The organism is Nitrosospira multiformis (assembly GCF_003050865.1).
GTDB lineage: Bacteria > Pseudomonadota > Gammaproteobacteria > Burkholderiales > Nitrosomonadaceae > Nitrosospira > Nitrosospira multiformis_E.
In genome coordinates this window covers 1-57,671 of the sequence record NZ_QAOK01000014.1, presented here as the reverse complement: position 1 = coordinate 57,671, position 57,671 = coordinate 1, and the positions used below count along the sequence as shown (strand labels likewise).

Below are 57,671 nucleotides of genomic sequence, written 5' to 3'. Positions count from 1 at the left end.
CAATTCTGTGCAAGGGCAGCCGTTCCAGGCAGAAATCGATCTGGTGACGGTAACAACAGAAGAGAAATCTTCCCTGAATGCTCACCTTGCATCACATGATGTCTTCCGCAAGGTAAATGTCGATTATTCTCCGCTTTTATCCACGTTCAGAACCACCATTGAAATCCATCCAGATGGTCAGCCTTATATCCGGATTGTTTCTCCGCAACCCGTTGACGAACCGTTCCTGAATATCCTGATTGAGCTGAACTGGGCATCAGGGCGTTTATTGCGTGAATATACAGCCTTGCTACCCCTTGCCGAAACAGGTGCATTGTCCCGGGAAAATGAGTCAGCTCAGCCGCCATCGCATTGCTACCCTGCAGATGGTAAAACAGATCCAGCCATAGCGCACGATAGTGTCTCGTCAGGACAAGCCAGGCTCCTTCCAGGAGCAACTGCGTCAAACCCGTCCTATCGGACCTATGGTCCCGTAAAACCAGGCGATACGCTGTCAGGAATCGCAAAAAATATCGCGCTTCCTCCTGAAGCAAGCTTCAATCAGGCGCTGGTTGCACTGTTTCACGCAAACCGCGAGGCATTTACTGACAACAACATGCATCAACTCAAGGCCGGGTTCGTCCTGAGAATACCCGACAGCAGTGAAATCAATATGATAACGATAGGGGAAGCCAATCAGGAAGTGAGGATGCATACGGCCGAGTGGCACAGAAAACAATCTTCCAAAACAGAAGAAAGGGAGAAAGAATGGGGACCATTGCCGTGGGCACTCGTTCTGTAGCAGGAAAGCGTAAGATCCCTGCAGGAATCTTGTGGGGAAGCGATGGCCGATGGCGAACTAGTCAATCAGCACCTCACTGTTGCGCTGGAAAGCGTCTGTTTATACGTCACTACTTCCGTTTCCCGAAACGTGTTTAAAAATTCCCTGGGCAGGTCCGGTACAAGTATCACCAAAATCACGATGGTAGCTTTACCGTGAGAATCGCAATGGTGCTGGAGTATGACGGCACCAATTTCTGCGGCTGGCAAAGCCAGCCAAGGGGAAATACCGTGCAGGATGCTGTGGAAGCGGCCTTATCGGAAATTGCGGGCGAGCCCATTCGAGTAGTCACGGCAGGGAGAACTGATGCAGGAGTCCATGCTATCTACCAGGTGCTGCATTTCGATACTCGGGCGGAACGACCCATGAGTGCGTGGGTGCGGGGTACAAACGCACTGCTGCCCGACAGCATTGCCATGCTATGGGCCTCCCGAACAGCGGATGATTTTCATGCCCGCTACTGTGCGATCGAGCGCTGCTACCTCTATCTGTTGCTGAACCATCCGGTGCGGCCGGGACTTCATCAACACAAAGTCGGCTGGTTTCATCAGCCGCTCCATCTCGAATCGATGCAAACGGCGGCTCAGATGATGGTGGGCGAACACGATTTCAGCGCCTTTCGCGCTGCTGAATGCCAGGCCAAATCCCCCGTGCGCACCGTGACAAAACTGGAAGTTACGCGAGTGGGAAATATTGTTGTGTTTGAGTTGCGCGCCAATGCATTTTTGCACCACATGGTACGTAATATCGTCGGTTGCCTGGTCTATGTGGGCAAAGGTAAGTTTCGTCCTGACTGGATAGGGAAACTGCTTGAAAACGGGAAGCGCAGCGAAGCTGCGCCGACTTTTTCCGCTTCCGGGTTATACTTGGCAGGAGTTGCCTATGACATGAGGTGGAAGCTCCCGCCTTTTGTCGAACCCTCTCTTGCCGCAATAATGCCGGGCACGACTAGGCTGGCTGTCGTCCCATCATGGGCGACGAGTGGCGGAAACCGGGTTTCGGCAGCAAAACCGGAAGTCAGGGATATATGTCGATTCGAGTAAAAGTTTGCGGTATAACCCGAGTGGAAGATGCGCTTGCGGCAGTGCATCTCGGAGCGAATGCTGTGGGCTTTGTCTTCTGGGAGCGGAGCGCGCGTTATATTTCACCGGCCGGAGTCCGCGGAATCGTGTCCGCGTTGCCGCCATTCGTTACTTCAGTGGGTGTCTATGTCGACCCTGAGGCAGGGTGGGTGGACGAAAGCATCTCGGTTGCTGGCCTGAACCTGCTGCAATTTCACGGCAGCGAAAGCCCCGAGTTCTGCCGGCAATTTTCACTTCCCTATATAAAGGCGGTAAGAGTCAGGGCGGGGCTGGATTTGCTACAATACGCATCCCTTTATGCAGGAGCTATCGGTTTGCTGCTGGATACGTATGTGGAAGGCGAACCCGGGGGGACCGGAGAGGCGTTCGACTGGAACCTGATTCCGCGCAATCTGCCGCTGCCGCTGATTCTTTCGGGTGGATTACACGCAGGCAACATTACGAGCGCGATCCAGCAGGCGCGTCCATGGGCAGTAGATGTGTCCAGTGGGGTGGAAGCCGCGAAGGGCATTAAGGATTCGGAAAAAATTGCAGCATTCATGCGAGGAGTTGGAATCAGTGAAAGTCTATGATCTTCCGGATAGTCACGGTCACTTTGGTCCGTACGGCGGTATCTTTGTCGCGGAAACGCTGATCTCGGCCCTGGAGGATTTGCGCATACAGTACGAGCGCTATCGCAGCGATGCTGACTTTCAGGGAGAATTCGCCCATGAACTCAAGCATTATGTGGGACGCCCCACTCCCATTTATCATGCAAAACGATGGTCGGCGCATCTGGGGGGCGCCCAGATCCTGCTCAAGCGCGAAGACCTGAACCATACGGGCGCACACAAAATCAATAATGCGATGGGACAGGCGCTACTGGCCAGGCGAATGGGCAAATCGCGGGTAATAGCCGAGACCGGCGCTGGCCAGCATGGTGTTGCCACGGCTACGGTTGCAGCCCGTTATGGGATGGAGTGTGTCATATACATGGGATCGGTCGATGTGGAGCGCCAGGCCGCCAATGTTTACCGGATGAAGCTTCTGGGTGCGGAGGTCATACCGGTCGAATCCGGTTCACGCACGCTGAAGGATGCCTTGAACGAGGCCATGCGCGACTGGGTGACCAATGTTGCGGATACTTTTTACATCATCGGTACTGTGGCCGGACCTCATCCCTATCCCATGATGGTACGTGATTTCCAGGCTATTATCGGGCGCGAGGCAATAATCCAGATGCAGGAGGATTATGGACGGCAGCCCGATGCCCTGATCGCCTGCGTAGGTGGCGGCTCAAATGCCATTGGGCTTTTTTATCCCTATCTTGACAGCAGCATCCGGATGATCGGAGTGGAAGCGGCCGGACACGGAGTGGAGACGGATCAGCATGCCGCCACCCTGACGAAGGGACGGCCGGGCGTGTTGCACGGCAATCGTACTTACCTGATCCAGGACGAGAATGGGCAGATCGTTGAAACACATTCCATTTCGGCAGGCCTGGATTATCCTGGCGTAGGACCGGAGCATGCCTGGCTCAAGGACAGCGGCCGTGCTGAATATATCGGAATAACCGATGAGCAGGCTCTGGAAGCATTCCATGCACTGTGCCATTACGAAGGGATCATTCCGGCGCTCGAATCCAGCCATGCACTGGCTTATGCAGCCCAGCTCGCATCTGCGCTCACTCCTGATAAGCTGTTGCTGGTGAACTTGTCGGGGCGTGGCGACAAGGATATGTCTACCGTTGCGCACGCTTCGCATATCACCTTATAACCTGCAAAGTCCGTTCATGTCCCGTATTTCCACCCTGTTTGGCAAGCTGCGCCAGAATCGGAGAAAGGCACTCATTCCTTTTATCACTGCTGGCGATCCCGAACCCGGAATGATGGTCCCACTGATGCATGAACTGGTGCAGGCTGGCGCCGACATCATCGAGCTGGGGGTTCCATTTTCCGATCCGATGGCGGATGGACCGACGATTCAGCGTTCTTCCGAACGTGCGCTGAAGCATCGCGTTTCATTGCAGGATGTGCTGGCAATGGTGGGAGAATTCAGGGAAAGTGATTCCAGTACGCCGGTTGTGCTGATGGGTTACGCCAATCCGGTCGAAGCGATGGGCTATGATGCATTCACGGCAAGAGCAAAAGCGTGCGGCGTAGATGGTGTGCTGATTGTGGATTATCCTCCGGAGGAATCGGTGGAGTGGGTGGAATGCCTGAAACGTCAGAATATCGCTCCCATTTTCCTGCTTTCTCCGACTACGCCACAGCAACGCGTCGAGCGGGTGGCGTCCCTCGCGGAAGGATATGTGTACTACGTTTCGCTGAAAGGCGTTACCGGTTCGCTTCACCTCGACCTGCGTGATGTGGCGGAGAAACTCGACGGACTGCGTTCCCACATTTCCATTCCCATCGGAGTGGGCTTTGGCATACGTGACGGCGCAACCGCCCGGGCAGTGGCGGAGCTTGCCGATGCAGTGGTGGTGGGAAGCCGCATCATCGAAGAAATTGAAAGATCGCCCAAGGCGGAGGTGCTAACAAATGTCCATCGTCTGGTAAAAAGTCTGCGAATTGCAATAGATGCGGCAAGTCCTGCATCATCAGCCGCCGTTAAACTTACACACTTATGAGCTGGTTTCAGAAACTTCTCCCGCCCAAGATCAAGCGCAAGGAAAGCGGTGAAAAGAAAGCGGTGCCTGAGGGACTGTGGAGCAAGTGCGCCTCCTGCGAGGCAGTGCTTTACTATTCCGATCTGGGGAACAATCTCAACGTCTGTCCCAAGTGCGGTCATCACAACCGGATCTCCGCGCGCGTCCGGCTCGACCTGTTTCTGGATCCGGAGAATCGCCGCGAAATCGGGGCAGAAGTCCATTCGCTCGATCCCCTTAAATTCAAGGATAGCAAGCGTTACTCCGACAGGCTGGCGGAGGCGAAAAGAGAGACTGACGAAGATGACGCCTTGGTCGTGATGCAGGGCAGCGTCAAGGCGGTTCCCGTCGTTGTCGCAGCATTCGAATTCGGTTTCATGGGGGGGTCGATGGGATCCGTCGTCGGCGAACGCTTCATACGCGGTGTGCAGACATGTGTCGACCGGCGTCTGGCCTTTGTATGCTTTGCGGCGAGTGGCGGGGCGCGCATGCAGGAAGGCCTGCTGTCGCTCATGCAGATGGCCAAAACCACTGCCGTACTGACCCGGCTGAGCCGTGAAGGGCTTCCGTTTATTTCGGTCCTGACGGACCCTACCATGGGCGGTGTGTCTGCCAGTTTTGCTTTCATTGGCGATGTAGTGATTGCTGAGCCGGGCGCCCTGATCGGTTTTGCGGGACCGAGGGTGATCGAGCAGACGGTGCGGCAGACCCTGCCGGAAGGATTTCAGCGCTCCGAGTTCCTGCTGGAGCATGGAGCGATAGACATGATCGTCGATCGCCGGCGCATGCGCGACAAGGTCGCCAACTTGTCTGCGTTGCTGATGCGCACTTCCTCCCCTGCACCCTGAGCATTTTCGCTCGACGCATAATCACACTTACCGTGCCATCGCAGGCATGAGCACTTTCTCCTTTGCTTCTGCAACGTTGCCAGAGTGGCTGGCCTACCTGGAACGCATGCATCCCACAGCTATCGAGATGGGCCTAGAGCGGATACGGTGCGTCCAGGCGGAACTGGGGCTCGAGCCTTCATTTTCCATCATTTCCGTTGCAGGTACCAACGGGAAGGGATCGACATGCATGATGCTGGAAGCCATTCTGAGCCATGCCGGATATCGCGTCGGATGCTATACCTCGCCCCACTTGCTGCGATATAACGAACGCGTGCGGATCAACCAGGGGGAAGCAGGCGACGATGAATTGTGCGAAGCTTTCCGTGCTGTCGAGTCGGCGCGGATGAATAGCGGCGTGTCCCTGACTTATTTCGAGTTTGGCACGCTGGCGGCCATGTACTTGTTCAGTCAGGCCGAAGTGGAAATCGCAATTCTGGAGGTGGGACTAGGTGGGCGACTGGATGCGGTCAATGTATTCAATACCGATTGCGCAGTCCTTACCAGTGTGGATTTCGATCATATGGATTATCTGGGCAACACGCGTGAACAGATCGGATTCGAAAAGGCCGGAATTTTCAGGTCGGGGAAGGCGGCGATCTGTTCCGAGCCGGATTTGCCTGTAAGCGTGCGCCGTCATGCGCAATCAATCGGCGCCAACCTCACGCATATCGGGGAGCACTTCGGTTATTCAACCGCTCCACAGTCCTGGAGCTACTGGGGGAACGGCGAGAGCAGACACGCACTCCCTTACCCAACCCTGCGCGGTGCCTGTCAGTTGAAAAACGCCAGTGCATGCCTCGCCGCGCTGGATTCCCTGAAAGATACCTTCCCGGTCACCCTGAGCGATATTCGCCATGGATTGCTGGAGGTGGTTTGGCCAGGACGGTTTCAGGTGTTGCCTGGGCGGCCGGTCACGGTGCTCGATGTTGCCCATAATCCAGGTGCAGCGCGAGCGTTTGCTGCCAGCCTTGATAGCATGGAGCGTTATCCTCGAACGTATGCGGTATTCGCAATGCTCCGGGATAAGGATATCGCCGGCGTGGTGCGGGAGGTGAGGTCCAGAGTGGATGTCTGGCTGGTATCGGGCATTGACGCTCCAAGAGGCGCGACAGTGGACGAAGTCGCCGCGCAGGTTGCCCAGGCGCTGCAAATCGCTGAGTCGGGCGCGGGGGACGCAAGTGAAGTCGCCGTGCATACCATCCGCAAGTTTCGCAATCCATCCGAGGCATATGCCTACGCCTGTGAGCAGGCAGCCAGAAATGATAGAATTTGTGTTTTCGGCTCATTCCATACCGTGGCTGAAGTGTTAAAGAATATGGTTGAGCGCAGGTAGACTTCCCGATATTTAATGGCAAAGACCCTCAGCGAAGAAGAGATTCAGCTAAGAAAGCGCGCCAGACGACGTCTGGTCGGCGCAATCGTCCTGGCAACCGCGGCAGTGGTGGTATTGCCGATGATCCTTGACAGCAAGCCTGACCGGCGCGGTCATGAAATCGACATACACATCCCGTCTGAGGATTCAGTGGAAGAGCTTGCCGCCGAATCTGTTTCCCCGGCAAATACGCCTCTCGCAACCGCTTCCTCCATGCCTCAGGCTGAGGGGCCCGAGCAGGCAGGTGCGGCATCCGGTAAGAATATAACGGCTGTACCTCCTCGTGAGACGCTTGCCTCCATCAATGAAAAGACCAGTGCAAGCCCTGCGCCTGCTGCTCCGCGGAATGAAACGGCGGCTACAAGCACTGCTCCCGCTGCTTCTCGAGTGGAAACAGCCAGTAAAAATGCCCTGCCTGCTGCCCCGCGGAATGAAAGGGCGGCTACAAACACTGCGCCCGCCACTTCCCGAGCGGAAACGGCCAGTAAAAACGCCACGCCGGCTGCTTCGCGGGAAGCATCATTTGTAGTGCAGTTAGGCGCTTTTTCTACGCCAACAAAAGCGGCCCGGCAATCGGAAAAGGTCGCTTCACAGAATTTCTCCGCCTATACTGAAATCGTGAAATCCGGCAAGGAAGAAGTAACCCGCGTGCGCGTCGGTCCTTTCGCGACACGCGAGGAGGCTGAGAAAACACGGGAAAAACTGAAGAACCTGGGATTCGAAGGTGTGGTTACAGAAAAGTAGGTGAGGATCATGAAACCCTGTACACAAGGCTACCTCGCATTCTGCCATGTTTACTGCTGATCTGACTGGCTTCGATTACGCTGTCCTGGCGATACTGATTGTGTCAATCCTGCTCAGTGTATCGCGCGGCGTTGTGCGAGAAATATTGTCCCTGGTCAGCTGGATAGTCGCATTCATGGTGGCGAATTCTTTGGCCGCAGGATTCGCGCCCATGGTGCCTTCAACTATCGGCGGAGAATCACTGCGTATCCTGCTGGCTTTCATTGCATTATTCCTGACAACCCTGGTGGCGATGGGTCTCGTGACCATGCTGATTTCAGCTTTGATCCAGACGGTAGGATTGGGTTTCACCGACAGATTTTTCGGCTCCCTGTTCGGTTTTATCCGCGGGTTGGTAGTGGTGCTGGTAATCGTGCTGGCAGCAGGTCTTACCGCTCTGCCGCAGGAGCCCTTCTGGCGAAAAGCGGTACTGAGCAAGCACCTGGAGGCTGCAGCAATGGTGGTGCTGCCGTGGTTGCCGCAGGATTTGTCCAGGCGTATCCACTATGCGGAACTGAAGCGCAAGCAATAGCGCAATAACCGAATGCGCCGGATTCCACTTGATGAACTCGTGCAACTTTTCGTATAGCGTCGATCTAAGTCATTTTTGCGGAGTGCGTCCATGTGTGGAATTCTGGGTTTAGTTTCGCATGCTCCCGTAAACCAGCTACTCTACGACGGGTTGCTGGTGCTGCAGCATCGCGGGCAGGATGCGGCCGGAATTGTTACCGCCCAGGGGAATACCTTCCACATGCACAAGAACAGCGGCCTGGTGCGCGACGTGTTTCGCACGCGGAATATGCGCGCCTTGCTCGGGAACATGGGGATCGGCCAGGTGCGTTATCCCACTGCCGGTTCCGCCGAGTCTCCTGCAGAAGCACAGCCGTTTTATGTCAACTCGCCATTCGGAATCGTACTCGGGCATAACGGCAATCTGACCAATTCCGCACAGCTCAAAGATGAGTTGTTCCGCGAGGATTTGCGGCACGTCAACACCAATTCGGATTCGGAAGTGCTCCTTAATGTGCTGGCGCACGAGTTGCAGAGGAGCACGAAGAACCACCAGCTCGATCCCGCCGCTATTTTTGCCGCCGTATCCGGTGTGCACGAGCGTTGCAAAGGCGCCTACGCCGTCATAGCAATGATTGCAGGTTACGGATTGCTCGCGTTCCGCGATCCTTATGGTATTCGCCCCCTTGTGTTCGGGTGCGCGGAAACCGAGCATGGGACGGAGTATCTGGTGGCGTCCGAGAGTGTGGCGCTCGATACCTTGGGATTCAAGCTGGTGAGGGATGTTGAGCCTGGCGAGGCGATTTTTATTGATGACAGCGGCAATTTTTACAATAAGCAGTGCGCGCCCAACCCCTCGCACAATCCCTGCATCTTCGAGTATGTCTATCTCGCACGGCCGGATTCAGTCATAGACGGAATTTCAGTCTATGAAACCCGGCTCAACATGGGAGAGAGTCTGGCCGATAAAGTCAAAGCCACGATGAGTCATCTCGATATCGATGTGGTCATTCCGATTCCTGATTCCAGTCGCCCCAGTGCTTTGCAGCTTGCCAACCGCCTGGGCATAAGTTTTCGTGAAGGTTTCGTAAAAAACCGCTACATCGGTCGAACTTTTATCATGCCGGGCCAGCAACTGCGCCGCAAGTCGGTCCGCCAGAAGCTCAATGCCATGGGCGTGGAGTTTCGCGGAAAAAATGTGTTGCTGGTCGATGATTCGATCGTACGCGGCACTACCAGCCGTGAAATCGTCCAGATGGCGAAGGAAGCCGGCGCGAACAAGGTGTTTTTTGCTTCTGCTGCACCCCCCGTGCGGTTTCCCAACGTTTATGGCATCGATATGCCTACGCGTCACGAACTCATTGCCACGGGGCGGGATGACGAGGAAATATGCCGGGAGATTGGCGCCGATCATCTGGTGTATCAGGAGCTCGATTCTCTCATTAAAGATGTACGCCGCGTCAATCCATTCATCTCTCAGTATGAGACTTCGTGTTTCGACGGGCGCTATATTACCGGGGATGTAACGCCGGAATACCTGGCCGTTCTGGAGGCGCAACGCAGTGGTAGTCCTCCTCTCACGGAGAGACGTTCCAGCACCCAACTCGACCTGAACCTGGTGACGGCGAATTAATGAAGGTTTGACAAAAGCAGGTACCGAGCGTACCTTCACAGTAGGCGCCGATTTGATCTTCAGCTTGCGGGCGCAGTATAAATTCAGCTAAAGCGGGAAAACCCGTTTTTGGCGAACGCTGAACGGGTTTTTTATTTCTATAAATTTGGTAAAAACCACCGTCTTTAGACGGTGACTTTGACTTTAAATGTGTTGACTCATGCGCGCTAGCTTGGTGCGGATAGGCGACTTTAGTCGTCTGCACCCAAGCTGCGCTAACCCACCTACTTCTAGTAGGTGGTAGTTTAGTTGGGGAATTTGAGGGAGATATCTGGCATGTCTGACGATTTCGAGCTGGAAACACTGGCGCTGCATACGGGCATACATCGCAGCCAGTTCAATGAACACTCGGAAGCTTTATTCCTTACTTCGAGTTTTGTCTTCGATAGCGCAGCGCAGGCCGCAGCACGCTTTTCCGACGCGGAACCGGGTAATATCTATTCACGCTTTACCAACCCCACGGTTACCGCTTTTCAGGAAAGGCTGGCCGCTCTGGAGGGGGCGGAAGCCTGTGTCGCCACCTCCTCCGGCATGTCAGCCATTCTAGCCTGCACCATGGGGCTCCTCCGCGCGGGGGACCATATCGTGGCTTCCCGCAGCCTGTTCGGTGCGACCGTCAGCTTGTTCAACAATATCCTCAAGCGCTTCAACATCGAAACGACGTTTGTTTCCGCTACGGACGTTTCTGCCTGGGAAGCAGCGGTAAAACCGAGCACCAGGCTGCTGTTCATGGAAACACCCTCCAATCCGTTGACCGAGATTTCCGACATTGCCGCACTGGCTGCTGTAGCAAAAAAAGCAGGTGCATGGCTCGCCGTGGACAATTGCTTCTGCTCTCCCGCCCTGCAACGTCCGCTGGAATTGGGAGCAGACCTCGTGATTCACTCTGCGACCAAATATCTTGAGGGTCAGGGCCGGGTGTTGGGGGGTGCGGTGCTGGGCAAGCGTGATCTCGTGATGGACGGGGGAATATTCGGTTTTCTGCGCACTGCCGGGCCGAGCCTGAGTCCGTTCAATGCCTGGGTGATCCTGAAGGGCATGGAAACCCTGAGCCTTCGGATGGAAAGGCATTCTGAAAATGCACTGGAAATTGCGCGCTGGCTGGAAGCGCAACCTGGCGTAGCCAAAGTCCATTATCCAGGCTTGCCATCGCATCCCCAGTACGAGCTTGCCAGCCGCCAGCAGAAAACCGGAGGTGGAATCGTTTCATTCGAATTGAAGAATGGAAGAGAAGCGGCATGGAGGGTGGTGGATTCCGTTCGCATGATTTCCATCACCGCCAACCTGGGGGATGCCAAGAGCACCCTTACCCATCCTGCCACCACCACGCATGGGCGGATCAGCCAGGAAAACCGGGATGCAGCGGGCATTACCGAGGGCTTGCTGCGCATTGCAGTGGGACTTGAGGCCGTAAAAGACATAAAGGCCGATCTCGCAAGGGGTTTGACTCAATAGAGATAGTAAGGAATCAGCACTTTCAGGAACGTCGTCACCCTTGGATTGAGCCAGACGGGCGGGTTTCCTTCTATTGATTCTGTAGTATCAGCCTCTTTTCTACACCCGTCGTCGAATAAAGGTATTGTTTTTCAGGTCGTCTCATCGCTAATGTACCAGTTGATTGATTTCCATGATGGGGAGCAGTATGGCAAGAACGATCATCAGCACGACACCCCCCATTACCAGAATCATTATCGGTTCCAGCAGCGTTAAGAAGACGCCCAGTCGCCGCTCCAGCGCCTGGGCTTCGAGCTGGGCAGCGCGTTCGAGCATTTCTTTCAGCTTGCCGCTCATTTCCCCGCTTGCGACCAGATGCACGAGCAGTGGCGGAAACACGCGGGTTTCACGCAGCGCTCTGGAGAGGCTCGCGCCTTCGCGGACCTGTTCGATAGTATTTTCGATCGCTTTACGCATGACCATGTTGCTCATCACGCGTGCACCGGAACTGAGCGCTTTAAGAAGCGGCACACCTCCTCCGATCAGAATGGAAAGCGTGCTGGCGAAACGGGATGTGTTGCTGCTGCGAATCAACGATCCCAGCCATGCGGTGCGCAGCAGCAGAGCATGCCATCGGTATCGGACGTTATCACGCCGCAGCGCGACGCGTGCGGAAAGTCCCCCGCCGGCAATGGCGATAATCAGATAAGGCCATGACATGAGAAGGAAATCACTCAATCCGATCAGCGCGCGAGTCAGGAGGGGCAGGCTCTGGCGAGAATGCTGAAATACCTGCACTACCTGGGGAACCACATACATGAGCAGGCCGGCAACAATGATAATGGCAATAATGCTCACCAGTGCCGGGTAAAGGAGCGCCAGACTGGTTTTCTGTTTTAGTGCCTGGCGTGCATCGAGATACTCGGCAAGATGTCGCAGTACCAGCGGCAAGGTGCCGGATTCTTCCCCGCCATGTACCAGCGCCCGGTAGAAATCGGGAAAACTCCTGCTGTAGCTGCCCAGCGCGGCAGAGAGGGAGAGTCCGGCAATCACCTCTGTCTTGACACCGCCGAGCACTTCGCGTGTCATCGGCTCCTCGGCGGACTCGATCAGTGCAGCAAGCGACTGCTCGACTGTCAGGCCGGCGGTCAGCAAGGTAGCCATCTGTCGTGTCAGCAGACTCAGCTCCTCCGGGCGTAAGCCTCGGACCCAGTACGCCTGGCCGCGCTCGCGAGCGCGAACCTGATCGACGGCCGAAGGCAGCAAGCCCTGCGCGCGCAACTGCGCCCGTGCCTGGCGCGCGGTATCAGCCTGCAGCACACCCGTTACTGTGCGGCCTTCGGGGTCAAGCGCTTCGTAGCGGTAAGCTTCCATATGGAACTGCTATTCGCGTGTCACACGCACGACTTCCTCCAGGCTGGTGATGCCCTGGGTAGCGAGGCGCATGCCGTCGTCACGTAACGAAGGCATTCCGGCGGAAACCACATACTCTCGCAGGTCTTGTTCGGACACGCGATCATGAACACGCCGGCGCAGATCGTTGTCAACTGCGAGCAATTCATAGATTCCGGTGCGTCCCTGATAGCCGGAGTGATTGCATGCAGCACAACCCTGTGCCTTGTATAAAATTGCGGAAGCCGAAAAAGAGCCAAGGGAAGGGGATTTTCCCATGTCCTCGTCCCAAGGCTGGCGACATTCCAGACAGAGCCGCCGCACCAGACGCTGCGCGCCTACGCCGATGAGACTCGATGCCAGCAGAAACGGCTCGACTCCCATGTCGACAAGCCGGGTCACGGCGCTTATCGCATCATTGGTATGCAGAGTCGCAAATACCAGATGGCCCGTAAGGCTGGCCTGTACCGCGATCTGCGCGGTTTCGAGGTCGCGAATCTCTCCGATCATGATGACATCCGGATCCTGGCGCAGGATTGTCCGCAAGGCTCGCGCAAACGTCATTTCGATTCGCGGGTTGACTTGGGTCTGACTGATGCCGTCAAGATCGTACTCGATGGGGTCCTCAACCGTCATGATGTTGAGCGACGCGGAATCCAGCCTCGACAGGGCGGCGTAAAGCGTGGTTGTTTTACCCGACCCGGTGGGACCGGTTACAAGGATAATGCCATGGGGCTCGCGAATAAGCCTGTCCATGCGAGTCAACGTCATTTCATCCATGCCAAGCCGGGGGAGATCCAGGCGGCCAGCCTGTTTGTCGAGCAAACGCAGTACGGCGCGTTCACCGTGGGCGGTGGGGATGGTGGATACGCGTACGTCGACTGGCCTGCCCGCCATCCTGAGTGTAATCCGGCCGTCCTGAGGAAGGCGTTTTTCCGCAATGTCGAGCTGCGCCATGATCTTGATGCGTGAGATGAGGGCGGCATGTAATGCGCGCGCCGGTTCGATCAGGTCGCGCAATGTGCCGTCCACTCGCAACCGCACAACCGAGCGTGTTTCATAAGGTTCAATATGGATATCGGAGGCCGCGTTGCGTAACGCCTGTGTAAAGAGCGCGTTGATCAGCCGGATGACGGGGGCATCATCCTGGCTCTCGAGCAGGTCTTCGACCTTTGGCAGTTCCTGCAATAACCTCGAGAGGTCTATATCCTGTGCGAGATCATCTGCGAGCGCGGCGGCGCCTTCGTTTGCGCCGTTATACAGCGCCGCAACGGTCTCATTGAACTCGTCGGTATCGATGCGTCGTGCCCGCAGGGGCACGCCCAGAACGCGACGCAACTCTGCCAGTGCCCCGGCCCGGGCTTCGCCGCGGACCACCACCTCTGCACAATCGCTGGTGACGCTCGTCACGGCCACTCCATTTGTCTTGACAAAGACATAAGGAATCCTGTCAGGCGACATTATCGCGGCCCGGTTTCAGGGTGTATTATCCATCACTCCCCCGGTATCCCAGTTGCCTTGAGCATTGGAGATATCCGGACTATCGGGAGTGACACTGTCATCAAGGATGACAGGCGGCGGTTGACGCGGCGGCAAAGTAGGCGATTCCATATCCGGAAGGACAAGATTGAACCCGGGCGTGGCTTTTTTCTGTTCGCTCAGCACCCGATCGTACTGTGCGTCAGAAAGCGGATCGGCAGCTTCGCCCGATCGCATCAGCGTCGGCCGCAGGAATACCATCAGATTGGTTTTGTTGCGTGACCGCTTGTTGTAACTGAACAATTGTCCGACCAGCGGAATCGCTCCGATCAGTGGAATTCTTTCAACCGAGTCATTTACCGTATCCTGCATCAGACCGCCGAGCACGAGAATCTGCCCGTCGTCCACGAGCACTGTCGATTCTATCGAGCGCTTGTTGGTAATCAAACCGTTGGTGGCATTGACCGTGCCGGGAACGACGCTCGAGACTTCCTGAAAAATCTGCACACGCACTGTATTGCCTTCCGAGATAAGGGGCTTGATCTTCAATGATAATCCCACATCATGGCGTGAAACAGTCTGAAACGGAGAGGTAACGGCGCCCCCCACTGGCGGAATGAATTGGCCGGTGGGAATCGGAACGTTCTGCCCGATCACGATTCTGGCTTCTTCGTTATTCAGTGTCAGCAGAGTAGGGGTGGAAAGAATATTGGCATTGGCATCCGTTTCCAGTGCCCGGATGAGCGTATGAATGTTGAGAACAGGGCCGATGCCGGGAATAGCCGTGACAAGGCCATTCATGATGCCGATAGTCAGACCGGACGCTGCATTCGCTATCGGATTCTGGGCGGTGGAGATGATACTGCCGCCCCCGGCAGTGCCCGCATTGAAATTGGTGCCACCAAAAACCTGGGTGCCGCCTTGCGCGGCATTGCTCAGATTCTGCCACTGGATGCCGAATTCTGCGGCTCTGTCGGCAGTGATTTCGGCAATCAGCGCTTCGATATAAACCTGCACGCGGCGCACGTCGAGCTTCTCTATTACCGCACGCAAATTATTATAAATAGCATCCGGGGCAGTAATAATGATCGAGTTGGTGGCTGCATCCGCCTGAATGATGCCGGGGGTGGCGGAAGTCGCAGCAGTTTGCATCGGAGCTGGGGTGACGGAAGCAGCGGGAACAGCCCCTGCGCCGAGGCTGGAGCCCGGCATGGAAGTGCCCATCGAGCCGCCTATTGAGGTACCTGATGAGGCACCCATCCCACCGCTGCTGGACGTACCAAGGGAAGACGTTCCAAAAGCCGTGCCGGTTACCTGACTCAGCCCTGAAGATGAGGAAACCGGGGATCCCATGTTGTGATAGATCGCCCTGAGGGTTTCGGCAAGCCTGACTGCATCGGCATTCTTGAGAAAAACGACGTGCATGTTGCCGGCCGCGCTGGTTGGGGAATCGAGCACTGTTACCAGTTGGCGCAGACGCGCAAGCGCTCCCCGGTTTCCGGAGCGTGCAAGGAGGGTATTCGAGCGAGCATCGGCGACGACTGTGAAACGCTGCTGGGTGGGGTCCGCGGCACCCTCGGCCTGGGACTGCGCCGATTCCGAAAACAGCCGGTTCACGGTTTGCGCGACATCGATCGCCGAGGCGTGCTGAAGAGGTATCGAGACGGGATCGGTTCCACTGGGTTGATCCATCGAATCAATTATTTTCGCCAGGCGTTGGAGATTGCTCGCGTAGTCTGTAATAACCAGCGTGTTACTGTTGGGGTTTGCAGTGATACTGTTGTTTGGAGCGATCAGCGGACGCAGAATCGGCACCATCTGCACTGCGGATTCATACTGCAGCGTAAATACCTGCGTCTGGATACGGTCACCTGCGGGCTGCCGCTGGTTCGTGGGACCAAGTGTCGGGCTCCGGTATAGCTTGGCATCACTTTCCGGAACGATCCTGATGATGCCATAATCCTCAACAACTGCATATCCATGCAATCGCAATGCCGACAGGAATACTTCGTAGACCGACGATCTCGGCACTGGCCTGGCTGAAACGATGTTGATCGTACCCTTGACGCGTGGATCGAGCATGAAATTTTTGCGGGTAATTTCGCTGACCGCTTTCACCACGCCTTCAATATCGGCGTTGACGAAGTTGAGTGTAACGAGATCCTGACCGGGAGAAGACCTGGGTTTGCCGGCGCGCAGGGAATCCGCTTCCGGCACGGCTCTCGGGGGGACGTCAATTTCCTCGACTGCCAGGGTGGCAGAGGGATTTACGGACCAGGCCTCAGTGGCCCAACCCGCCACCGCCATCCATAAAAAAACTGCACATAGCGAGCGATGCCGCATGATTTTACCTCTGTAGCCCATGAGATGACGGCATCATTCAGTTATGACTGGCGCCTGAAGTTCGTCACGCAGGTCTGTCTCCACCGGAAGAGCAGGGCCTGCAGGCGGGTTCTGACGTTGCAATGCAAGTGTTTCTCGCATTCCGTCACGTTCCAGGACAATATATTCGATATGAACCTCAGCCAATCGGAGGCCAGGAGCGACGTCTTCACCTTCGGGCACCGCAAGCGTCTCTTTTCCATCCGCTTGCAGGATCGCGTATCCCCGCCCACTCCCGGAAGCGGCGATAACCCCGAACAGCCTGATCTCAGGTCCGGCAGGAATAGCAATGGATGGCTGTTCCCGTTGTGCAATACCGAACAGATCGCTAACAGTTGATACATCTTCGGCCACTTCCATGTTCGCACGCGTCCCTGACTCGAGGTTGGGCGGAGGGTGGGGGATGAACCAAAGGCGTGTCCAGTGCAACAGTACCCCTCCAAACAGCGCGAGTGCAGCGAGGATGATCAAATATACAAGGGCTGTTTGCGCACGATTCGACCGGCCGATCGAGATTTCCGGCATTCTTTAATGCTTAACTTTTCAATACGGCTGAAGTAAAAATCGGAGAGTTTCGATCAGGGAATGGACTCTTATAACGAGTTCCTGAAAAAAACGATAGTTCATGGTGGAGATTGCTGCATACTCAGTGAGATTCGGTGATATCACTTTCTATCGGTCAGATTTCGCTGAATAGCTCATGAGCCGCAATTGTACCTTGTTCAAGCGTATTGAGGCCTGGCGAAGTTGTGCGAGTATATTCCACTTTGCTTCGGGCTGCGTATGAGCTGAATGGCTGCTAACCTGAACATGTTTATACTCTTTTATGGAATCTTTCCAGAATAGGATTAAACCTTGTTTTCATCTTCTTTTCTTCTTTTCGCTTGAAAGCATTTCGACGCCAAGGGATCATTCAATCAAAATAAGTAATAAGTAAGGGATTGGCTCTGTTTGGCGCCATCCTTCTCTTAAAGGGAGATTAATGCATATGGACATCGAAGAGGGTGGGAATAGGTCCTTTCCGCGGCTTCTTGCACACCTTGCCCTGGCCGCTGCTGTGGTTTGCGCGGCCTTTGGGGTTTTGGCAGAGCCCAAGCCCAAAGGCTATGAATATTACCTTACGGGCAACGCGATTGATGCTGTCCTGCCGCAAAGGCCACGGTCGCCGTCAACTCTCCTGATGGGCGGAGGTCCCGACGTGGACGCTGCATTCAAGTGGATGATCCAGAAGGCGGGAGGCGGCGACTTCGTGGTGATCCGCGTCCGGGGATCCGACGGCTACAACCAGTATGTCTACGACATGGGCGGTATAGATTCCATTGAGACACTGGTCATAAAGACGCGTGAGGCGGCCAGCGATCCGTTCGTGCTCGATCGGATCAAAAAAGCGGAAATTTTGTTTATCGCGGGCGGCGACCAGAGTGATTACATTAATCTCTGGAAAGGAACTGCGCTCGAAACGGCGATTAATGAACTGATTGGCCGCAATGCGCCTATCGGCGGCACCAGCGCGGGACTTGCAGTTCTCGGTCAGTTTGACTTCGTAGCGTTGAATGGCACGGTGTACTCTGACGATGCGCTGGCTGATCCTTATAACCGTCGCATGACTCTCGATCGAGAATTTCTGACTGCGCCGGGCTTGAATGGGGTAATTGCCGATGCGCATCTCGACACGCGCGACCGGATGGGGCGCCTTCTCACCTTTCTCGGGCGCACCATCCAGGACCAATGGGTGAGCGTTGAATCCGCCCGAGGCATTGGTCTGGATGTCGAAACCGCGTTGGCGATTGACAATGGCATTGCAATCCGCCTGGGTGTCGGCTCGGCATATTTTCTAAGACCCACCATTGCACCAACCGTCTGTCAAAGTGGTCAGCCCCTGACTTTCCGCAATGTCATGGTAGACAGGCTCTCGGGATCGGGATCGTTCCATCTCGGCCGGTGGGCGAGTCCGGGAAATGGCACAACCAGGTACGACCTCTCGGCTGAAACCGGTGTGTTAGTCTCGTCTCAGGCAGGAGGTGGAATCTATTAAGCGGTTTGCTTTGGCTGCCCGGAGATAACAGGATACCGCCTGTGCGCGGCGAGGAATGGGTGATGAGACCATGGCTGTCGGGGTGGCCATCAAGACAGTACTATCGAAGCGATATAGCCAATTTTCCCTTAGGCAACCGTTTTAGAATGTGGAGCAGACACATAATACTTACTGACATCCAGCATCATTCCCGCAGCCGGCGGATCGCACTGAAGCTTGCCGCCTGATGGGGGGAATGGTGCCGAATGTCCGATTGCAGATCGTGGCTACGACAGTGATGTGATCATCGAGCAGGCCATGAGGCAGGGCATGAAACCTGTCATTCCACCGAGGAAGAACCGGGCAAGGCAAAGGCCGTATGATGAGCGTCTCTACAAGCTCCGCCATCTGGTGGAAAACGCCTTTCTCCCCCTGAAACGCTGGCGGGATATTGCCACAAGATATGCCAAAAACAGTGCATCATTCCTTGCTGCCATCCAGATCAGGTGCATCGCCCTCTGGCTCAAAGTCTCGTGACTACACTATCTAACTATCCTGCACAAAAGGAGGTTGAAATGAATTTTTTTACCATCCCGTTATTAATTGCTTTATTCACGACAACAGCGGCTCAGGCTATAGAAAAGGTGGATGAGAAACGGCTTGATGAAGTTGCCGAGCGGGGCACGCATGTAATGCCGTTTGATTTGGAGAAAACGACGCATGTTTTTTCCAAGACCCCAAAGGGTGGAGTGCAGCAGGTTGTGGTTAAAGGTAAATCCGATACAGAGAAAATCAGGTTAATACGAGCCCATTTATCCGAAATTTCAAATGACTTCAAGCACGGGGATTTTTCTAAGCCAGCCCGAATTCATAGCGAAGATATGCCAGGATTGGGAGAATTGAAATCAGCAAAGCCTGGGGAAATCAAGATTGAGTACGCTGAGCTGCCTGATGGTGCCCAAATCAGCTATTCCACCAGCTCACCTAAACTGATCAATGCCATTCATCGATGGTTTGATGCCCAGCTAAGCGATCATGCGCGTCATGCTGTTCCGGGTCACCCTCATCAACATATGCATCATAAATAGCAACATAGTGATGAGATTCATGCATGTCAACTTAGGCGCAGTGTTGGAATTAGGGTCCAAAACTGGCTCAACTACCAAAATTGATTCTTAAACAAGAAAGTTATGAGACCTGCTTTTGCTGGTAACAATTGTGTTTCTGGTCGGTTGCACGGCACCACCTTCGATTCTGTCAGAGCTCCAGTATGTTGCCCCAGCGGCCCAGAAAAGTTCGCTTGCAACACTGAAAAATGGGCCAGTAATTTATTCCTGTTTGGCGAATAAGGGATATGTTTTTTTGGGATTATTGCTGATGTCACTTCCGGTGCGCCGGCGCGACTGAAAATTTTTCCCGGCGAGGCCAATGTTACGCTGCATCGAGGCGTGGATTATGAGGCAGATCGGGAGGCGTGTGTCATGGTGCAAAACCGGAATCGACAATGAACAATTTCTTGGGTAATCTTCTTTCCATTTTGTCCGTTTTTTGATGGGTATTTACGTAAAAATGATGGAGAAATCTGGTTCCAATCTACTCTCTGAAAGACAACAAGCTCCAGGCCATTTGATCGCCCCAGAGTATGGACGGCGCGGAAGGCAGAGCGGTTTTACTTTGCTCGAGGTCATGGTGGTGGTGGTAATTCTCGGAATTCTTGCTGTAATGGTGGTGCCGAAAATCATCAGCCGTCCTGACGAAGCGCGTATCATCGCAGCAAAACAGGATGTCGCCAGCCTGATGCAGATGCTCAAGCTGTACCGTCTCGATAACCATCGCTATCCCAAGACCGAACAGGGATTGCAGGCGCTGGTAACGAAGCCGACCGATCCGCCGATTCCACCCAACTGGAAAGCCGGAGGATATATCGAGCGTCTTCCGAAGGATCCCTGGGGCAATCCTTATCAATACCTGAACCCTGGTGTTCACGGCGAAATCGACGTTTTCAGTTTCGGGGCAGATGGCGCCCGCGGGGGAGACGGTAACGATGCGGATGTCGGCTCCTGGAACCTGTAAGGCCAACAGGATTCGTGACTGAGATAAGAGCCGGGGGCGGATTCACGCTCATCGAAGTGCTTGTCGCACTGGTGATCATCGGGCTTTTTGCGGGACTCATCAGCAGCATAGTGCGGCCGGACGAACGCGCTCTTCTTCGTGTCGAGGCGGAACGACTGGCCCAACTCCTTGACCTGGCGGGGACCGAGGCGCGTATGTCAGGAAGATCTCTCGCCTGGACAACAGATGGCTCGAGCTATCGGTTCTTACAGAATCAACGGGGCGCCGGTTGGTCGGAAATTCGTAATAATGATCTCTTCCGGGAACGAACGTTTCCGCAGGGCATGAAGATCGCGGGCATGTTGATCGAAATGTCGCCAGCAGATTTTATGCGACTGGAGTTCAATCCTCACGGTTCAATGCCGGCTTATGCCATAAAGATATCTTTTGGGACGGAACGCTATACGGTCACAGGATCTCCGGTCGGCGATGTGCAGGCATTGCCGGGAGAGGGAAGAGTGAATGATGAAATCATATCCCGGCAGCTGCGGTAGAAACCGTGGATTCACGCTGGTTGAGGTTCTGGTCGCATTGGCAATCATTGCGTTTGCTCTCATGGCCGCACTGCGTGCCGCAGGGCAGGGCACAATCAATGTCGGTGAATTGCGTTCGCGACTGCTGGCAGGATGGGTCGCGGAAAATCTGCTGACAGAGCAGCGTGCTCGCGGCACATGGCCGCCGCCTGGCACATATCGTGGAACAGCAAAGCAAGGAAATATGGATTTCACGTGGCAGGCGGATATTACGGAAACTGCAAATCCCTCATTCCGGCGGGTGAATATTTCGGTATTTGCGCCTGCCGGAGAATCGCACCGGCTTGCGCATCTGACAGGATATCTGGCGCAACCGGCAATCCCGGGGAATCCGTGAGCAAGCTTGTCGGGAGACAGCGCGATGGCAGTTCGCAGGAGTGGAAGATTGCTGTTCAACTTTCCTATGACTTCTTGCGTTCATGTCCTCGACGAAGAAGGTTTCATAATCCTTTTCCATGAAATCCATGCGTAAAACCAGTTTTCGGGGATTTACCCTGATTGAACTGCTGGTTGCGCTGACTGTTCTGTCTTTGCTGGCAGTGATGTCTTATCGTGGACTTGGGGCGATACTCGAGGCGCAAGAGTATGTCAAGTGGGAAACTGAAAAATGGCGCCGCATAAATTTATTCCTCACAAGGTTTGAACGTGATGTGCAACTTGCGATACCGCGCCCGATTCGAACCGCCTCCGGCGTCTTGCCGGCCTGGCGTGGAGTGATAAAAGCGGCGCCCGATGGGGGCTTGTTGCCCTACATGGAATTCAGCCGTCTGGGCTCCATCGAAGAAACGGATACTGCACGGCGGACCGCCTACCAGCTGAATGATAAACGGGAAATCGAGCTTTGGTTGTGGCCGAGTCTTGATATCGGTCCCCGGACAGTAGCCATGCGTTATCCGGTATTGGCGGGGGTGGCGAAAATGGAGTTGCACTATCTTACTGCAAATCGTGCATGGGTGAATGCTTGGCCAAGTGGAGCGCCTGACACGCCGGTGTCTACGATTTCTTCCATTCCTCAGGCCGTGCGCCTGCGCATTGCGCTAGCCTCGGGAGAGGAAATAGAACGCATTTTCCAGTGAAACCATGAGAACAGGACAACGTGGGATAGCAGTCGTGCTTGCCATGGGTGTCGTTGCCCTCGCGTCGATAACCGCAACAGCTATCATTACCTCTCAGGGTATCTGGTCACGGCAAAGCCAGCTTGCGCATGATTACGTTCAGGCGCAGGCGATGGTCAAGGCGGGGGTGGACTGGGTTCGAGCCGTGCTGAACGATGACAACCGGATGGGCAGCGTCGATCACCTGGGCGAACCCTGGGCATTGCAAATTCCGGCGATGCCCGTTGAAAACGGTGAACTCACGGGCCACATCCACGATCAGCAGGGCTTGTTCAATCTGAACAACCTGGCTCCCGATGGAAAAATCAGTGCGGCACAGCTTGCTCACTTCAAGCGCTTGCTGGCCTTGCTCGATTTGCCGGATACGCTTGCCGATGCGTTGGCTGACTGGATAGACGTTGACAGCGAACCGCGTCCGCAGCATGGCGCCGAGGATGAATATTACAGTGTGCTGAATCCCTCTTACCTTACTGCCAACAGACCCCTGACCGATGTAGCGGAACTGGCCCGTATTCGCGGTTTCAACAGGGATATACGCGCCCGCTTGCGCCCGTTCGTGACGGCCCTGCCGAATTTTACCACTGTCAATGTCAATACCGCGCCCCCCGAAGTGCTTGCTGCCATTGTTGAGGGGCTGGGAATTGGAAATGCCCGCACATTGACTCTCCAGCGCGCGCGCGCCCATTTTCGCGATCAAGCCGATTTTCTGAACCGTCTTCCCCAGGGCGCTGGGGTAGAGGAAAGCGATATTGGAACCAGTAGCAATTATTTTCTCGCGACACTCAGCGTAGCCATCGGCGAAGCGCAGGCCGAGGGAGTGGTTCTCCTTAACCGTGATGAGGGGGGGTGGCCGGCTATTGTCTGGCGTAAATATTCATGAGTCTGCTAAGAATCCGGTGCCATCTTCTGGAGGAACCATTGAGTTGCCAATGGATATGGATTGGCGATGATGGACTGCCCTTGACAGGAGAAGGGCAGATAGCTGATCTGCCGAAAAACGCGAGTTCTGTCCAGTTGATCATTCCAGCTGCCCAGGTTTTGCTCACACGGGCTCGCTTACCTGACGCTGCCAGGCGGCAGACTGGATCAGTACTGGCTTTTGCGGTTGAAGAAGAGATGCTGCGTGAACCTGACGCTAATCAGGTGAGCTGGATCGGTTCCGCTGGAGACGAAGGCATACTCGCGGCAGTGGATAAAAAAGGGCTGACAGAGTGTCTCGATGCGCTTCAGGCGGCTGCTATCCCGGTGGATGAAATTTACTGTGAAACACTGTTATTGCCATGGACGCCGGGAGAATGGAGTTTCGCCTGGGATGGCCAGGAAGGTTTTGTGCGCACCGGCGAGTTTGAAGGGGGAGCAACAGATTGCGGAGATGACGCATCTCCTCCGCTGTCATTGCATCTCATGCTGGAAGATGCGGAAAGGCATGGAGCGAGACCGGCATCCATCGTGCTCTATACAGTTGAGCCTGAAGGCGCAATGACATTTGAGGGGAGTGCCGGGGGGACCATGAAGAACCCTGCGGCAGCGCCGGATATCGAAGCGTGGCAACGCGTGCTCAGTATTCCTGTATACATTGCGGGGACCTGGGATTGGCGCAGGGCACCGCAATCCAGTATCAGTCTGCTGCAGGAACGCAAACGCTGGCCTTTTTTCAGTGGGCTTTTTTCACGTCTGCGGCCAGCAGTCTGGATCGGCGCGGCAGCGTTGGTGATCCATTCCCTGGCCGTTGCCGCTGACTGGGCCTTACTTGCCAATGAAGAGCGTACCTTGCATCAGCAAATGGAAACCCGGTTTCGCACCATATTTCCGGCTGCGGTCGCGGTAGTGGACCCTGCGCTACAGATGCGCCGAAAGCTCGCCGAGGCGCGGCATGCGGCAGGAGTGCCTGATACCGCCGATTTCTTGCCCATGATCAAAACAGTGGGACCGGAATTGAACGAATTGGCTCCTGGCAGTCTGCGTGCGGTTTCCTATGATAGCGGGAGAATAACGCTTGAGTTGGCCGCTGAGGAAGGGCTCGCGAACCGTATTGCTGCTCAATTGCGGGAAAACGATCTGAGTGTCGATATCAATCCGGCGCCGGCAGATGCGGGAGGCGGAGTCATTGTGCTCGTGGTGAGGACCCCGTGAGGGAACGGCTGCGGAAAGCATGGGAATCACGCTCTCCCCGGGAGCGGCGGGTGATCATAATATTGGGGGTGATTTCGAGCGCGGTACTTTATCTGTGGCTGGTCAGCGCCGCGGACAGGGCACGTACCCGGTTGCGCTCGAGCCTTCCACAACTGCGCGTCCAGGCGGAAGAGTTCGAGCAGCAGGCGGCCGGGTACGAGCGTATAAAGGTTACCCCATCCCCGCCTCCGTCATCCGGCGATTTGCATACTCTCATGCAAACCCAGGCAGATGTCCTGGGGCTTTCCCATGCTTTGAATGGCATCGATACGCTGGGGAATGATCAGGTTCAGATCACGTTTACGGCTGTGCCATTCGCGGATTGGCTTTCATGGCTTGCAGGGATGCAACAGCATGTCCGTCTTGAAACGGCGCGAGTCGAAGCGCTCCCTGAGCCTGGCAGGGTGAAAGTCATCGCAATATTCATTCTCCAGGGCGCGGGGTGATGCCTGTATGGTAACAGCATTGTCCCCTCGTTTAATTCTCGATTGAGAGCTCTGATCGAGATAAAAACGAGCGCCAGTCCTGCCTGATTTTTTATTGTTTTCGATTCTCCTCGCGTGGTAAGGCAATAGCGCCCTATGCTCTTGTCGAATTTCCTTACACTTCTGCTTGGCTATCAATAGGAAGGAATAAAAACCTTAATTAAATTAAGGATTACATGGAGATGGACATATTGGCACAAAAATTGCTTATCTATTGTTGTAGTGAAGCATTCTAACAAACATAACTTAAACAAGAGGGAAAAGTCATGAAGCACGCAGCGATATACGCGGGAATCGCAGCATTGTTTGCCACCAGCCACGCCTGGGCTGTCCCTATCCTTCAGATTGGGGCTCCAGCGGGGGCGGGTGACAAAGGAATCTACGCAGATTACCAAGGCAAGACGACCGATCCGAAAGAAGAAAATACCGCTATCACTTCCGGAAATATATTATATGTCGGAGGTATTTACAAAGATGATGGGGTGCAGTTGCTTGGGGGGAAATTCGGGAGTGTTGATTGGTCTGATGTTAACAAAGGAACTTTTCCTAGCGTCTTCAATGGCCATGGCGCAGTACTGCTTGTATCCGTACCCGATGGACAGTTAGCGGATGCAGTCGGTTCTTTGACAGTTAACGGTAATTTCGCATTCTATACAAACGCGACGCTGAATTTTTTTCCCGATAACCATACTCCGGTAAAGGCGGGGAGTGCAGATTTTCTCTTTTTTGATATTGGGAATTTTACGAAGACTGCGGGGGCAGTGCCGAATTTTGAAACAGAAAATGACTTCAAGGCTGGCGAGATCAAGGAATTAACCCTTGGAGGCTTCAATGCTGTCGATTGGGCGCACTTCGATGTAATGGCGCTGCAAACCAGTGGCAAGGAGAAAAAAGGGCAAACTACGCTAACAACCTCGCTTGAGAAGGACCCTGGTTCCCATGACGTTACCTGGAAAAATGCCGGTACCTTTGCCCAAGAACTGCCGGAACCGGGAACGCTAGCGCTTCTCGGCTTGGGTCTACTGGGTCTGGGCGTTTCACGCAGATACAAATAATAATTGACTGTTTTCACCTTTGCAAACCCGCTTCGCGGGTTTGCCGCTTTTGGGATGAATAGAATATGTGAAAGCATGGAAATGAGTGGCAGCATTATCTTTTCTCCTGGAAACCTTCAAATCACTCTCCCCAATCGTTGCAGCAAAAATCGCCATGGCTGCAAAATAAGCAAGAAGTTTGCTTTGCAAGAATTGCAAATCTCGAAATTTTCGGGTGGTTTAGATCAGCAGCATTTTTCATCTCCAGATAAAGCAGCGAACAGAATCATTTTTGTGCAGTTGCTTTACCCATAGACCCTATGGGTGGTTCAGATACGATAACACTGCAATTTTTAATCTGTAAAAGGCAAACCTCGCGAAAGCGGGGGACGCAAAGTCATCGGTCTACCGGGCAAAGGCCCCAGGACGGCAGGACTGCCAGATAATGCCATTTTCTTGTCAATTCTTTGACTGACGAGAAGCTATTAGAGAGTGCTGGCTGGATCTTAATGCTCCGGCTCAGTGCGCTTTTCGACATCCGGCCTATCTAGGCGGTTCCGCCTCCCATAAGAGGAGGAACTACGTGAACATCAACCATAAGGCGCCTGCAGCCGGCTCAAGGAAGCCAGTTTCGGAGCAGTTAGCTTCGGGCATTATTCAATCAAGCACTTCCAACTCGCAGCACATCTCCAAGCCTTGGCATCACCTTTTGGGGGGAATATTGGCAGTTTTCCTGGGGCTGGCCCCGGCTATTTCCAGTGCAGAGCCTCCGGAGGGCAGGGGGCCTGGAGTGAAAAAGCCGCTTGGCTGGGCGAAGGGTCGCATCCTGGTCATGCCGCGCGCCGGATTGCCGGAAAAGGAACTGGCAAAGGTTCTGGGCGAACATGGCGGCAAGGGCAGGAAGATCGGGCAGAGCAATCTGTACATCGTGGACTTGCCGGGCAATGCTTCGGAGAAGGCAGTCGCGGCACGGCTGGCGCATCATCCGGCTTTCAAGTTTGCTGAGATTGACCAGGAAGTGGAACCTGCGCTCATCCCCAACGATCCCTACTATGGCAGCGCCTGGCATTTACCCAAGATTGGAGCCCCGTCCGCCTGGGACGGCTCCCTGGGCAGCGGTGTGACCATCGCCATTCTGGATTCCGGGGTTGACCCAAATCACCCTGATCTCTCACTCCAGCTTGTTCCGGGCTGGAATTTCTACGAGAACAACTCCAACACATCGGACGTTTATGGGCATGGAACGAAGGTTGCAGGATCAGCAGCTGCCATGGCAAACAATGGCCAGGGCGTTGCCGGGGTGGCTGCGCAGGCTAAAATAATGCCTGTCCGGGTAAGCGGAAGCAATGGGTATGCTACCTGGAGTGCGATTTCTCAAGGGCTCATCTATGCGGCAGACCGCGGAGTTCGTGTCGCCAACGCCAGCTTCCTGGGGTTGACCGACAGTTCGAGCACCCGCAGCGCAGCGCAATACATGAAGGATAAAGGTGGTCTGGTTATCGTGAGTGGCGGAAATACAGGGGTGCTCCAGAATTATGCGGTAACGACATCGATGGTAGCGGTAGCCGCCACAGAGTCGAACGACTCCAGAGCCAGTTGGTCGAGCTACGGAAACTACATCTCTCTTGCCGCGCCTGGCGCTGGAATATGGACGACGACTAGGGGTGGCGGTTATGGCGCGGCTTCCGGCACGTCGTTCTCCAGCCCGGTAACGGCTGGCGTGGTGGCACTCATGATGGCGGCCAAACCGGCATTACCCAATACCCAGATCGAGAGCCTGCTGTATTCCACGGCGGTGGACTTGGGTACGGCCGGGCGCGATCCCTATTATGGCTATGGACGGGTCGATGCTGCGCGTGCTGTGCAGGCGGCGGCCGCAGCAGTGGTCGCCGGAGATACACAAGCACCTGCGGTTTCCATTACCTCCCCTGCTGGCGGGTCAACCGTGACGGGCCTGGCTGGAGTGAATGTGACAGCTACCGATAATGTCGGGGTGACGCGGGTGGAACTGAGAGCAAACAGCACGACGGTGGCGGTTGATACCTCGGCGCCGTTCACCTTCACCTGGGATTCGACGGGTGTGACCAACGGCATGGTAAGTCTGGTCGCTTATGCGTTCGACGCAGCCGGCAATTCCAAGGCTTCGACTGCCTTATTGGTGAACGTGGCAAACGGAACGACCACGGTGATCAAGGATGCCACTGCTCCGCAGGTGAAGATAATCAATCCGGTGGCAGGCAATGTCTCGGGCAACAACGTTCCAATCAGCGTGAATGCGAGCGACGATAGCGGCGCCTCGGGAATCACCCATATGCTCTACATCGACGGTGCGCTCAAGGCTACCGGAAAGGGAAGTACGCTGGGTTACAACTGGAATATACGCAACGTTGCGGCAGGCGCACATACTGTCCAGGTAGTCGCCAAGGATGCGGCGGGAAATAGCGCATCCTCATCCGTCCCTGTGACGGTTATCAAGTAGCGGTAGCGGGTAGGCCGTTCTTCTGGGTTGGTAAAGCCGGGCCGAAAGGAAGGAGGACCGGCTTTGTTTTTGTTTCCCGGAGTGAGGCGGTGGCTTACCGACGCAAGCAGCTTGCTTTGAGGCCGGTTAACCCAATTTTAGCCGTCACCGGCGGGCTGCTTCGTAAAGTGGCATGACGACTGGCAGCAGCGACTCGATCTGCTGTACGCGGGTGGAATCAGCAGGGTGACTGCTCAGGAACTCGGGCAGTTGTCCTCCCGCATTGGCATTGATCATTTTTTGCCACAGTGTGACCCCGGCTCGGGGATTGTAACCAGCACGGGCTGACAATTCCAGCCCGATGCGATCCGCCTCGGCTTCGTCCGTGCGGCTGAAGTGGGTTGCGATGAATGCCTGATACCCGATGCCGGCGATCTGGGCGGTGGTCTGGCTGAGGCCGAACACTGCGGTTCCCACCCCGAGTGCCGTTTGCGCCGCAATGGCCTGCGACACCTGCTCGCGCGAGTGCTCGCGCAGGGCGTGGGCAATTTCATGTCCCATCACCACAGCGATTTCTTCATCTGTCAATTTGAGCTGATTGATCAGCCCGGAATAAAACATGATTTTTCCGCCAGGCATGCAAAAAGCATTAAGCTCATCGCTGTCGATCACATTGACTTCCCAGTTCCACCCGGGAGCGTCCTTTCGGAATATGCCTGTTTGCGGTTCGATGCGACGAGCGATAGCGCGCACTCGTTCCAGCAGTTTTTCATTGGTATTCAGGGCGCCTTTTTGGGTCGCTTCTGTTTTCAGCTGGGTATAGCCTTGCGCTGCCGTTTGCTCCAGCTGTTCCGAGGATATGAGCAAAAGCTGGGAACGGTTTGCCCCAACCGCACCGCCTGCCGTGGTGGTAGCGCAACCGGAAAGCATTGCCAGCCAGGCACTGATCGATAGCGCGATGAGGAGCCTGAAGGTGGACAGGATGGACATGATTTCTCCCGATAAAAGATAAACTGTATAAGACAGCCCGCGGCGGCCATTCCTTGGCGGGTTCGAGCGCAATTCAACCTGCAATTCAGTCATTACGCCGGCGAACAAAAGCCAGACCGACGGCAGCAAGGCTGAACAATGCAAGTGTTCCGGGCTCGGGAACCGCAGTGGAACGATAGTGGAGCGCCTCCACGGCATCCAGTGTATAGGCTTCTGGAAAGCCCTGGACGATGTTACCCGCGGCAGTGATTCGGAGGTAGCTGAACGCATCCAGTTGGAGGTCTGCAATGTCTACATCGGCAGCGCAAGGCTGCTGAAGAGAACATTTAAAATACGACAAATCCCCGGCGGAGAACAGGGCGTTCATGAAGTGTGTCCCATCCGCGCTTATTTCCACGTTGACCCCGTCCCGGAAGCTGAGCGTGTCGTACAACCGCAGATCCGCTCCGGGCCCATCCACCACCTCACCGCTGCTGAAGTGCAAAATTATGGACCCGGGTATTCCGGCTGAGCCACCCAGTCCGAGCACCGCTCCATCCAGGGCCGTTACTGCACGGGCATCAAAAACGCCTTCTCCCGACCGGCCGGTATAAACGCCACCGCTATCGTCCTCCACACCGTAGATGCTGTCAGGGAAACTACTGTTTCCGGGGGTAAAGCTGACTACCGTGTCTGCAAAAGGGAGGGCGTGCAAAGCCGGAGCCGCCAGCCACAGCGCGATCGCAAATCCAAGCGAGAAAAAAGTTTTAGGTGCGGACGTGTTCACGATGTTAACAGCGTTATTGAATTATCTCTGCCTTCTCCAGTATTGCATTTTCTACTGGCACATCCTGATGACCGCTGCGTGTCCCCGTTTTAACTTTTTTGATCTTGTCCACTACATCCATGCCTTCTACCACCTTGCCGAACACGCAGTAGCCATAGCCTTGCGCTGTGGGCGACTTATAGTTCAGAAAATCGTTATCCTTGACATTGATGAAAAATTGACCGGTTGCTGAATGGGGATCAGAGGTGCGCGCCATGGCAATCGTGTATTTGTCGTTCTTGAGACCATTGCCTGCTTCATTTGCAATCGGGGCGCGAGTCTTTTTCTGGATCATACCCGGTTCGAAACCGCCCCCCTGAATCATGAACTCGTCAATCACGCGGTGAAATATCGTGTTGTCGTAATACCCGCTATTTACATAGTCTATAAAATTCTGGACAGTTACCGGTGCTTTTTCATGATCGAGTTCGAGCATGATGTCGCCGTAGTTGGTGTGCAGTCTGATCATATCAATCCCTGTTTTGTGGGTGGATGGGAGAGGCGAGAGACGGGTTTGCAATAAGTCTCATTTCCTCAATTACTATGGTTTCCTTCGGCACATCGGCTGGAAATGGTCCGCCGGAATCGGTGGGGACAGCAGCGATCCTGTTGACTACGTCCATTCCCTCGATGACTTTGCCGAATACGGTATAGCCATAGCCGCGGGGAGTGGGCGAGGTGTAATTGAGAAATGTGTTATTGGCCACATTGATAAAAAACTGGGCGGTGGCTGAGTGGGGGTCCATGGTACGCGCCATTGCAACCGTTCCAATCTCATTCCTGAGGCCGTTGCCCGCCTCATTCTCAACAGGAGGCCTGGCAGGTTTCTGCTTGAAAGACTTGTCGAATCCGCCGCCCTGGATCATGAATCCCGGGATAACACGGTGGAATATGGTGCCGGTGTAGTGCCCATCCTTCACATAGCGTAAAAAATTGTCGACGGTTTTTGGGGCCTTGTCGGGATAGAGCTCTAGTACTACTTTACCGAGACTGGTTTTTATTTCAACCTGCGGGTAGCTTGCCGGGGAATTCGCGGCAAGAGCGGTGAGGCTGAAAGAGAGCGCAAAGGCTGAGAAAACTTTGAAAACATGCATTAGCTTGGCCGTAATAATAAGAGTGATAAGAGTGGAAGAATTACCCGTTCATGGACCTGTCCTCGGGCGGTATGTGGTGAAGAAAGGACAGGCAGCCCACGATTTCCTGAATTTCCTGATTATGCCGCACTTTCGTAAATGATCTTCCAGGAGCCGCTTTTATCTTCTTTCATCCAGTACTGGCGTTTTTTGATTTTATTGGAAAGATCATTGCTGGAATGTTCTTCATCAAAGTTGATTACCGCCAGATCGTCCCTTCCGGGATAAAGAAAGATGCCCACATTGCTGATGCCGACTTTGGCCGGGTTTTTTTCCGCACCTGCCTGCCGTTTGTCTTGCATCCATTCCGTCAGCTTCTGCTCGCCACTGGAAAAATCATTTCCATAAATGGCGACGTAATCATCCATATTTCCGCTTTCCCAGCTCCGCCGCCATCTCTCCAGGTGCTGAGCCAGTTTTCTACGCAGCGCCGCGGCATCGTGGGGTTTGACCCACTCCATCTGATCGCTGATGATGACGGACGTGATGCCGACCTGAAGCGTTGACGCCAATGCATTCAGGTCGTCATTTGCAAGTACTACGCAGCCATCACTCGCTCGGGGCGGGCGGCTGTAGGTATCCGGAGGGGTGCCGTGCAGCCAGATGCCATAACCGCTGCGTCCGTGCCTTTTGTCCCATTCGTTCGGGTAGTTGATGGGGAATGCCATGCCTCCATAAAAATCCGAAAGCTTTTGACGCGGCAGGTTGTCAGTGACGAAGTAGACGCCTATGGGTGTTTTTTTATCCCCTTCCTTCAGCTTTTGCGAACCGTTCTTGCCTGTGCTGATGTAGTAGTCCGCCAGATAGCGCGGGCTTCCATCGACATTCTTGTAGAGATATAACCGCGATCTGCCTGTGTCTGCAATGATTGCGTATTTCTGCTCAGGCGGCATTTGCAGCAGATACTTGGGCGTCATGTCGACCGGTATCGGCGCCAGATGGCGTTGAAGCCGTGCTCTTGCCTCCTCGCGTAAATCGTCGATAGGCTGCTGTATTGCCATCCCGGTTTCGCCAATGGTGTGGATGGGGCGGGCGCGCGCCAGCAGCAGGTCACCTTTGATCAGATGAGCCAGCCGGAAATTGGGGTTGGTCTTGAGCAGCTGCTCGATTCCGTTTAATGCGGAATCCATGCGGCTCTCGGAGATTTCCTGGAGACTCTTGACGAGCATCGATTCCGGTCCGGTCATGGAGGCAGTGGATAGGCCCAAGGCTTCCTCGGCCAGCGCGGCGGTAATCCAGAGCGAAAGCGCTGCTGCGGTTATTCCGGCAAGCGTGATTATCAGCCGCCGGGTGCATCCGGCAGGCGGGGTTTGCACATTCATCTCCCGGGGCGCTCCTGCCGTATCTGCCACTTCCCATCGGTTTTAACCATTTCAAGTGTTTTGGACGAATCGTGTTTGAATGCGTCGGAGTGATAGAGCTGCCGGAAGCTTACCTTCGCGCGTGTTGGATTGACTAAAGTTACCTTGGGGTGAGTGATTTCCACCTTGATGGATTTTGGCTTGATGATGCGGTCACGCCGCGTTCTTTCCCATGTTGTGCGTTTGACGCCACGAGGGGTTTGAAAGTCACTCGCGTAGAATGCGAAGTATGTCGTCACATTCTTGTCGGACCATGCCTTGGCCCACGCATTGACAGTTTTGATGATATCGTCCGATTCATCCGAAACACCGGATTTCTTTTCCGGTGGATGTGTTTCAACCTCCGCTATCTTTCCCGGTGCTGATTTTTCCGCCTTTTCAGTTTTTTTTTCCGCTAATTTTTGCGGCGCCTTGCCGGGCGCGGCGTGGACGGAAGCAAGCGGCGTTGCGGGAGCAGCAGACGTGGCAGCAGAGGGCGCCGTGGGAGCAACGGATCGGGTGGGAGATGGCGGATTGGGAGATGGCATTGAGGCGGCAGCGGAGCGGGCCGCGGATGGAGTCGCGGCTGAAGCAAGGGGTGCCACCGCAGCGGCGGCCGCGGATGCAGTTTTTATCGCGCCAGGTTTGCCGGTAAACAAATCCTTGATCATCGCAAGCTTGGTCAAGGCCGCCGCGTTGCTCTGGTCCAGTTGCAAGGCCTTGCCGTAGGCCTGGCTGGCCAGTTTTGCATAGATATCGCCCAGGTTCTCGTGCGCAATGGAGTAGCTGGGGTGGGTGCGTATGGCTGCCTCCAGCGCCCCCCTCGCCTTTTCATACAGGCCCTGGCTGGCATAGAGTACCGCCAGGTTATTATACGGCTCGGGCAGATTGGGGTAATCCTCCGACAGTGAAGAAAAGACCTTGATCGCATCAGGAATTTTCTGCTGCTCGGTCAGTATCAACCCCTTCTGAAACCGCATTTGTGGCTCCTTGGGCTTGAGGGCGAGGTACGCGTTTGCCTGTTCCAGTGCCTTGTCCAGGTTGCCCTGCTGGTATAGTTTGGCAACCTCGTCGTTTTCATCAGCAAACGCAACCGGACAAGCAGCGAACAGCACGACCAAGGCAATGCGCGCACCCACCCGGCGAAAATCCAGCGTTTTCATTGTGCTATACTTCTCCGTCCCGTAAGTAGTGCCCTCAGCGTCCGCAAGATTCTACCAAGAAGCCTGTTCAATTCAAAATCTCCCCCAGATGCTTAAAATTCATAATTCTCTTACCAGAGAAAAACAGGAGTTTATCCCGCTAACGCCGGGCAAGGTCAAAATATATGTATGCGGAATGACCGTCTACGATTACTGCCATCTCGGGCATGCACGGGTGATGGTGGTATTCGATATGGTGCAGCGCTGGTTTCACGCCAATCTTTTTGATGTAACTTATGTACGTAATATTACCGATATTGATGACAAAATTATCAGGCGTGCGCAGGAAAATAACGAATCTATTGAAGCGCTGACCACGCGTTTTATCCAGGCAATGGAGGAGGATGCCGCAGCACTTGGGGTGGAACCGCCTTCATGGGAGCCGCGTGCCACTCGCCATGTGGAAGACATGATTGCCATGATCCGGGTTCTGGTGGATAAAAAGCTGGCGTATCCCGCTTCCAATGGCGACGTATATTATGCGGTTCACCGGTTTCCGGGTTATGGAAAGCTTTCCGGGAAATCCCTTGATGAGCTGCGGGCAGGCGAACGGGTAATTGTCGATCCGCATAAAAAAGACCCGCTGGATTTCGTGCTGTGGAAAGCCGCAAAGCCCGGCGAACCCCGGTGGGATTCACCGTGGGGCCCGGGGCGGCCGGGTTGGCATATCGAATGCTCGGCCATGGGCGAGCATTATCTGGGGGAGCACTTCGACATTCATGGCGGTGGCCAGGATTTGCAGTTTCCCCACCACGAAAATGAAATTGCACAAAGCGAGGGGGCGCACGGGCATTCTTTTGTCAACTACTGGATGCATAATGGTTTCGTGCGAGTCAATGACGAGAAGATGTCCAAGTCGCTCGGCAACTTTTTTACCGTACGCGAAATCCTCCTCCACTTTCAGCCGGAGGTGGTACGTTTTCTTATTCTCCGCGCTCATTACCGTAGCCCGCTCAACTATTCGGATATGCAACTGGAAGACGCCGGGCGAGCTCTCGATCGACTGTATACCGCGCTCAAGGGAAGTGGAGCCCACGACGAAGTCGAAATAGACTGGGATAACCCATATGCATCGCGTTTCCGGGAAGCGATGAACGATGACTTCAACACGCCGGATGCTCTTGCCGTACTTTTCGACCTCGCTACCGAAGTCAATAAAACCCGACTACCCAGGGATATCGCCTTGATGAAAGCCCTGGGCGGGGTGCTGGGATTGCTCCAACAGGATCCCCGGCAATATTTCCAGCAAGCGGGTTCCACGGAAGATTCCGCATTTGCACCTGAAAAGGTGGAGCAGTTGATTCAACAGCGGCTGGTTGCGCGCGCCAACAAGGATTACCGGGAGGCGGATCGCATTCGCCAGGAATTGATGGAGGCTAATATCATTCTGGAAGACGGGCCTCATGGCACTACCTGGCGGAGGGCAACGAGTCTATCCACTCTCTGAGTACTCCATGGATTGACGAAATGGCAGTCATGGCTCTCCCTATTTGCCGGGTCAAATTTGCCGGGTGAAATCCTCCACATCAGCTATCCTTTCCAGTATAAGTATAAATATGAAGGAGAAGCGAAATGGATCTGTGTGTAAAAAGACTGGAATTTTCCGATGACAGTACGATAGGTGAGCTGTCAGTCGATGGACGATTCGAGTGCTACACACTGGAAGACAAGGTGAGGCCTGTGAAGATCAAGGGCAAGACTGCGATTCCCGCGGGGCAATATGAGGTTGTCATAAATTTTTCCCAGAGGTTTCAAAAACCCCTTCCGCTTCTTTTGAACGTGCCGAATTTTGAAGGCGTCAGGATACATCCCGGCAATATACCGGCGAATACAGAAGGGTGCATATTGGTGGGCGAAACCAAAGGTGTCGACTGCATCGGACAAAGCAGAGTTGCTTTCGCTCGCCTGTTTGAGAAAATGAAAACCGCAGCCGAGACCCAGAAAATATTCATTGAAATCGAGTAGGGGGAGCAGTGCGGCAGGCGGCAGCAATGCTCCACGCATCAATCCAACGATGTTGAGTCCCTTGAAACGAAGTGTCTTGCGCTTTACCCGCTTCTCCGTTGCGTTGATCGGTCTATCCTTTTTCGCATTCGACACGGTTCTCGCGCAAAAACAAGCGCCGCCCTTTCAGCACGAAAAAAACCATGCTCTTCCCTCCGGCAAAAAGGTAGGGGTGATTTTCCGTGAGCGCAAGTGTAAAAGCGGTGAGTGCCGTGAAACCGACGGTGGCACATGGGGAATGGATAGCGGTGTACCGCGGTTCGTGACTGAAGCTTTTCTTGTTTTCATCGACGGACAGCGGTTCCACATCCCGGAGAAATTCTATAGGGATCTTACCAACACCCGTTCGCTGCGTGTCTCTGAGCAGAATGGCCGAGTGGTTATCGAACTGAAGGGAGGCGACGCGGCAGGAGCCTATACGGCACATTTCCGGCTGGGGGGCATGTGCGGATTCGAGCGAAAAATCTGTGGTGAGATATGCAGTGAAATCTGGGAACATAGCACGTGGTACAACGCGTTTGCGTATGACTGGGACCCTCGATGTGAGGGCGGAATCGAATAGTTGAGCAGTTAAGCTTTTAATCCCTTTCATCGCCGCCGCTTCTGCCGTGTATTGTTCCGTCTATCATGCTGTGTATCGTCATTCCAGCCATAGCTGAACTTTTCAACTATAAATCAAGTAGAGTGAGGGCTCAGTGGGATTGGGGGGCGTGCAGTCATTCGTGGCTTACCATGAGTTCGTTGTGATTTTTGAACTGGATTGAAAAGTGCGGGAGAAGACGAGCCACAGCCAATTCGGCGGTTTATATAATGCCGACTCTCTCGTTCATGGCCGAATTCCGGTACTTGGAAGGGGGAAGTGTGGAGTCGATATTTCAGGCGTTATCACGGGCATTTCGTGATTTGTTTCAGTTTCAGGTGTTATGGATCATCGTCTGGCCTATTCTCGCAGCAAGTCTGCTGTGGGTGGTTCTGGGCGTGGCCTTCTGGGGGACCTTCTCCGGTTGGATAGCCGAGGCGCTGACGGCGATCGGTATCCAGACCTGGCTTGAAGGCGTTGAACCGAGGTGGATCGCCTATGGAATCCAGGCGATCGCACATCTGATTCTGTTTGTGCCACTGGTTTTTGTGACCGCACTCGTGATTACTGCCCTGTTCGCGATGCCTGCCCTGATCGGCCTGGTCGCGCGTCGCGACTATCCACTGCTCAAGCGCGAAAAAGGCGGGACGCTCGCCGGCAGTCTGCTCAATGCGGGGATTGCTCTTGCCATTTTCATTGCCATCTGGCTGGTTACCCTTCCATTATGGCTGGCGGGTGCAGGCGTGGTTATCCCGTTTATTGCTGCCGCCTATCTGAACCAGCGCCTGTTTCGCTATGATGCGCTGGCGGAACATGCCACCCAGGAAGAAATGCGAGCTATATTTTCCAGGGACCGGCCTTTGTTGTGGGGATTGGGACTGCTCGCGGGGCTGGTGCAATTCGTGCCGATTTTAAACCTGTTCGCCGCTGTGCTGGCAGGGCTGGCCTTCATTCATTTTTGCCTGTCCCGCCTGTCGGAACTGCGCCACGAGTTGCCCGAGTTGCCCCACGAGTTGCCGCTATGAGTCATGTTTCAAATCCGTCATGGCCGAGGAAGATCCGCGCTCCGGCAGCAAAATTTTACGGGTGAATATGTGGATATTCGTTTATAACGCTTTTTGAGTTAGGGTTATTTATTTATTGTCTCGTTATTGCTGCATATCAAAATACCAAAATGCGGTTTTCGGAGTTCGATCAGACGCAGTCGAACCTGTGATAACCGGCTGACAAGGAGAGATCAATGCAAGCCTACGTTCTTTATTTCATTGCCCTGGTAATAATGTCCGTGATCGGGACAACCTCCGGCGCTTTTGCCCAGAATGGACAAAGCAGCGAGATCGGAGAGCCTGCCGGAGAACACGCAACTCGCCGTCAGGAAGGATCGGGTGAGCGAATGGGCGCTGATTACGGGGCTCCCCGGCTGCTGAATCTCGGTTCGCATACGTTTCCCGTCAGCACCGGCAATCAGTTGGCGCAGCATTATATGAATCAGGGCCTGAATCTCTCCTATGCTTTCAATCATGCGGAAGCGGGACGTGCATTCAGGGAAGCGGCGCGGCTGGATCCTGCTCTCGCAATGGCTTACTGGGGGCAGGCGCTCGTGCTCGGACCCAATATCAACGCGCCCATGGAGGCAAAAAACGAAGCGTTGGCGCTGGAACTGATCAGAAGGGCCGCTTCTCTCGGTTCAAGCGCGTCTGCCAGGGAGCGTGCGTTGATCGGGGCTCTGGAAAAGCGGTACACCGGCAATCCCGAAGATAGAAAGGCCAACGACAAGGCCTATGCAAATGCTATGCGAGAGGTACATCGGCGTTTTCGCGGTGATCAGGATATCGCGATGCTTTTTGTAGAATCGGTAATGGATACCAGTCCGTGGGGTTACTGGATGCGCGATGACTATCCGATGGAAGGGACAAAGGAAATCGTTGCAGTTACCGAGAATGTGCTGCAAGGCAATCCCCGGCATCCCGGCGCGACACACATGTATATCCACCTCATGGAACCGACCAACATGCCGGAGCGAGCCGAGCAGGCAGCCGATACGCTGCTAACACTGATGCCCGACGCCGGTCACCTGATACATATGCCGTCGCACATTTACCTGCGCGTGGGCCGCTACGAAGATGCAATAAATGCCAATCAGCGTGCAATCGCGGCCGATGTGAGATATCTCGTCCGGCAGCATGAGCATGGCTTTTATGCGATGGCCTATTTTCCCCACAATATTCACTTTCTCTGGGCTGTTGCCACTGCCGATGGCCAAAGCGAACTGGCGATCGAATCGGCAAGAGAGGTCGCGAGCACCATCGACGACGCGGTTTTGAAAGAAATGCCCATGACCGGAATATTCCGGGTGGTACCTTATTGGGCGCTTACAAGGTTTGGCAAGTGGGACGAAATGCTTCAGGAACCGGAGCCTCCCTCAAGCAATGCGTTTCTGAAAGGCGGATGGCACTATGCACGGGGCCTTGCCTTTGTCGCCAAGCGGCAGTTGCCCCAGGCTGAGCAGGAGCTGGCTGCTTTACGGGGGATCATGAAGGATGAGTCGCTCGATGGGAGACTTCTTTCCGTCAATACAGCGCGCTCGGTTTTGAGCATCGGTCCCGCGGTCCTCGCCGGCGAGATTGCCGCTGCGCGCGGACAGTTCGATTCCGCCATTGCGTATCTGGAGCAGGCGGTTCGTCTCGAGGATTCACTGGCTTACACCGAGCCGCCGGAATGGCAAGCGCCCCCGCGGTTGACGCTGGGGGCCCTGTTGCTCGAAGCAGGACATCCCGCCGAAGCCGAGACAGTATACTGGGAAGACCTGCGGCGCAATCGCAACAATGGATGGGCGCTTTATGGCTTGTTGCAGGCTCTGCGGGCACAGGGCAAAAACGAGCGGGCGGCGTTGATTGAAGAGCGTTTCAATAAGGCGTGGGTACGGGCGGACGTGAAACTCAGCGCCTCCCGCTTCGGGTGTGTTTTTTCGCCTATGACAGTGGCGGGGCAATAGCGATAGCAAGCAATATCGGCTGATTCATCACAAAACAGGCCCTGAAGCCGGATTTAATCCAGATCGTACCTTCCCGGTATGGGGGTCTACTACAGACTGGATTTTTAGCGCTCCTATGGAAGCCACCGCGAACAGCATGAAAGATTCCTTCGGTGCAGAGCCCTTGATATGCACCATCGGACATTCAACTCATCCTCTTGAAGAATTCGTCAATCTGTTGAAAAAAAACGAAGTTACACACCTGCTCGATGTACGAACCGTACCGCGTTCGCGGCATAATCCCCAGTTCAACAAGGAAACCCTGCCTGATTCTCTGCGAGCAGCGGGTATCAAGTACACTCATTTACCTGGCCTGGGTGGGCTTCGGCGTGCGCGCAAGGACTCGATCAATGAGGGCTGGCGCAATGCATCCTTCCGTGGCTATGCGGACTATATGCAAACTCAGGAATTTGTGGAAAATGTGAACCAGGTTATCGAGCTCGCTGCGCATGACTGTTGCGCATTGATGTGCGCCGAGGCCGTTCCCTGGCGATGCCATCGTTCATTGATTGCGGACGCGCTTGTCGTCCGTGGCGTGCGGGTGGAAGACATCATCGATAACCATGGACGAAAACCGCATTCACTGACTCCATGGGCGCAGACGGATGGCCTGAAAATTTTTTATCCTGCGCAACAGGGGCGGCTGATATAAACGATGATTGGATTGTTACCTTTTGAAAGGGGGTAATGAAATATGAACATATGTTTTACCCGATTGATGGTGCTGCTCGGTTTTGCGATGCTGATCGTACAGCCCGCTGCGGCATCTGATGATAATCCGTGGGGAAAGCCAGGGCCTCAGAAAACCCAGACAAAACAGCGCGGGAAGGAAAGCGGCGAACCAAAACCCTGGGAAGTGCGTCCGTGGGACGCCAACCCGTTGGAGACGAAACCCTTGCAGCCGAATCCAAGAGAATCGCGCCCATGGGAAGAGGCTTCGGAGGAGGTTAGACCGAAAGATGCCACGGGAGAGGAAAGATCTGTGGAGAGCAGGCGTCGGGCGGGCAGGAAGGCGCGAAAGGAGCGGGCCGAGAAAAGTCATGAAAGCAAGCAGCGATTGAGCAGCTACGAGGAGCGCTCCAGGCAGCGCCAGGAGAGATGGCGGAAGCTGCAGATGCAAAGCGAATTGTATCAGGCCGGTCGTGCAAGATAATTTCTGGAGCACTGGAAAATTCAGCATGCTGCATACTATGCTCAGTTACCGATTCCGATTCCGATTCCGATTCCGATTTCCGGGTTTCGGTCCGCTGTCTGTGGAAGGCCTTTCCAGGGCAACCGATGGTTTTTCTCCTGATCAGTAAAAGCAGGCAGATAAAGACTATTCTCCGGTATACTTCAGAAAATAATGCCAGACTACCTGCTGATCATTACTGCTGCCGCGATTCTGCTTGTCACCATGGCCTATCTGGTGATCAGGCTCGGCATGCTCTCGACCATGGTGCGCGAACTGCTGGGGCAGCAGGCAAGGCTGATGGAAGACAAGCATCGCGACATGCTCAAGGATTTGCATGAAGGACTGTCAAACCAGGGCAACCGGCTTTCCGAGGTCCTGGGCAGGAATTCCGATCAGCTGCGGGGAACGGTGGAAGCGCGGCTGGACCAGATCAGTGGTCGGGTGGCGGAACGTCTCGACGAAGGGTTCAGGAAAACCAACGAGACTTTCACCAGCGTCATGACGCGGCTTGCGACAATCGATGAAGCCCAGAAAAAGATCGACAGCCTGACCACCAATATGGTGAGCCTGCAGGAACTCCTGGGCGACAAACGCTCGCGCGGTGCATTTGGCGAAGTGCAACTGGAGGCGCTGGTTCGCAACATTCTGCCGCCCTCTGCGTACGAAATGCAGCATACGCTTTCCAACGGCGGCCGCGCCGATTGCGTGCTGAAGCTGCCACCTCCAACGGGAATGGTCGCGGTCGATTCAAAATTTCCGCTGGAAAATTTTCATCGCATGTTCGATCGTCATACGGATGAAACGAGTCGTGCCCTGGCCCAGAAGCAGTTCAAGGCAGACGTGAAAAAACATGTGGATGACATTGCCGGAAAATATATCCTGCCGCCCGAAACCTGCGACGGGGCGGTGATGTTCGTGCCGGCAGAGGCTGTTTTCGCCGAAATCCATGCCTATCATTCGGACATAGTCGATTACGCCATGCAGAAGCAGGTGTGGATAGTTTCGCCTACCACCCTGATGGCGGTACTGAATACCGCGCGCGCCGTGCTCAAGGATATCGAAACCCGCGAGCAGGTACACATCATCAAGAACGAACTGTCCAGGCTGGGCAAGGATTTTGCACGCTTTGACGAGCGTATGAAAAAACTTGCAGACCATATCCGTCAGGCTAATCAGGACGTGGAAGAGGTGCATGTTTCAAGCCGGAAGATAAGCCAACGTTTTGCCCGCATAGAGGCCGTGGATCTCGAGCCGCCTCAACTGGAAATGGAAACGTCAGTGATGGAACCGACGGATGAAGAAGCCTCCAGATAAGTCCCGGCGGGCAACACATGCAGGAGGATACATCCAGAATCCCCCATGCTCTCGAACATCAAAACCTGGTATCGCCGCCGTATCATCGAGAATCAATCCGTCCCCGATGATATCTGGCAGAACGCGATAACACACCTGCGATTCCTGCGTGCGCTCGAAGCGGCTGAACTCGAGCGCTTGCGGGAATGCGTCATACTGTTTCTTCACGTCAAGCAAGTCAGCGGTGCCCACGGACTGGTGATCACCGACGAAATGCGCGTACTGATCGCTGCACAGGCGTGCATTCTGATCCTGAATCTCGATCTCGATTATTACGATGGCTGGGTAGAAATCATCGTTTATCCGGGTGAATTTATTCGCGATTACGAATATGTGGATGAGGACGGCATCGTGCATCATGCAGTGGAGCCTGCATCCGGCGAATCCTGGCTGGGTGGACCGGTGATTCTCTCCTGGGAAGATACGGTGGCTGCTATGGCAGGAACCGGGATCAGACAGGGATACAATGTTGTCATACACGAATTTGCCCACAAGCTGGATATGCTGAATGGGGAGGCCAACGGGTTTCCTCCCATACATCCGGATATGAGCCAGCAGACATGGAGTGAAGCGTTCAGTAAAGCTTATGCGGATTTTTGCAGGAGTATCGACGAGGGGGAGATGATGGAAATCGACCCTTATGCGGCCGAGAGTCCGGCAGAGTTCTTCGCGGTGATCAGCGAAGCTTTTTTCGAAATGCCTCTCTCTGTCAGAATACATTTCCCGGCAGTATATGAGCAGCTCGCGCTGTTTTATCGTCAAGACCCCGCACAGCGATGGAGTGAACAGTGAACGAATATTTCATCAGTGGCGACATTGGCGGAACCAAGACCTTGCTGCAAGCGGCAGAACTGAAAGACGGCAATATCCGGGTACGCTGCGAACGACGCTATGAGAGCTCGGTCTATTCGAGTTTTTCGGACATACTCCGGGACTTTATGAATGAAGTCTCCACGCTCGATATTGATGGCAATCCCGGGAGCGCCTGTTTCGCGGTAGCGGGGCCGATTGCCAGACAGGAAGTAGCACTCACAAATTTGCCGTGGGTGATGAACTCCGCGGCGCTCTCCTCGGAATTTTCCATTCCCAAAGTAAAACTCATCAATGACTTTGCAGCCGTGGCATCGGGTGTGGGTATCCTGCAGGAAAACGACCTGATGACGTTGCAGGCCGGCCAATGTCATGCCGGCCGGATGCGAGTCGTACTGGGTGCGGGTACCGGGATGGGAGTGGCATGGCTCGCCTGGCAAGATGGAGACTATTCATCGCTGCCGAGCGAAGCTGGACATATTGATTTTGCACCGGCGAATGAGTTGCAGGACCGGTTGTTGCATCATCTGCGAAAACGCCTGGGCCATGTATCGGTCGAGCGGATACTCTCCGGTCCGGGGCTGACAAATGTTTTTCGTTTTCTGCAGGAAGAATCGGATGACAACCGCGAACGGATACCGATGCAGCTGGAAGAAGATGATGCCGCTCGTATATCCGATCTCGCCTTCAACCAGAAGCACCCGCTAGCAGTGAAAGCAATGGATTTATTTGTCGAGGTTTACGGGGCCTATGCCGGCGATCTGGCCCTGGCGGGCCTGTGCCGGGGTGGCGTATATGTGGCGGGAGGGATTGCGCCAAAAATTATCGACAAATTGAGAGAAGGCAGTTTCATGAAAGCATTTTGCGACAAAGGACGCTTTTCCGGGCTGATGGAGGAAATTCCGGTACATGTGGTGATGAATCCAAAAGTCGGATTGCTTGGGGCTGCGGAAGAAGCCCGAAGAATGCTGGATGAGGTGTAAAAACATCGCGAAAATAGTTGGGAGCCCGGATTTCTGATCTGGATCTGTCAAACGGGTGCAGGCATTGTGCCTGTTTGTCACAAGACCGGATCCGATTGCTGATCGATTGAATGAGATTGAATGAGTAAGCATGAGCAAGGCATTTACCAGGGAAAGCGAGCCTGACGACCTTGACGAAGAAGGCAACGGGGATGCTCTGCCGTCATTACCTTCCGGCGCCAAAAATTACATCACTCCGGAGGGGCATAAGCGGCTGATGGACGAGTTTTTGTGGCTGATGAACAGGGAACGTCCTCAGGTAACCGCAACGGTTTCCTGGGCTGCCGCAAACGGCGACCGTTCGGAGAACGCGGATTATATCTATGGCAAAAAGCGCCTGCGCGAAATCGACCGGCGCATTCGTTTTCTCACCAGACGACTGGAAATGGCGGAAATCATCGATCCATCCACGCCCCGGGAAGATGAAACGCGGATATTTTTTGGTGCCACCGTTACCTATGCCAATGAGAAAGGCGAGGAGAAAACGGTTTCCATCGTCGGTGTGAATGAGATCGATACCACCAGGGGCTACATAAGCTGGGTTTCGCCGCTGGCGCGGACATTGATCAAAGCGCGCGAAGGTGATGTAGTGACATTACATGCGCCCGGAGGAACGGAAGAACTGGAGATTCTGGAAGTGAGGTACCAGGCAATTCCCATGGAACCGTTCGGGATGGGTTCGGGAACGGGGAGGGCGATGGCGGGCTCCGCCGATAACTCCACTCCTCAATGAAGTTTATTACCTCTCGCGATAATCCCACCTTCAAAGAACTGGTTAAATTGCAGGAATCATCCCGGCAACGGCGAATTGCGGGACTGACACTCCTTGACGGCATTCATCTGATTGAAGCTTATTTTGCGCTGGGAGAGCCAGAAAAGCTGGTCGTGAGCGAGACCGGGCGTGAAAACCCGGAAATCAGATTCCTGCTGGAAAAAGTAACAAAAGTGACGCAGGTGACAAAAGGTGGCGGCCCCCACCGGGAAGCGAAAGCCATAGTTCTGCCGGACGCGTTGTTCCGCGAAGTTTCCACAGTAAAGACTGAAACCGGCCTCATGGCTGTGGTACCGATTCCTTCTCCTGAAGCCATTCCCGTGCAAAAGAGAGGGCAGGCAGAAAGCTTCTGTGCATTGCTTGAAGCCATACAAGACCCTGGCAACGTCGGCTCCATACTGCGTTCCGCCGCCGCGGCTGGTGCGAGCGACGTGTATCTTTCCAACGGCTGTGCCGACGCCTGGTCGCCGAAGACGCTTCGGGCCGCCATGGGCGCTCATTTCCTTGTTCGAATCCACGAAGGTGCCAATCTGGCAGAAGTTGCACGGGCGTTCAGAGGCAAGGTGATTGCAAGCATACTGGGTGCGAGAAAAAATCTTTACCAGATGAGATTGACCGACCCGGTAGCCTTCGTATTCGGGAACGAGGGTGCGGGTTTGAGCGATGGGTTGCTTCAGGTCGCCCATGAACAGATTACTATCCCCATGCCAGGGGGTGCGGAATCACTGAATGCGGCGGCTGCGGCAGCGGTATGTTTTTTTGAGAGGGTGAGGCAGATGGAAATGGAGAGAGCAGGGAAATGAAGAAGATAATGTCCGGTTGGATGGCTTCGTAATTATAAATTCGGCAGTCAAACAATATAACGTCCCATCTGCGAACCTGGTATCCAGAAACCCTGGGAGTAAGCCCCTGGGGGTACGTTATCGGTGCGTCATTTCTGATTCAGAATGGATTCCGGAGTTGATGCCCGGAATGATGAAGTTCGTAGTATTTCTCGATAACTGCACAACCTGAATTTTTTCAACTGTTTCCACTCGACTGATCCAGCCAGTTTTCCAGACCCTGCGCATTGAGCTCAATATCCAGCCTCAGCAGGCTGTGAATCCTTTCCTCGGTTAATTTACAGCCGTGTGCGACTACTCGGCGCAACAACAATTCGCCCAGTTCCTCCACCAACGCTGCATGCCTGTCAGGCACGTCTCGCAGCTTTCTCGCAATCAATACGTGCGCGTCAATCAGGCCATGCAGTTCGTTCGCATGGCGTGCGAGATGCGCGATGCGGCCATAATGCGTGAGAAAGGCGTAAGACGGGTTGTAGCTCATGAGCCGGTCCAGTGAGGCATGCGCCGCAACGGGGTCGAACTGCACGGGAGTGGTCGTCGGAAACACGAACTCCATGCCATCGACATCGAATTCCCGATAGGAAAGGCCGAATGTGTCGCCGGTGAAAAAGGAATTGCTTTGCTCGTCGAAGATGCAGTAGTGGTGACGCGCATGTCCCGGCGTATCGAGAAACAGCAGCGGCCTGCCGTTGAAATCCAGCCTGAATTCGTCCGGCGCCTCGATGATTCTGCTCGCATCTATGGGATGGATATCCCCGTACATGCGTTTGAATTCCGCTTCGCCGTAGACGGTCATGGCGCTTGCGACAAGACGCGCCGGGTCTGCCATATGGCGAGCTCCGCGCGGATGCACCACCAGTTTGGCGTTAGGGAGATGGCGCATGAATTCTCCCGCACCCCCCGCATGATCGAGATGGATATGAGTGACAAACACGTACGCCACATCTGCGGGAGCCAGATTCTTTTTCTGCAGCACTTCCAGTACACCGGGAACGGAAGATGAAGTTCCGGTATCCACCAGCGCAGCTTTGCCGTTTTCCACAATCAGATGAATTGCAACCAGGCCGGGGCGCAAATAATCGGCATCAATGGCGCTGATCCCGTTTTCATAATCAGTGAGGCCGGGGAGATGGGAAATGTGCGGAGGCAAAATAGAGGGCGATGAAGTCATTCCAGGCTCGACGTCCGATGAAGATCGGGCGCCATCATGCAACCGGCCGAGACGCAGATTCCCCAACTACGCTACCGCCTGTTTCAATTGTTCAAGTATCGCCGGGTTTTCCAAGGTGGATACATCCTGGGTTATTTCCTCATCCCTTGCGAGCGTGCGCAGCAACCGGCGCATGATTTTGCCGGACCTGGTTTTCGGCAGGTTATCCCCAAACCGGATTTCATCAGGCCTGGCGATGGGACCGATCTCCTGCGATACCCAATTGCGCAATTCCTGGACAATGCGATGAGCGTCCTCCGCTTTCGGACGCGCACCTTTCAATACCACAAAAGCCACGATGGCCTCGGTTTTGATTTCGTCCGGCTTGCCTACTACCGCGGCTTCAGCAACCAGGGGGCTCGCTACCAGTGCCGATTCGATTTCCATTGTCCCTAAACGGTGACCGGAAACAGTCAGCACATCGTCGATGCGTCCCATGATCCAGAAATAGCCGTCCGCATCGCGGTGGGCTGAATCTCCCGCGAGATAGTACTTACCGCCAAGCTCTTCCGGAAAATAGGTATTTCTGAAGCGTTCCGGGTCCCCCCACAATGTGCGGGCCAGGGAAGGAAACGGACGCTTGATCACGAGAAAGCCCCCCTTGCCGATCGGCACATCATGCCCTGCTTCATCCACGATACCGGCCTTGATACCGGGGAGCGGCAAAGTGCAGGAACCGGGTTTGAGCATTACTGCTCCAGGCGTGGGGGCGATCATGTGAGCGCCTGTTTCGGTTTGCCACCAGGTGTCCACCAGCGGACAGCGGGATTGGCCAACGGTCGTGTAATACCACATCCAGGCTTCCGGGTTGATCGGCTCGCCCACTGAACCGAGCAAGCGCAACGAGGAAAGGTCATATTGTTTCGGCAGATCGGGTCCGAGTTTTATAAGCGAGCGGATGGCAGTGGGTGCTGTATAAAACGTGGTCACCTTATGATCCTGGATCATTTTCCAGAAGCGACCCGCGTCAGGATAAGTAGGAACGCCTTCGAATATGATCTGGGTCGCGCCGACGGCGAGCGGGCCATAAGTCACATAGGTGTGCCCCGTGACCCAGCCTACGTCAGCCGTGCACCAGAAGATATCGGAGGACTTGTAGTCGAAAATCCATTGCATGCTCGTGATGGCGCCCAGCAGAAAGCCTGCGGAAGAGTGTTGCACGCCTTTTGGTTTGCCGGTGGAACCGGAAGTGTAGAGCGTAAATAGCGGATGCTCGGCGTTCACCCATTCAGGTTCGCAGGTCTCGCTCTGATCCCGGATGAGATCATGCCACCAGATGTCGCGATTAGCGTGCAGTTGCAGATCCCCGCTGCCCCGCTGGTAGACCACGACGGATTTCACCGAATCCGTACCACCTCTGCCAAGCGCATCTTCGACAACGGCTTTCAGATAATTGATCTTGCCGCCGCGCCATTGCTCGTCCGCGGTAATCACGGCTACCGCACCTGCGTCAATAATTCGCTCATGGAGGCTTTTGGCGGAGAAGCCGCCGAACACGACTGAATGGGTCGCACCGATGCGCGCGCAGGCCTGCATCGCCACTACCGCTTCGATACTCATCGGCATGTAGATAACGACGCGATCACCTTTCCTGATATTCAGTGACTTGAGACCATTTGCAAACCGGCATACGCGGCGGTAGAGATCCTGGTAGGTACAGGACGTAACAGCGCCATCATCCGCCTCGAAAATAAGCGCAACCTTGTCCGCTTGGGTGACCTGGTGTCGATCGAGACAATTGTATGAAACATTCAGTTCTCCGTCATCGAACCAGGTGAGGAACGGATGGTTGGTTTCATCCAGCACGCGGGTAAATGGTTTGTGCCAGGAAATGTGCTCCCGTGCCAGTCTGGCCCAGAACGCTGTCTCGTCCTTTTCAGCCTCTGCGCAAAGGGCATCATATTCTTTCCCGGATACATTCGCCTGTTCCACGAACGAAGTGGAGGGTGTAAAGGTGCGTGTTTCATTGAGGATGGATTGAATCGTCGCCACAGCTACCTCCCTGAATATTTTTGTTTCAGCTGGTAAATTGTATCATTCGGCGCTTTTCGTAATAAGTTTTTTCATACCGATGCGCCATTTATGCATGCCGATGGCAAATCCACGCATTGCGGTCCCCCTTGCAGGCTTGCCGTTTTTTTCTATAACATGTTGGCAGAAAAAACTTTTTGACAGATTATTTGTCAGTTGATCATGAAAGCGGAATTCAGTTCCTATTTCCCGGATCATAAATATTTGTTAAAATAGAATAATAACGATGGGCTTCTTTCAGCCCATTTTTTGTTTGTATCGGCACCTATGGATCTGTACGAATTGCTCGAACCGACCCTTGCAGGACTGGGTTATGAACTGGTTGACCTGGAGCGGTCACCAGGGGGGAAGCTGTTGCGGGTTTTCATCGACAAGACCGAGGGCGTGAATGTGGATGATTGCGTGGCTGTCAGCAATCATCTGAGCCGGCTTCTCGCCGTTGAGAACGTGGATTATGACAGGCTGGAAGTCTCCTCGCCGGGCCTCGACCGGCCTCTGAAAAAGACAGCGGATTTTATCCGCTTTGCGGGAGAGTCCGTTAAACTCAGGCTGCGGGTGGCGTTACAGGGGCAAAGAAATTTTGTCGGTATTTTGCGCGAAGTGAAGGACGGGATTTTAAAACTGGAAGTAGATGGAAAAATGCTGGACCTTGAACTCAATAACCTTGAGAAGGTTCGTCTCGTTCCGAAATTGTAATTATGAGTAACTGGCTGGAGATAACATGAGCCGCGAGGTTTTGCTATTGGTGGATGCCCTGGCACGCGAAAAGAATGTCGAGAAGGACATTGTTTTTGCGGCACTTGAACTTGCATTGGCGTCCGCCACGAAAAAGCGTTTTAACGAGGACGCTGACGTGCGCGTATCGATCGACCACCAGACAGGAGACTATCAATCCTTGCGCCGTTGGCAGGTGGTGGCAGACGATGCGCTGGAGGATGCGGCCCGTCAGATATCGCTGAGCGGGGCATTGCAGCAAGATCCTGAAATCAAGCTTGACGAATATATCGAAGAGATTCTGGAGCCGGTGGAATTCGGTCGCATCGGTGCCCAGGCGGCAAAGCAGGTGATATTCCAGAAAATCCGTGATGCCGAACGCGAGCAGATCCTGAGTGATTTTCTCGAGCGCAAGGAATATATGGTTACCGGGACCATCAAGCGCATGGAACGCGGAAACGCGATTATCGAATCCGGCAGGGTGGAGGCCATATTGCCGCGTGACCAGATGATCCCCAAGGAAAACCTGCGTGTCGGGGATAGAGTGCGCGCTTACTTGCACAGGATCGACCGTACCACGAGAGGTCCGCAATTAGTCCTGTCAAGAATCGTGCCGGAATTTCTGATAAAGCTGTTTGAACTGGAAGTGCCCGAGATCGAGGAGGGCTTGCTGGAGATCAAGGTGGCAGCGCGCGATCCTGGTTCGCGTGCGAAGATTGCAGTGAAGTCGAATGATCAGCGGGTGGACCCGATCGGCACCTGTGTAGGCATGCGAGGTTCCAGAGTCCAGGCCGTGACCGGCGAACTGGCGGGTGAAAGGGTAGACATCATCCTTTGGTCGGATGACCCCGCCACATTCGTAATCAATGCGCTGGCTCCTGCCGAGATCAGCAGCATTTTGGTGGATGAAGAGAAACACAGCATGGACATTGTCGTGGACGAAGGCAATCTTGCCCAGGCGATCGGGCGCGGAGGCCAGAATGTCCGGCTGGCATCAGAATTGACGGGCTGGGAGCTCAACATCATGACGATGGAAGAGTCGCAGGCAAAAAATGAAGAGGAGTTTTCGGTTTTGCGCCAGCTCTTCATGGAAAAACTGGATGTGGATGAGGAAGTGGCGGACATCCTGGCGCAGGAAGGTTTTACTACTCTGGAAGAAGTGGCTTACGTCCCCCTCAGCGAAATGCTGGAGATCGAGGCATTTGACGAACAGACTATCAACGAGCTTCGCAATCGGGCTCGCAACGCGTTGTTGACCGAGGCCATCGTGAGCGAGGAAAAGGTGGAGCACATTGCGGAAGACCTGCTCGCGCTGGAAGGCATGGACAGCCAGACCGCGCGTGAACTTGCGGCTAAAGGAGTAAGCACACAGGAAGACCTGGCCGACCTGGCCGTGGATGATCTGGTGGAAATGGTCGAAATGGATACTGAGCGGGCCAGGCAGTTGATCATGGCGGCACGTGCCCCGTGGTTTGCTCAGGCCGATAGAGCGTAGCCGACTGAAGGTAATTAATGTCTCAAATGAATGTAGAGCAATTTGCGAGTGAACTTGGCGTGCTTCCCACCGTGCTGCTGGAGCAGTTGCAGGCCGCCGGTGTGCGCAAGCACATGACCGAGGATAGCCTGACGGAGAAGGACAAAACGCAGCTTCTCGAGTATCTGCGCAAGATTCATGGCGCCAAGGAGGAGAAGGGCAAGATTTCCCTGCCGCGTCGACAGACTTCGGAAATCAAGAAGGCGGATAGCACCGGTAAGCCACGCAGCATCCAGGTGGAAGTGCGCAAGAAGCGCGTATTTGTAAAAGGCGATTTGACAGCCGAACGGAAAACGGCTGAGACCGTTGCACCTTCCGCACCTTCCGCACCTTCCGCTCCTCCTGTGCCTCCGGTGCGAACCCCTGTCATCGATGCGGCACAGCAGGCATTGCGGCAGGAGGAGGCAAGGCGGCAGGCTGAATTGATGGCGCGACAGGCTGCCGAGTTGCGGGAAAAAAGGCTGCGTGAAAGGCCTCCGGTTGTGGAGATCAAAGAGTCAGAAGAATCTGCAACGCCCCCGGCGCCGGTTACTGCTGCTGTAGCCGGGCCTGAGGCGCCGGTTGCGACTGAAACTCCTTCGTCAGCTTCGGCAGTCCCGGCGGCAACGGTGGCACCTGGGGAAGCGGAAGCAGCTGCGTCGCAGCCTGCCTCTACCGAAGGTACCTTGCACAAGCCGGTAGTGAAGCCGGAAGAGAAGGCGGATAAGAAAAAGAAACCGGCAAAGCCGGTTGTCTGGAAGGAAGAGAAGGTCGAGAAGCGTGGTCTCAAGACCAGGGGTGATCTGACCGGAGCAAAGAGCGGCTGGCGCGCGCGCAAGGATAAGCATGGCAGAATTTCCGGGGAACCCGCCCCTCATGCTTTTTCAGCGCCGACCGAGCCGTTGGTCCATGAGGTGCTGGTGCCTGAAACCATTTCCGTCGGGGCGCTTGCGCAGAAAATGTCCATCAAGGCGGCTGAGGTCATCAAGGCTCTGATGAAAATGGGCAACATGGTGACCATCAACCAGATGCTGGATCAGGAAACTGCCATGATCGTGGTGGAGGAGTTGGGTCACGTCGCCAAATACGCCGCGATCGATAGCCCTGAAGCCTTCCTGGCTGATACCGAGATCGCGCCTTCCGAATTGAAAATGGAAGCACGTGCACCGGTCGTTACGGTAATGGGTCATGTGGACCATGGCAAGACTTCGCTTCTGGATTACATCCGCCGCACACGAGTGGCAAGCGGCGAAGCAGGTGGCATCACCCAGCACATCGGGGCTTATCACGTCGAGACTGAAAGGGGCATGGTGACGTTCCTGGATACACCGGGGCATGAGGCTTTTACGGCCATGCGTGCGCGGGGAGCCAAGGTTACCGATCTGGTCATACTGGTTGTGGCGGCGGATGACGGAGTAATGCCGCAGACGGCTGAAGCAATACATCATGCCAAGGCGGGGAAGGTGCCGATCATAGTGGCAATGACGAAAATCGACAAACCGGAAGCCAATCCCGAGCGGATTCGTCAGGAACTCGTGGTACAGGAAGTGGTGCCGGAAGATTGGGGCGGTGAAACCATGTTTGTCGAAGTTTCGGCGAAGACCGGTCAAGGTATCGATGATCTGCTGGAAAGTGTGTTGCTCCAGGCTGAAGTTCTTGAACTCAAGGCGCCGAAGGATGCGCCGGCAAAGGGAATTGTGATCGAATCACGGCTGGATAAAGGGCGAGGCCCGGTTGCAACCATGCTTGTTCAATCCGGTACCTTGAAGCGCGGTGATATATTGCTGGCGGGCGCGGCTTATGGTCGGGTGCGGGCCATGCTGGATGAGAACGGCAAACAGGTGGAGCAGGCAGGACCTTCCATTCCGGTTGAAATTCAGGGTTTATCGGAGGTTCCCGTAGCCGGCGAATCGGTGGTGGCTCTGACGGATGAGCGCAAGGCGCGTGAAATTGCCCTCTTCCGCCAAGGCAAGTTCCGCGATGTAAAACTTGCAAAGCAGCAGGCAGCCAAACTGGAGAACGTGTTCGAGCAGAGGGGAGAAGTAAAAGTCCTTTCACTTATTATCAAGGCCGACGTACAAGGTTCTTACGAGGCTCTGGCGCACGCGCTGCAACAACTTTCAACTGACGAAGTGAAGGTCAACATCATTCATAGTGGGGTGGGGGCGATTACAGAATCGGACATCAATCTCGCATTGGCTTCCAAAGCAGTTGTCATTGGCTTCAACAGCCGGGCGGATGCGGTTGCGCGCAAACTCATCAATTCTGCCGAAGTGGATGTGCGCTATTACAGCATCATTTACGAAGCTGTGGATGAGATCAAGGCTGCACTTTCTGGCATGATGGCGCCCGAGCGCAAGGAGAATATCACCGGACTGTTGGATATCCGCGAAGTATTCCGCATTTTCAAAGTAGGCGCAGTGGCGGGTTGCCTTGTGCAGGAGGGGTTTGTCAGGCGTGGTTCGCTCGTGAGAGTGATACGCAATGGCCAGGTGATCCATACCGGAGAACTGGATTCGTTGAAGCGCTTCAAGGATGATGTGAAAGAGGTGAGGGCGGGTTTCGAGTGCGGCCTGTCACTCAAGAACTTTAACGACATCCAGGTGGGCGACCAGTTGGAAACCTACGAAATCCAGGTAATCGCGCGGACTCTGTAAGCGGGGCGAAAGCTCCGCATTGAAGTTTTATGCCCAAAGATTATTCTCGCACGTTGCGGATTGCCGATCAGATGCAGCGTGAGTTGGCCGATCTGATACGCAACGAACTCAAGGACCCCCGCATAGGCATGATTACCTTGACCGGTGTCGAGGTGAGCCAGGATTATGCGCACGCGAAAATTTTCTATACCACGCTGCATAGTGAAAGTGACAACTTTCTCGTCCAGAACGGGCTGGAAAATGCTGCGGGCTTTTTGCGCGGCCAATTGCTGCATCGGTTGAAGCTACGCGTCATACCACAACTGCATTTCATTTATGATGAATCCATCGAACGTGGAGTCCGCCTGTCGCAACTGATAGATGAAGCCGTGGCTTCCGACCGTTCTGAAAAAGAAACTGACAACAACTGAATTGTTTATCACGCTTATATCTGGTCGAATTCATGCAGCTACTACCGCAAGCTGCATGACTGGAGCTGGATATCACCAGGCCCATCATGATCGATGGCAGTTCCCAGCACTATCTGCAAATCCCGCTCTACCTTCGATAGTAACTGCCGGGATTCAGGTTAGCTCCGAGACCCCATAGTTCAAATGTCTGCAGGTACCAAGCGGCATATCAGCGGTGTGCTGCTGCTCGATAAAACCTCCGGTTTTTCTTCCAACCAGGCCCTGCAGACCGCCAAACGCATTTTTTCCGCTCATAAGGCCGGCCATACCGGTACGCTTGACCCGATGGCGACAGGCTTGCTGCCCATTTGCTTCGGAGAAGCCACCAAATTTTCATCAGCCCTGCTCGGTGCAGACAAGACATATGAAGCCACTCTGAGACTTGGCTATATGAGTACGACTGGTGATGCAGAGGGGAAGATTTCAATTGCTGTCGGTGTGGAACCTCAATGCGTGGATCTGACATGGGAGAAGCTCCAGACAGTACTCAAAAGCTTTATCGGCGTAACTACGCAAGTGCCGCCCATGTACAGCGCAATCAAGCACCACGGGAAACCCCTGTATACCTTTGCCAGAGCAGGAGTGGAAATCGAACGACAGCCGCGTGAGATAACGATCCACGACTTGAGTATCGAGGCGTATCAAGGCAATGAAATACGCATGCGTGTGACATGTGGGAGCGGTACCTACGTTCGTACGCTGGCAGAGGACCTGGGACGTGCGCTGGGATGCGGTGGTGCTTATCTTACCGCATTGTGCCGGAGTGCACTGGGCGGTTTTAATTTGCCACAGGCACATACACTGACCGCACTCGAAGCTATGCCGCCATCTCAACGGGATTCCTGCCTGCTGCCAGCCGATAGTCTCCTGGGGTCTTTTCCCGCGGTTATTGTGGATTCCGCCGCGGCTTTATCTCTGCTCCAGGGACGCGCAATCCCCAGTCATCCGGCAGGGGAAAGCCTCTCACCAGGAAGACAGGTGCGGTTGTATGACAAGGGGCAGCGATTCCTTGGACTGGGAGAAATTTCAACGGAAGGTTACGTCTCACCGAAAAGACTCATAAGGGTTGAGCACTCATTGTGAGGCTTGACTTGCATGCATGCTGTCGGTGACGTCCTTGCCAATACCCCGATAGCCAGTGAAGCGGCCGGAAGAATCGAACATAGGTTCACCGCTGACCATCAGATATTGCGTCGACCCATCCGGTTTGGTCCGTCTGTAGATAAAATCGATAAAAGGCCGTCTTGCCGCGATATTTGCCTTGAAAACTGAATACTCCGCTTCGTTCCAGCGCGTTCCATTATGCCCCTTGGATTCCCCCATCAAGTGGTCGACTTTAATCCCCAGCATATCCAGGACGGGACCGTAAACTTTGGTGAAATTTCCCTTTTCATCCTGTTCCCAGTACCAGTCAGAAGCCAGTTCCGTGAGACGGCGAAATCTGGCTTCACTTTCACGCAGTTCCGCGGTTCGCTCCGCAACCGTTTGTTCCAGCCTTTTATTGTAATCCTCCAACTGCTTATACAGCAGGCGCACTTCCAGCATATTTTGAATACGGGTCTGAACTTCAACCAGGTCGAACGGCTTGCTGACGAAATCCTTTGCTCCTGCTTGCAGCGCCCGCAACTTATGACCCGGTTGCGCAGTGATTACGAGTACCGGAAGATAACCTTCCCGTTCAATTTTCTTTAGCGCTTCCAATACCTGAAAACCATCCATTCCAGGCATATACAGATCAAGAAGAATGAGATCGTAATGATTCTGCCGATAGAGATCGCTGACTTCGCGCGGATCCATCGTCGAGGTAATGTTTTTATAACCCGCGTCGCTCAGCATCTGTTCAAGCAGCCGGACGTTGGCCTCCTGATCATCCACGATCAGGATTTTAGCGTTCAGAGTGTCAGGTTTATTGATCATTATTTTTATCCCGTTTGTTCCCGTTAACCGGTTTCATCATTTTCCTCTATTCGTAACCCGTCTTATAGATGAATAGCACGGAAAAACCGATTCTTCTTTTTCTTGAGCCAGTCATTATTATATTTTCTTGGCGAGCAGAAACAGAATGTGGTTTTCCGATAAATGTTCTGATTTCAGCAAGATATGGGAAATTTGCAGCGACACAGCAATAGTGGCGGGAGCGGGGCTGAATGCTAGGCGCTTACTCGTTCTGAAATTCGATAAGTATTTTTGTTCGCCTGTTTTGCTTCCAGCAGGGCAGCATCCGCATTCTTCAAAAGGGTTTTCGCATCTTTGCCATTATCAGGAAAAATTCCGACACCAGCACTTGCGGTCAGGGCGATGGTATTTCCCTGAATTCTGTAAGGCTGCGACAGTGCTTTTATTACTTTTTCCGCTGTACGACTTACGCCATCGAGATTGCTTACATACGGCATCGAAATCACAAACTCATCACCGCCGAGCCGAGCTACGGTATCTTCCTGTCGAACTGCGGCAATCAGGCGGGCCGCCACCAGCTTCAGAAGCAGATCGCCTACATCGTGACCCATTGTGTTGTTGATTTGCCTGAACCCATCCAGATCCAGATACAAGACTGCCATAACGCTATTGTTGCGCTTTGCATGGATGATAGCCTGGGATACTCTTTCCACCAGAAGCCGTCTGTTGGCCAGTTCCGTCAGCGGATCATGCAGTGCCATGAATTCCTGCGACTTTGCGTAACTGCGCGCTTGCTGATGTAGCAGCCGCACTTCAAGCAGATTATGCACGCGGGCGAGCACTTCGCTCATGTCAAAAGGCTTACTGACAAAATCCTTGGCCCCGGACTGAAGCGCTCGCAGCTTGGAATCGGGATTGGCGGTGACGACCAATACAGGTAGATATCCATCTGCTTCGATTTCTTTCAGGGCTTCGAGTACCTGAAACCCATCCATGCCAGCCATTTTCAAATCGAGCAAAATCAGATCGTAGTGGTTTTGCCGGTGCAGTTCATACACCATGAACGGATCGGTCGTCGAGGTGACAGACGTGTAGTTTGCGGCGGCTAGCATGCTTTCCAGTAACTGCACATTTGTTTCCTGATCATCGACAATCAGAATCCTTGCTGTATGAATATCAGCTTCGGTAATCATATTGCCTATACCTTCATAAGGACTTATCGCCTTTTTAAACTAAACCCTTTAACCTTCGGGCGGCCTGTCCCCTTTCTGCTTATCCGCGCACAAACGGCTGAGGGCAGCAAGTAAGCGGAACTTAACGTGCACAGGATCGCAAGGTCGAATATTGCCCCTATTTTACCCGTCTCTCTGTGCGCTAACTCTCATAAGAAAATGGGAATTAATGATAGTATGTAGAAGAAAGAAGGCGGCCGTTTCCAGGAGATTGTTTTCCCTTTCCCGAAAGGTCCGAAAGGCACTCAGTTCGAGGCGAACATACGCCCTCTGATCTATGATTATAACAAAAGAGATTTGACCTTTATAAACCCGGCTTGTTATAATCTCAGTTCTCTGGCGCGGGGTGGAGCAGTCTGGCAGCTCGTCGGGCTCATAACCCGAAGGTCGTAGGTTCAAATCCTGCCCCCGCAACCAAAAAGCTATTGATTTTGGTGAAGTTCTAGGCTCTTTCCCATTAACGGGGGATGGGTCATTCATCAGACACGGTTGATCACACCGTTCCAACCGCATTGAGCCAAGACCCTCATGCGGTAATTC

At 54.4% G+C, this 57,671-nt stretch carries 55 protein-coding genes, 1 tRNA gene, 1 pseudogene and 1 riboswitch (1 of these 58 running past the window's edge); of the genes and pseudogenes, 42 read left to right on the top strand and 15 right to left on the bottom strand.

Features of this window, described 5'->3' with window-relative positions; translation table 11 throughout:
• The 11 genes from C8R21_RS08885 to C8R21_RS08835 all read left to right on the top strand — a co-directional run.
• On the top strand, nucleotides 1-781 hold the 3' portion of the coding sequence (locus tag C8R21_RS08885; protein WP_146162464.1) for a type IV pilus assembly protein FimV. Its footprint begins 47 nt before the window's first position; 781 of the gene's 828 nt are visible here — the last part of the coding sequence; its start codon lies off the left edge, out of view; it ends in the stop codon at nucleotides 779-781.
• A gap of 194 nt (nucleotides 782-975) precedes the next feature.
• The gene (gene truA / locus C8R21_RS08880) at nucleotides 976-1,863 is read left to right on the top strand and encodes a tRNA pseudouridine(38-40) synthase TruA (RefSeq protein WP_107762365.1); all 888 of its coding nucleotides are present in this window, start codon (nucleotides 976-978) and stop codon (nucleotides 1,861-1,863) included.
• Nucleotides 1,848-2,474, top strand: coding sequence for a phosphoribosylanthranilate isomerase (locus C8R21_RS08875; RefSeq protein WP_107762364.1), 627 nt, complete (start codon nucleotides 1,848-1,850; stop codon nucleotides 2,472-2,474). The genes truA and C8R21_RS08875 overlap by 16 nt, the downstream gene beginning before the upstream one ends.
• The gene (gene trpB, locus C8R21_RS08870) at nucleotides 2,461-3,657 is read left to right on the top strand and encodes a tryptophan synthase subunit beta (protein WP_107762363.1); all 1,197 of its coding nucleotides are present in this window, start codon (nucleotides 2,461-2,463) and stop codon (nucleotides 3,655-3,657) included. Before C8R21_RS08875 ends, trpB begins: the two co-directional genes overlap by 14 nt.
• A gap of 16 nt (nucleotides 3,658-3,673) precedes the next feature.
• Nucleotides 3,674-4,513, top strand: a complete 840-nt coding sequence (gene trpA / locus C8R21_RS08865) for a tryptophan synthase subunit alpha (protein WP_107762362.1) — start codon at nucleotides 3,674-3,676, stop codon at nucleotides 4,511-4,513.
• Nucleotides 4,510-5,379, top strand: coding sequence for an acetyl-CoA carboxylase, carboxyltransferase subunit beta (accD, locus tag C8R21_RS08860; RefSeq protein WP_107762361.1), 870 nt, complete (start codon nucleotides 4,510-4,512; stop codon nucleotides 5,377-5,379). The genes trpA and accD overlap by 4 nt, the downstream gene beginning before the upstream one ends.
• A gap of 46 nt (nucleotides 5,380-5,425) precedes the next feature.
• Nucleotides 5,426-6,754 (top strand): bifunctional tetrahydrofolate synthase/dihydrofolate synthase, encoded by a 1,329-nt coding sequence (gene folC / locus C8R21_RS08855; protein WP_107762360.1) that lies wholly within the window; start codon nucleotides 5,426-5,428, stop codon nucleotides 6,752-6,754.
• Between the two features lie 15 nt (nucleotides 6,755-6,769).
• Nucleotides 6,770-7,537 (top strand): SPOR domain-containing protein, encoded by a 768-nt coding sequence (locus C8R21_RS08850; RefSeq protein ID WP_107762359.1) that lies wholly within the window; start codon nucleotides 6,770-6,772, stop codon nucleotides 7,535-7,537.
• A 46-nt stretch (nucleotides 7,538-7,583) separates the two neighbouring features.
• Entirely contained in the window at nucleotides 7,584-8,108 is a 525-nt protein-coding gene (locus tag C8R21_RS08845) for a CvpA family protein (RefSeq protein ID WP_107762358.1), read from the top strand.
• A 90-nt stretch (nucleotides 8,109-8,198) separates the two neighbouring features.
• Nucleotides 8,199-9,719, top strand: a complete 1,521-nt coding sequence (gene purF, locus C8R21_RS08840; protein ID WP_107762357.1) for an amidophosphoribosyltransferase — start codon at nucleotides 8,199-8,201, stop codon at nucleotides 9,717-9,719.
• A 315-nt stretch (nucleotides 9,720-10,034) separates the two neighbouring features.
• On the top strand, nucleotides 10,035-11,213 hold the full coding sequence (locus C8R21_RS08835) for an O-succinylhomoserine sulfhydrylase (RefSeq protein WP_107762356.1): 1,179 nt from the start codon (nucleotides 10,035-10,037) through the stop codon (nucleotides 11,211-11,213).
• Nucleotides 11,214-11,360: 147 nt separating this feature from the next.
• Here C8R21_RS08835 and gspF read toward each other — a convergent pair whose 3' ends face one another.
• From gspF to C8R21_RS08815, 4 genes are read right to left on the bottom strand one after another with little or no spacing between them, the layout of a single operon-like run.
• Nucleotides 11,361-12,566: a type II secretion system inner membrane protein GspF gene (gspF, locus tag C8R21_RS08830; protein ID WP_107762355.1), complete on the bottom strand. Its 1,206-nt coding sequence runs from the start codon at nucleotides 12,564-12,566 to the stop codon at nucleotides 11,361-11,363.
• A gap of 9 nt (nucleotides 12,567-12,575) precedes the next feature.
• Complete coding sequence (gene gspE / locus C8R21_RS08825; protein ID WP_107762354.1) at nucleotides 12,576-14,045, bottom strand: type II secretion system ATPase GspE; 1,470 nt, start codon at nucleotides 14,043-14,045, stop codon at nucleotides 12,576-12,578.
• A 15-nt stretch (nucleotides 14,046-14,060) separates the two neighbouring features.
• Nucleotides 14,061-16,406: a type II secretion system secretin GspD gene (gene gspD / locus C8R21_RS08820; protein ID WP_258192326.1), complete on the bottom strand. Its 2,346-nt coding sequence runs from the start codon at nucleotides 16,404-16,406 to the stop codon at nucleotides 14,061-14,063.
• Nucleotides 16,407-16,439: 33 nt separating this feature from the next.
• On the bottom strand, nucleotides 16,440-16,970 hold the full coding sequence (locus tag C8R21_RS08815; protein WP_107762352.1) for a type II secretion system protein N: 531 nt from the start codon (nucleotides 16,968-16,970) through the stop codon (nucleotides 16,440-16,442).
• A 457-nt stretch (nucleotides 16,971-17,427) separates the two neighbouring features.
• On the opposite strand from C8R21_RS08815, the gene C8R21_RS08810 reads away from it, so the two are divergent.
• From C8R21_RS08810 to C8R21_RS08750, 13 genes and pseudogenes are all read left to right on the top strand, one after another.
• A complete protein-coding gene (locus C8R21_RS08810) occupies nucleotides 17,428-18,480 on the top strand; it encodes a cyanophycinase (RefSeq protein WP_107762351.1) in 1,053 nt (350 codons plus the stop codon).
• A 231-nt stretch (nucleotides 18,481-18,711) separates the two neighbouring features.
• Nucleotides 18,712-18,996: pseudogene (locus C8R21_RS08805) on the top strand (transposase); the annotation flags it as partial.
• A 38-nt stretch (nucleotides 18,997-19,034) separates the two neighbouring features.
• Entirely contained in the window at nucleotides 19,035-19,547 is a 513-nt protein-coding gene (locus C8R21_RS08800) for an aspartate carbamoyltransferase (RefSeq protein WP_107762350.1), read from the top strand.
• Between the two features lie 481 nt (nucleotides 19,548-20,028).
• Nucleotides 20,029-20,532 (top strand): type II secretion system major pseudopilin GspG, encoded by a 504-nt coding sequence (gene gspG / locus C8R21_RS08795; RefSeq protein ID WP_107762386.1) that lies wholly within the window; start codon nucleotides 20,029-20,031, stop codon nucleotides 20,530-20,532.
• A gap of 14 nt (nucleotides 20,533-20,546) precedes the next feature.
• Nucleotides 20,547-21,065 carry a GspH/FimT family pseudopilin gene (locus tag C8R21_RS08790; protein WP_107762349.1) on the top strand — a complete coding sequence of 173 codons (519 nt, stop codon included), beginning with the start codon at nucleotides 20,547-20,549 and terminating at the stop codon, nucleotides 21,063-21,065.
• Nucleotides 21,034-21,441: a type II secretion system minor pseudopilin GspI gene (gene gspI / locus C8R21_RS08785; protein ID WP_107762348.1), complete on the top strand. Its 408-nt coding sequence runs from the start codon at nucleotides 21,034-21,036 to the stop codon at nucleotides 21,439-21,441. Before C8R21_RS08790 ends, gspI begins: the two co-directional genes overlap by 32 nt.
• A 118-nt stretch (nucleotides 21,442-21,559) precedes the next feature.
• Entirely contained in the window at nucleotides 21,560-22,180 is a 621-nt protein-coding gene (gene gspJ, locus C8R21_RS08780) for a type II secretion system minor pseudopilin GspJ (protein WP_107762347.1), read from the top strand.
• Between the two features lie 4 nt (nucleotides 22,181-22,184).
• The gene (gene gspK / locus C8R21_RS08775; RefSeq protein WP_107762346.1) at nucleotides 22,185-23,099 is read left to right on the top strand and encodes a type II secretion system minor pseudopilin GspK; all 915 of its coding nucleotides are present in this window, start codon (nucleotides 22,185-22,187) and stop codon (nucleotides 23,097-23,099) included.
• Nucleotides 23,096-24,352 (top strand): type II secretion system protein GspL, encoded by a 1,257-nt coding sequence (gene gspL, locus C8R21_RS08770; RefSeq protein WP_258192325.1) that lies wholly within the window; start codon nucleotides 23,096-23,098, stop codon nucleotides 24,350-24,352. Before gspK ends, gspL begins: the two co-directional genes overlap by 4 nt.
• Nucleotides 24,349-24,837 (top strand): type II secretion system protein M, encoded by a 489-nt coding sequence (locus C8R21_RS08765; protein ID WP_107762345.1) that lies wholly within the window; start codon nucleotides 24,349-24,351, stop codon nucleotides 24,835-24,837. The genes gspL and C8R21_RS08765 overlap by 4 nt, the downstream gene beginning before the upstream one ends.
• A gap of 305 nt (nucleotides 24,838-25,142) precedes the next feature.
• Nucleotides 25,143-25,931 (top strand): choice-of-anchor N protein, encoded by a 789-nt coding sequence (locus tag C8R21_RS08760; RefSeq protein WP_107762344.1) that lies wholly within the window; start codon nucleotides 25,143-25,145, stop codon nucleotides 25,929-25,931.
• A 3-nt stretch (nucleotides 25,932-25,934) separates the two neighbouring features.
• Entirely contained in the window at nucleotides 25,935-26,225 is a 291-nt protein-coding gene (locus C8R21_RS08755) for a hypothetical protein (RefSeq protein WP_146162463.1), read from the top strand.
• A gap of 41 nt (nucleotides 26,226-26,266) precedes the next feature.
• Nucleotides 26,267-26,353, top strand: a riboswitch (cyclic di-GMP riboswitch).
• A 140-nt stretch (nucleotides 26,354-26,493) separates the two neighbouring features.
• The gene (locus C8R21_RS08750; RefSeq protein WP_107762342.1) at nucleotides 26,494-28,389 is read left to right on the top strand and encodes a S8 family serine peptidase; all 1,896 of its coding nucleotides are present in this window, start codon (nucleotides 26,494-26,496) and stop codon (nucleotides 28,387-28,389) included.
• Nucleotides 28,390-28,533: 144 nt separating this feature from the next.
• Here the strand turns inward: C8R21_RS08750 and C8R21_RS08745 are convergent, their stop codons facing one another.
• The 6 genes from C8R21_RS08745 to C8R21_RS08720 form a co-directional block, all read right to left on the bottom strand.
• A complete protein-coding gene (locus C8R21_RS08745; RefSeq protein ID WP_107762384.1) occupies nucleotides 28,534-29,358 on the bottom strand; it encodes a M48 family metallopeptidase in 825 nt (274 codons plus the stop codon).
• Between the two features lie 85 nt (nucleotides 29,359-29,443).
• Nucleotides 29,444-30,124 carry a PEP-CTERM sorting domain-containing protein gene (locus tag C8R21_RS08740; protein ID WP_107762341.1) on the bottom strand — a complete coding sequence of 227 codons (681 nt, stop codon included), beginning with the start codon at nucleotides 30,122-30,124 and terminating at the stop codon, nucleotides 29,444-29,446.
• Between the two features lie 13 nt (nucleotides 30,125-30,137).
• The gene (locus tag C8R21_RS08735; protein ID WP_107762340.1) at nucleotides 30,138-30,632 is read right to left on the bottom strand and encodes a peptidylprolyl isomerase; all 495 of its coding nucleotides are present in this window, start codon (nucleotides 30,630-30,632) and stop codon (nucleotides 30,138-30,140) included.
• Nucleotide 30,633: 1 nt separating this feature from the next.
• Nucleotides 30,634-31,257: a peptidylprolyl isomerase gene (locus C8R21_RS08730; RefSeq protein ID WP_107762339.1), complete on the bottom strand. Its 624-nt coding sequence runs from the start codon at nucleotides 31,255-31,257 to the stop codon at nucleotides 30,634-30,636.
• Nucleotides 31,258-31,376: 119 nt separating this feature from the next.
• Nucleotides 31,377-32,618, bottom strand: coding sequence for a L,D-transpeptidase family protein (locus C8R21_RS08725; protein ID WP_107762338.1), 1,242 nt, complete (start codon nucleotides 32,616-32,618; stop codon nucleotides 31,377-31,379).
• Nucleotides 32,615-33,799 carry a nuclear transport factor 2 family protein gene (locus tag C8R21_RS08720; protein ID WP_107762337.1) on the bottom strand — a complete coding sequence of 395 codons (1,185 nt, stop codon included), beginning with the start codon at nucleotides 33,797-33,799 and terminating at the stop codon, nucleotides 32,615-32,617. The genes C8R21_RS08725 and C8R21_RS08720 overlap by 4 nt, the downstream gene beginning before the upstream one ends.
• 88 nt (nucleotides 33,800-33,887) lie before the next feature.
• Between C8R21_RS08720 and cysS the strand changes: the two genes are divergently transcribed.
• From cysS to C8R21_RS08660, 12 genes are all read left to right on the top strand, one after another.
• Nucleotides 33,888-35,285 (top strand): cysteine--tRNA ligase, encoded by a 1,398-nt coding sequence (cysS, locus tag C8R21_RS08715; protein ID WP_107762336.1) that lies wholly within the window; start codon nucleotides 33,888-33,890, stop codon nucleotides 35,283-35,285.
• Nucleotides 35,286-35,410: 125 nt separating this feature from the next.
• Nucleotides 35,411-35,803: a DUF5675 family protein gene (locus tag C8R21_RS08710; protein ID WP_074972918.1), complete on the top strand. Its 393-nt coding sequence runs from the start codon at nucleotides 35,411-35,413 to the stop codon at nucleotides 35,801-35,803.
• Entirely contained in the window at nucleotides 35,790-36,404 is a 615-nt protein-coding gene (locus C8R21_RS15645) for a hypothetical protein (RefSeq protein ID WP_146162462.1), read from the top strand. Before C8R21_RS08710 ends, C8R21_RS15645 begins: the two co-directional genes overlap by 14 nt.
• Before the next feature lie 248 nt (nucleotides 36,405-36,652).
• On the top strand, nucleotides 36,653-37,447 hold the full coding sequence (locus C8R21_RS08700; protein WP_107762334.1) for an EI24 domain-containing protein: 795 nt from the start codon (nucleotides 36,653-36,655) through the stop codon (nucleotides 37,445-37,447).
• Nucleotides 37,448-37,662: 215 nt separating this feature from the next.
• Nucleotides 37,663-39,417 (top strand): tetratricopeptide repeat protein, encoded by a 1,755-nt coding sequence (locus C8R21_RS08695; RefSeq protein WP_107762333.1) that lies wholly within the window; start codon nucleotides 37,663-37,665, stop codon nucleotides 39,415-39,417.
• A 136-nt stretch (nucleotides 39,418-39,553) separates the two neighbouring features.
• A complete protein-coding gene (locus C8R21_RS08690) occupies nucleotides 39,554-40,108 on the top strand; it encodes a DUF488 domain-containing protein (RefSeq protein ID WP_256210285.1) in 555 nt (184 codons plus the stop codon).
• A 42-nt stretch (nucleotides 40,109-40,150) separates the two neighbouring features.
• Nucleotides 40,151-40,609, top strand: coding sequence for a hypothetical protein (locus tag C8R21_RS08685; protein ID WP_146162461.1), 459 nt, complete (start codon nucleotides 40,151-40,153; stop codon nucleotides 40,607-40,609).
• A 192-nt stretch (nucleotides 40,610-40,801) separates the two neighbouring features.
• Nucleotides 40,802-41,944, top strand: coding sequence for a DNA recombination protein RmuC (locus tag C8R21_RS08680; RefSeq protein WP_107762331.1), 1,143 nt, complete (start codon nucleotides 40,802-40,804; stop codon nucleotides 41,942-41,944).
• A 45-nt stretch (nucleotides 41,945-41,989) separates the two neighbouring features.
• Complete coding sequence (locus C8R21_RS08675) at nucleotides 41,990-42,775, top strand: M90 family metallopeptidase (protein WP_107762330.1); 786 nt, start codon at nucleotides 41,990-41,992, stop codon at nucleotides 42,773-42,775.
• Nucleotides 42,772-43,776, top strand: a complete 1,005-nt coding sequence (locus tag C8R21_RS08670) for a glucokinase (RefSeq protein ID WP_107762329.1) — start codon at nucleotides 42,772-42,774, stop codon at nucleotides 43,774-43,776. The genes C8R21_RS08675 and C8R21_RS08670 overlap by 4 nt, the downstream gene beginning before the upstream one ends.
• Nucleotides 43,777-43,906: 130 nt before the next feature.
• Nucleotides 43,907-44,548, top strand: coding sequence for a transcription elongation factor GreB (greB, locus tag C8R21_RS08665; protein ID WP_107762328.1), 642 nt, complete (start codon nucleotides 43,907-43,909; stop codon nucleotides 44,546-44,548).
• Nucleotides 44,545-45,390, top strand: a complete 846-nt coding sequence (locus C8R21_RS08660; protein WP_107762327.1) for a TrmH family RNA methyltransferase — start codon at nucleotides 44,545-44,547, stop codon at nucleotides 45,388-45,390. The genes greB and C8R21_RS08660 overlap by 4 nt, the downstream gene beginning before the upstream one ends.
• Nucleotides 45,391-45,607: 217 nt before the next feature.
• On the opposite strand, the gene C8R21_RS08655 is transcribed toward C8R21_RS08660, so the two are convergent.
• From C8R21_RS08655 to C8R21_RS08645, 3 genes are all read right to left on the bottom strand, one after another.
• On the bottom strand, nucleotides 45,608-46,600 hold the full coding sequence (locus tag C8R21_RS08655) for an MBL fold metallo-hydrolase (protein WP_107762383.1): 993 nt from the start codon (nucleotides 46,598-46,600) through the stop codon (nucleotides 45,608-45,610).
• A 66-nt stretch (nucleotides 46,601-46,666) separates the two neighbouring features.
• Nucleotides 46,667-48,631, bottom strand: a complete 1,965-nt coding sequence (acs, locus tag C8R21_RS08650) for an acetate--CoA ligase (protein WP_107762326.1) — start codon at nucleotides 48,629-48,631, stop codon at nucleotides 46,667-46,669.
• Between the two features lie 42 nt (nucleotides 48,632-48,673).
• Nucleotides 48,674-48,868, bottom strand: coding sequence for a hypothetical protein (locus tag C8R21_RS08645; RefSeq protein WP_107762325.1), 195 nt, complete (start codon nucleotides 48,866-48,868; stop codon nucleotides 48,674-48,676).
• Between the two features lie 69 nt (nucleotides 48,869-48,937).
• On the opposite strand from C8R21_RS08645, the gene rimP reads away from it, so the two are divergent.
• From rimP to truB, 5 genes are all read left to right on the top strand, one after another.
• Entirely contained in the window at nucleotides 48,938-49,366 is a 429-nt protein-coding gene (rimP, locus tag C8R21_RS08640) for a ribosome maturation factor RimP (protein ID WP_107762324.1), read from the top strand.
• A gap of 25 nt (nucleotides 49,367-49,391) precedes the next feature.
• A complete protein-coding gene (gene nusA / locus C8R21_RS08635; RefSeq protein ID WP_107762323.1) occupies nucleotides 49,392-50,879 on the top strand; it encodes a transcription termination factor NusA in 1,488 nt (495 codons plus the stop codon).
• Nucleotides 50,880-50,896: 17 nt separating this feature from the next.
• Entirely contained in the window at nucleotides 50,897-53,554 is a 2,658-nt protein-coding gene (infB, locus tag C8R21_RS08630) for a translation initiation factor IF-2 (protein ID WP_107762322.1), read from the top strand.
• Between the two features lie 29 nt (nucleotides 53,555-53,583).
• Nucleotides 53,584-53,964, top strand: a complete 381-nt coding sequence (rbfA, locus tag C8R21_RS08625) for a 30S ribosome-binding factor RbfA (RefSeq protein WP_107762321.1) — start codon at nucleotides 53,584-53,586, stop codon at nucleotides 53,962-53,964.
• Between the two features lie 183 nt (nucleotides 53,965-54,147).
• Nucleotides 54,148-55,086: a tRNA pseudouridine(55) synthase TruB gene (gene truB / locus C8R21_RS08620; protein ID WP_107762320.1), complete on the top strand. Its 939-nt coding sequence runs from the start codon at nucleotides 54,148-54,150 to the stop codon at nucleotides 55,084-55,086.
• On the opposite strand, the gene C8R21_RS08615 is transcribed toward truB, so the two are convergent.
• A complete protein-coding gene (locus tag C8R21_RS08615) occupies nucleotides 55,078-55,920 on the bottom strand; it encodes a response regulator (RefSeq protein ID WP_107762319.1) in 843 nt (280 codons plus the stop codon). The two genes, truB and C8R21_RS08615, sit on opposite strands and share 9 nt — an antisense overlap.
• Nucleotides 55,921-56,153: 233 nt before the next feature.
• Nucleotides 56,154-57,092: a diguanylate cyclase domain-containing protein gene (locus tag C8R21_RS08610; protein WP_107762318.1), complete on the bottom strand. Its 939-nt coding sequence runs from the start codon at nucleotides 57,090-57,092 to the stop codon at nucleotides 56,154-56,156.
• A 379-nt stretch (nucleotides 57,093-57,471) separates the two neighbouring features.
• On the opposite strand from C8R21_RS08610, the gene C8R21_RS08605 reads away from it, so the two are divergent.
• Nucleotides 57,472-57,548: transfer RNA gene (locus tag C8R21_RS08605), tRNA-Met, on the top strand.
• Nucleotides 57,549-57,671: the final 123 nt, after the last annotated feature.

Bases quoted from the DNA above. Each gene is read 5' to 3' on its own strand.
- infB (WP_107762322.1), top strand. From the start codon at position 50,897: ATGTCTCAAATGAATGTAGAGCAATTTGCGAGTGAACTTGGCGTGCTT.
- C8R21_RS08655 (WP_107762383.1), bottom strand. From the start codon at position 46,600: ATGACTTCATCGCCCTCTATTTTGCCTCCGCACATTTCCCATCTCCCC.
- C8R21_RS08810 (WP_107762351.1), top strand. From the start codon at position 17,428: ATGCATATGGACATCGAAGAGGGTGGGAATAGGTCCTTTCCGCGGCTT.
- gspD (WP_258192326.1), bottom strand. From the start codon at position 16,406: ATGCGGCATCGCTCGCTATGTGCAGTTTTTTTATGGATGGCGGTGGCG.
- C8R21_RS08710 (WP_074972918.1), top strand. From the start codon at position 35,411: ATGGATCTGTGTGTAAAAAGACTGGAATTTTCCGATGACAGTACGATA.
- C8R21_RS08695 (WP_107762333.1), top strand. From the start codon at position 37,663: ATGCAAGCCTACGTTCTTTATTTCATTGCCCTGGTAATAATGTCCGTG.
- gspI (WP_107762348.1), top strand. From the start codon at position 21,034: ATGATGAAATCATATCCCGGCAGCTGCGGTAGAAACCGTGGATTCACG.
- C8R21_RS08745 (WP_107762384.1), bottom strand. From the start codon at position 29,358: ATGTCCATCCTGTCCACCTTCAGGCTCCTCATCGCGCTATCGATCAGT.
- gspK (WP_107762346.1), top strand. From the start codon at position 22,185: ATGAGAACAGGACAACGTGGGATAGCAGTCGTGCTTGCCATGGGTGTC.
- gspE (WP_107762354.1), bottom strand. From the start codon at position 14,045: ATGTCGCCTGACAGGATTCCTTATGTCTTTGTCAAGACAAATGGAGTG.
- C8R21_RS08815 (WP_107762352.1), bottom strand. From the start codon at position 16,970: ATGCCGGAAATCTCGATCGGCCGGTCGAATCGTGCGCAAACAGCCCTT.
- C8R21_RS08615 (WP_107762319.1), bottom strand. From the start codon at position 55,920: ATGATCAATAAACCTGACACTCTGAACGCTAAAATCCTGATCGTGGAT.
- truB (WP_107762320.1), top strand. From the start codon at position 54,148: ATGTCTGCAGGTACCAAGCGGCATATCAGCGGTGTGCTGCTGCTCGAT.
- C8R21_RS08845 (WP_107762358.1), top strand. From the start codon at position 7,584: ATGTTTACTGCTGATCTGACTGGCTTCGATTACGCTGTCCTGGCGATA.
- rbfA (WP_107762321.1), top strand. From the start codon at position 53,584: ATGCCCAAAGATTATTCTCGCACGTTGCGGATTGCCGATCAGATGCAG.
- C8R21_RS08660 (WP_107762327.1), top strand. From the start codon at position 44,545: ATGAAGTTTATTACCTCTCGCGATAATCCCACCTTCAAAGAACTGGTT.
- greB (WP_107762328.1), top strand. From the start codon at position 43,907: ATGAGCAAGGCATTTACCAGGGAAAGCGAGCCTGACGACCTTGACGAA.
- accD (WP_107762361.1), top strand. From the start codon at position 4,510: ATGAGCTGGTTTCAGAAACTTCTCCCGCCCAAGATCAAGCGCAAGGAA.
- C8R21_RS08720 (WP_107762337.1), bottom strand. From the start codon at position 33,799: ATGAAAACGCTGGATTTTCGCCGGGTGGGTGCGCGCATTGCCTTGGTC.
- C8R21_RS08850 (WP_107762359.1), top strand. From the start codon at position 6,770: ATGGCAAAGACCCTCAGCGAAGAAGAGATTCAGCTAAGAAAGCGCGCC.
- C8R21_RS08735 (WP_107762340.1), bottom strand. From the start codon at position 30,632: ATGATCAGACTGCACACCAACTACGGCGACATCATGCTCGAACTCGAT.
- gspL (WP_258192325.1), top strand. From the start codon at position 23,096: ATGAGTCTGCTAAGAATCCGGTGCCATCTTCTGGAGGAACCATTGAGT.
- gspF (WP_107762355.1), bottom strand. From the start codon at position 12,566: ATGGAAGCTTACCGCTACGAAGCGCTTGACCCCGAAGGCCGCACAGTA.
- nusA (WP_107762323.1), top strand. From the start codon at position 49,392: ATGAGCCGCGAGGTTTTGCTATTGGTGGATGCCCTGGCACGCGAAAAG.
- trpA (WP_107762362.1), top strand. From the start codon at position 3,674: ATGTCCCGTATTTCCACCCTGTTTGGCAAGCTGCGCCAGAATCGGAGA.
- C8R21_RS08730 (WP_107762339.1), bottom strand. From the start codon at position 31,257: ATGCATGTTTTCAAAGTTTTCTCAGCCTTTGCGCTCTCTTTCAGCCTC.
- C8R21_RS08610 (WP_107762318.1), bottom strand. From the start codon at position 57,092: ATGATTACCGAAGCTGATATTCATACAGCAAGGATTCTGATTGTCGAT.
- C8R21_RS08760 (WP_107762344.1), top strand. From the start codon at position 25,143: ATGAAGCACGCAGCGATATACGCGGGAATCGCAGCATTGTTTGCCACC.
- C8R21_RS08725 (WP_107762338.1), bottom strand. From the start codon at position 32,618: ATGAATGTGCAAACCCCGCCTGCCGGATGCACCCGGCGGCTGATAATC.
- gspG (WP_107762386.1), top strand. From the start codon at position 20,029: ATGATGGAGAAATCTGGTTCCAATCTACTCTCTGAAAGACAACAAGCT.
- C8R21_RS08835 (WP_107762356.1), top strand. From the start codon at position 10,035: ATGTCTGACGATTTCGAGCTGGAAACACTGGCGCTGCATACGGGCATA.
- purF (WP_107762357.1), top strand. From the start codon at position 8,199: ATGTGTGGAATTCTGGGTTTAGTTTCGCATGCTCCCGTAAACCAGCTA.
- rimP (WP_107762324.1), top strand. From the start codon at position 48,938: ATGGATCTGTACGAATTGCTCGAACCGACCCTTGCAGGACTGGGTTAT.
- C8R21_RS08800 (WP_107762350.1), top strand. From the start codon at position 19,035: ATGAATTTTTTTACCATCCCGTTATTAATTGCTTTATTCACGACAACA.
- C8R21_RS08875 (WP_107762364.1), top strand. From the start codon at position 1,848: ATGTCGATTCGAGTAAAAGTTTGCGGTATAACCCGAGTGGAAGATGCG.
- C8R21_RS08690 (WP_256210285.1), top strand. From the start codon at position 39,554: ATGAAAGATTCCTTCGGTGCAGAGCCCTTGATATGCACCATCGGACAT.
- C8R21_RS08685 (WP_146162461.1), top strand. From the start codon at position 40,151: ATGAACATATGTTTTACCCGATTGATGGTGCTGCTCGGTTTTGCGATG.
- gspJ (WP_107762347.1), top strand. From the start codon at position 21,560: ATGAAATCCATGCGTAAAACCAGTTTTCGGGGATTTACCCTGATTGAA.
- C8R21_RS08680 (WP_107762331.1), top strand. From the start codon at position 40,802: ATGCCAGACTACCTGCTGATCATTACTGCTGCCGCGATTCTGCTTGTC.
- C8R21_RS08700 (WP_107762334.1), top strand. From the start codon at position 36,653: ATGCCGACTCTCTCGTTCATGGCCGAATTCCGGTACTTGGAAGGGGGA.
- C8R21_RS08675 (WP_107762330.1), top strand. From the start codon at position 41,990: ATGCTCTCGAACATCAAAACCTGGTATCGCCGCCGTATCATCGAGAAT.
- cysS (WP_107762336.1), top strand. From the start codon at position 33,888: ATGCTTAAAATTCATAATTCTCTTACCAGAGAAAAACAGGAGTTTATC.
- folC (WP_107762360.1), top strand. From the start codon at position 5,426: ATGAGCACTTTCTCCTTTGCTTCTGCAACGTTGCCAGAGTGGCTGGCC.
- C8R21_RS08645 (WP_107762325.1), bottom strand. From the start codon at position 48,868: ATGATCCGGGAAATAGGAACTGAATTCCGCTTTCATGATCAACTGACA.